The sequence below is a fragment of the Clostridium bornimense genome (assembly GCF_000577895.1).
Lineage (GTDB): Bacteria > Bacillota > Clostridia > Clostridiales > Clostridiaceae > Clostridium_AN > Clostridium_AN bornimense.
Genome location: NZ_HG917868.1, coordinates 230,686 through 288,356, shown reverse-complemented (window position 1 = coordinate 288,356; position 57,671 = coordinate 230,686). Strand labels below are relative to the sequence as shown.

The 57,671-nt window shown below is 28.7% G+C and carries 50 protein-coding genes and 1 other annotated feature (2 of these 51 only partly in view); of the genes, 9 read left to right on the top strand and 41 right to left on the bottom strand.

The window, feature by feature from the left end; genetic code table 11:
* The 9 genes from CM240_RS01320 to CM240_RS01280 form a co-directional block, all read right to left on the bottom strand.
* Positions 1-449, bottom strand: partial view of an NADH peroxidase gene (locus CM240_RS01320; RefSeq protein WP_044035896.1) — the 5' portion only. 100 nt of this gene lie to the left of the window's left edge; 449 of the gene's 549 nt are visible here — the first part of the coding sequence; its start codon is at positions 447-449; its stop codon lies beyond the left edge, outside the window.
* A gap of 75 nt (positions 450-524) precedes the next feature.
* A complete protein-coding gene (locus CM240_RS01315; RefSeq protein WP_044035895.1) occupies positions 525-1,073 on the bottom strand; it encodes an NADH peroxidase in 549 nt (182 codons plus the stop codon).
* A 729-nt stretch (positions 1,074-1,802) separates the two neighbouring features.
* The gene (locus tag CM240_RS01310) at positions 1,803-2,021 is read right to left on the bottom strand and encodes a hypothetical protein (protein ID WP_044035894.1); all 219 of its coding nucleotides are present in this window, start codon (positions 2,019-2,021) and stop codon (positions 1,803-1,805) included.
* A 93-nt stretch (positions 2,022-2,114) separates the two neighbouring features.
* Positions 2,115-3,554, bottom strand: a complete 1,440-nt coding sequence (gene gatB / locus CM240_RS01305) for an Asp-tRNA(Asn)/Glu-tRNA(Gln) amidotransferase subunit GatB (RefSeq protein ID WP_044035893.1) — start codon at positions 3,552-3,554, stop codon at positions 2,115-2,117.
* Between the two features lie 14 nt (positions 3,555-3,568).
* Positions 3,569-5,002 carry an Asp-tRNA(Asn)/Glu-tRNA(Gln) amidotransferase subunit GatA gene (gatA, locus tag CM240_RS01300; protein ID WP_044035892.1) on the bottom strand — a complete coding sequence of 478 codons (1,434 nt, stop codon included), beginning with the start codon at positions 5,000-5,002 and terminating at the stop codon, positions 3,569-3,571.
* A 12-nt stretch (positions 5,003-5,014) separates the two neighbouring features.
* Positions 5,015-5,296, bottom strand: coding sequence for an Asp-tRNA(Asn)/Glu-tRNA(Gln) amidotransferase subunit GatC (gene gatC, locus CM240_RS01295; RefSeq protein WP_044035891.1), 282 nt, complete (start codon positions 5,294-5,296; stop codon positions 5,015-5,017).
* A 23-nt stretch (positions 5,297-5,319) separates the two neighbouring features.
* A complete protein-coding gene (gene aspS / locus CM240_RS01290) occupies positions 5,320-6,606 on the bottom strand; it encodes an aspartate--tRNA(Asn) ligase (protein WP_044035890.1) in 1,287 nt (428 codons plus the stop codon).
* Positions 6,607-6,680: 74 nt separating this feature from the next.
* Positions 6,681-6,935: a binding site (T-box leader), on the bottom strand.
* Positions 6,936-7,158: 223 nt separating this feature from the next.
* Positions 7,159-9,240: a methyl-accepting chemotaxis protein gene (locus tag CM240_RS01285; RefSeq protein WP_044035889.1), complete on the bottom strand. Its 2,082-nt coding sequence runs from the start codon at positions 9,238-9,240 to the stop codon at positions 7,159-7,161.
* 167 nt (positions 9,241-9,407) lie between these two features.
* Complete coding sequence (locus CM240_RS01280; protein ID WP_044035888.1) at positions 9,408-11,252, bottom strand: APC family permease; 1,845 nt, start codon at positions 11,250-11,252, stop codon at positions 9,408-9,410.
* Positions 11,253-11,538: 286 nt separating this feature from the next.
* Between CM240_RS01280 and speD the strand changes: the two genes are divergently transcribed.
* From speD to cplR, 3 genes are all read left to right on the top strand, one after another.
* A complete protein-coding gene (gene speD / locus CM240_RS01275; RefSeq protein ID WP_278246581.1) occupies positions 11,539-11,952 on the top strand; it encodes an adenosylmethionine decarboxylase in 414 nt (137 codons plus the stop codon).
* 16 nt (positions 11,953-11,968) lie between these two features.
* On the top strand, positions 11,969-12,811 hold the full coding sequence (gene speE, locus CM240_RS01270; protein ID WP_044039634.1) for a polyamine aminopropyltransferase: 843 nt from the start codon (positions 11,969-11,971) through the stop codon (positions 12,809-12,811).
* A gap of 327 nt (positions 12,812-13,138) precedes the next feature.
* Positions 13,139-14,782, top strand: a complete 1,644-nt coding sequence (gene cplR, locus CM240_RS01265) for an ABC-F type ribosomal protection protein CplR (protein WP_044035886.1) — start codon at positions 13,139-13,141, stop codon at positions 14,780-14,782.
* A gap of 104 nt (positions 14,783-14,886) precedes the next feature.
* On the opposite strand, the gene mnmM is transcribed toward cplR, so the two are convergent.
* The 3 genes from mnmM to CM240_RS01250 form a co-directional block, all read right to left on the bottom strand.
* Positions 14,887-15,429: a tRNA 5-(aminomethyl)-2-thiouridylate-methyltransferase MnmM gene (mnmM, locus tag CM240_RS01260; RefSeq protein WP_044035885.1), complete on the bottom strand. Its 543-nt coding sequence runs from the start codon at positions 15,427-15,429 to the stop codon at positions 14,887-14,889.
* Between the two features lie 15 nt (positions 15,430-15,444).
* Positions 15,445-16,233: an HAD family hydrolase gene (locus CM240_RS01255; protein ID WP_044035884.1), complete on the bottom strand. Its 789-nt coding sequence runs from the start codon at positions 16,231-16,233 to the stop codon at positions 15,445-15,447.
* A gap of 128 nt (positions 16,234-16,361) precedes the next feature.
* Complete coding sequence (locus tag CM240_RS01250; RefSeq protein WP_044035883.1) at positions 16,362-17,066, bottom strand: hypothetical protein; 705 nt, start codon at positions 17,064-17,066, stop codon at positions 16,362-16,364.
* A 203-nt stretch (positions 17,067-17,269) separates the two neighbouring features.
* Between CM240_RS01250 and CM240_RS01245 the strand changes: the two genes are divergently transcribed.
* Positions 17,270-19,012: an ATP-dependent metallopeptidase FtsH/Yme1/Tma family protein gene (locus CM240_RS01245; protein ID WP_044035882.1), complete on the top strand. Its 1,743-nt coding sequence runs from the start codon at positions 17,270-17,272 to the stop codon at positions 19,010-19,012.
* 43 nt (positions 19,013-19,055) lie between these two features.
* On the opposite strand, the gene CM240_RS01240 is transcribed toward CM240_RS01245, so the two are convergent.
* From CM240_RS01240 to CM240_RS01215, 6 genes are all read right to left on the bottom strand, one after another.
* Entirely contained in the window at positions 19,056-20,051 is a 996-nt protein-coding gene (locus tag CM240_RS01240) for a DUF4003 domain-containing protein (protein ID WP_044035881.1), read from the bottom strand.
* Between the two features lie 753 nt (positions 20,052-20,804).
* Positions 20,805-21,200 (bottom strand): YbaN family protein, encoded by a 396-nt coding sequence (locus CM240_RS01235; RefSeq protein WP_044035880.1) that lies wholly within the window; start codon positions 21,198-21,200, stop codon positions 20,805-20,807.
* Between the two features lie 11 nt (positions 21,201-21,211).
* The gene (locus tag CM240_RS01230) at positions 21,212-21,511 is read right to left on the bottom strand and encodes a nitrous oxide-stimulated promoter family protein (protein WP_044035879.1); all 300 of its coding nucleotides are present in this window, start codon (positions 21,509-21,511) and stop codon (positions 21,212-21,214) included.
* A complete protein-coding gene (locus CM240_RS01225) occupies positions 21,499-23,187 on the bottom strand; it encodes an amino acid ABC transporter ATP-binding/permease protein (protein ID WP_044035878.1) in 1,689 nt (562 codons plus the stop codon). The genes CM240_RS01230 and CM240_RS01225 overlap by 13 nt, the downstream gene beginning before the upstream one ends.
* A gap of 4 nt (positions 23,188-23,191) precedes the next feature.
* A complete protein-coding gene (locus CM240_RS01220) occupies positions 23,192-24,991 on the bottom strand; it encodes an ABC transporter ATP-binding protein/permease (protein WP_044035877.1) in 1,800 nt (599 codons plus the stop codon).
* 50 nt (positions 24,992-25,041) lie between these two features.
* Complete coding sequence (locus tag CM240_RS01215) at positions 25,042-25,482, bottom strand: cytochrome b/b6 domain-containing protein (protein ID WP_044035876.1); 441 nt, start codon at positions 25,480-25,482, stop codon at positions 25,042-25,044.
* Positions 25,483-25,704: 222 nt separating this feature from the next.
* Here CM240_RS01215 and CM240_RS17820 point away from each other — a divergent pair, with 222 nt between their 5' ends.
* Both CM240_RS17820 and CM240_RS01210 read left to right on the top strand, forming a co-directional pair.
* A complete protein-coding gene (locus CM240_RS17820; RefSeq protein ID WP_197537938.1) occupies positions 25,705-26,043 on the top strand; it encodes a hypothetical protein in 339 nt (112 codons plus the stop codon).
* 336 nt (positions 26,044-26,379) lie between these two features.
* On the top strand, positions 26,380-27,672 hold the full coding sequence (locus CM240_RS01210) for a hypothetical protein (protein ID WP_044035875.1): 1,293 nt from the start codon (positions 26,380-26,382) through the stop codon (positions 27,670-27,672).
* A gap of 137 nt (positions 27,673-27,809) precedes the next feature.
* On the opposite strand, the gene CM240_RS01205 is transcribed toward CM240_RS01210, so the two are convergent.
* The 5 genes from CM240_RS01205 to CM240_RS01185 all read right to left on the bottom strand — a co-directional run bounded on the left by CM240_RS01205 (position 27,810) and on the right by CM240_RS01185 (position 33,188).
* Positions 27,810-28,580 (bottom strand): ABC transporter ATP-binding protein, encoded by a 771-nt coding sequence (locus CM240_RS01205; RefSeq protein ID WP_044035874.1) that lies wholly within the window; start codon positions 28,578-28,580, stop codon positions 27,810-27,812.
* On the bottom strand, positions 28,577-29,557 hold the full coding sequence (locus CM240_RS01200) for a FecCD family ABC transporter permease (protein WP_044035873.1): 981 nt from the start codon (positions 29,555-29,557) through the stop codon (positions 28,577-28,579). Before CM240_RS01200 ends, CM240_RS01205 begins: the two co-directional genes overlap by 4 nt.
* Positions 29,558-29,559: 2 nt before the next feature.
* Positions 29,560-30,429 (bottom strand): heme ABC transporter substrate-binding protein IsdE, encoded by an 870-nt coding sequence (gene isdE / locus CM240_RS01195; protein WP_044035872.1) that lies wholly within the window; start codon positions 30,427-30,429, stop codon positions 29,560-29,562.
* A gap of 16 nt (positions 30,430-30,445) precedes the next feature.
* The gene (locus CM240_RS01190; RefSeq protein ID WP_044035871.1) at positions 30,446-31,102 is read right to left on the bottom strand and encodes an NEAT domain-containing protein; all 657 of its coding nucleotides are present in this window, start codon (positions 31,100-31,102) and stop codon (positions 30,446-30,448) included.
* A gap of 160 nt (positions 31,103-31,262) precedes the next feature.
* Positions 31,263-33,188 carry an NEAT domain-containing protein gene (locus tag CM240_RS01185; protein WP_044035870.1) on the bottom strand — a complete coding sequence of 642 codons (1,926 nt, stop codon included), beginning with the start codon at positions 33,186-33,188 and terminating at the stop codon, positions 31,263-31,265.
* A 243-nt stretch (positions 33,189-33,431) separates the two neighbouring features.
* Here CM240_RS01185 and CM240_RS01180 point away from each other — a divergent pair, with 243 nt between their 5' ends.
* Together CM240_RS01180 and CM240_RS01175 are read left to right on the top strand one after the other, a co-directional pair.
* Complete coding sequence (locus CM240_RS01180; RefSeq protein WP_044035869.1) at positions 33,432-34,127, top strand: helix-turn-helix domain-containing protein; 696 nt, start codon at positions 33,432-33,434, stop codon at positions 34,125-34,127.
* Positions 34,128-34,528: 401 nt separating this feature from the next.
* Positions 34,529-35,428, top strand: coding sequence for a metallophosphoesterase (locus CM240_RS01175; RefSeq protein ID WP_044035868.1), 900 nt, complete (start codon positions 34,529-34,531; stop codon positions 35,426-35,428).
* A 197-nt stretch (positions 35,429-35,625) separates the two neighbouring features.
* Here CM240_RS01175 and CM240_RS01170 read toward each other — a convergent pair whose 3' ends face one another.
* Together CM240_RS01170 and CM240_RS01165 are read right to left on the bottom strand one after the other, a co-directional pair.
* On the bottom strand, positions 35,626-36,297 hold the full coding sequence (locus CM240_RS01170) for a FlxA-like family protein (protein ID WP_044035867.1): 672 nt from the start codon (positions 36,295-36,297) through the stop codon (positions 35,626-35,628).
* A gap of 115 nt (positions 36,298-36,412) precedes the next feature.
* Positions 36,413-36,745, bottom strand: a complete 333-nt coding sequence (locus tag CM240_RS01165) for a thioredoxin family protein (protein WP_044039633.1) — start codon at positions 36,743-36,745, stop codon at positions 36,413-36,415.
* A 94-nt stretch (positions 36,746-36,839) separates the two neighbouring features.
* Here CM240_RS01165 and CM240_RS01160 point away from each other — a divergent pair, with 94 nt between their 5' ends.
* Positions 36,840-37,775, top strand: coding sequence for a M28 family peptidase (locus CM240_RS01160; RefSeq protein WP_051483622.1), 936 nt, complete (start codon positions 36,840-36,842; stop codon positions 37,773-37,775).
* 312 nt (positions 37,776-38,087) lie between these two features.
* On the opposite strand, the gene queF is transcribed toward CM240_RS01160, so the two are convergent.
* The 16 genes from queF to CM240_RS01080 all read right to left on the bottom strand — a co-directional run.
* Positions 38,088-38,591, bottom strand: coding sequence for a preQ(1) synthase (gene queF, locus CM240_RS01155; protein ID WP_044035866.1), 504 nt, complete (start codon positions 38,589-38,591; stop codon positions 38,088-38,090).
* A 3-nt stretch (positions 38,592-38,594) separates the two neighbouring features.
* A complete protein-coding gene (gene queC / locus CM240_RS01150) occupies positions 38,595-39,251 on the bottom strand; it encodes a 7-cyano-7-deazaguanine synthase QueC (protein WP_044035865.1) in 657 nt (218 codons plus the stop codon).
* An 11-nt stretch (positions 39,252-39,262) separates the two neighbouring features.
* Entirely contained in the window at positions 39,263-39,856 is a 594-nt protein-coding gene (gene folE, locus CM240_RS01145) for a GTP cyclohydrolase I FolE (protein WP_044035864.1), read from the bottom strand.
* Between the two features lie 6 nt (positions 39,857-39,862).
* Complete coding sequence (gene queE, locus CM240_RS01140; protein WP_044035863.1) at positions 39,863-40,531, bottom strand: putative 7-carboxy-7-deazaguanine synthase QueE; 669 nt, start codon at positions 40,529-40,531, stop codon at positions 39,863-39,865.
* Position 40,532: 1 nt separating this feature from the next.
* The gene (locus CM240_RS01135; protein ID WP_044035862.1) at positions 40,533-40,961 is read right to left on the bottom strand and encodes a 6-pyruvoyl trahydropterin synthase family protein; all 429 of its coding nucleotides are present in this window, start codon (positions 40,959-40,961) and stop codon (positions 40,533-40,535) included.
* Positions 40,962-41,166: 205 nt separating this feature from the next.
* Complete coding sequence (locus tag CM240_RS01130) at positions 41,167-41,814, bottom strand: DUF5105 domain-containing protein (protein WP_044035861.1); 648 nt, start codon at positions 41,812-41,814, stop codon at positions 41,167-41,169.
* A 161-nt stretch (positions 41,815-41,975) separates the two neighbouring features.
* The gene (locus tag CM240_RS01125; RefSeq protein ID WP_044035860.1) at positions 41,976-42,701 is read right to left on the bottom strand and encodes a DUF5105 domain-containing protein; all 726 of its coding nucleotides are present in this window, start codon (positions 42,699-42,701) and stop codon (positions 41,976-41,978) included.
* A gap of 33 nt (positions 42,702-42,734) precedes the next feature.
* Positions 42,735-43,406 (bottom strand): DUF5105 domain-containing protein, encoded by a 672-nt coding sequence (locus tag CM240_RS01120; RefSeq protein ID WP_044035859.1) that lies wholly within the window; start codon positions 43,404-43,406, stop codon positions 42,735-42,737.
* Positions 43,407-43,790: 384 nt separating this feature from the next.
* Positions 43,791-44,471 carry a hypothetical protein gene (locus CM240_RS01115; protein ID WP_044035858.1) on the bottom strand — a complete coding sequence of 227 codons (681 nt, stop codon included), beginning with the start codon at positions 44,469-44,471 and terminating at the stop codon, positions 43,791-43,793.
* Positions 44,472-44,737: 266 nt separating this feature from the next.
* Complete coding sequence (locus CM240_RS01110) at positions 44,738-44,953, bottom strand: hypothetical protein (RefSeq protein WP_162148680.1); 216 nt, start codon at positions 44,951-44,953, stop codon at positions 44,738-44,740.
* 790 nt (positions 44,954-45,743) lie between these two features.
* Positions 45,744-45,890, bottom strand: coding sequence for a hypothetical protein (locus tag CM240_RS17380; RefSeq protein WP_156930492.1), 147 nt, complete (start codon positions 45,888-45,890; stop codon positions 45,744-45,746).
* The gene (locus CM240_RS17375; RefSeq protein WP_156930491.1) at positions 45,883-46,314 is read right to left on the bottom strand and encodes a hypothetical protein; all 432 of its coding nucleotides are present in this window, start codon (positions 46,312-46,314) and stop codon (positions 45,883-45,885) included. The genes CM240_RS17380 and CM240_RS17375 overlap by 8 nt, the downstream gene beginning before the upstream one ends.
* 344 nt (positions 46,315-46,658) lie before the next feature.
* Positions 46,659-47,342 carry a PoNi-like cognate immunity protein gene (locus CM240_RS01095; RefSeq protein WP_044035856.1) on the bottom strand — a complete coding sequence of 228 codons (684 nt, stop codon included), beginning with the start codon at positions 47,340-47,342 and terminating at the stop codon, positions 46,659-46,661.
* Between the two features lie 15 nt (positions 47,343-47,357).
* Positions 47,358-50,990, bottom strand: a complete 3,633-nt coding sequence (locus CM240_RS01090) for a transglutaminase domain-containing protein (protein WP_162148679.1) — start codon at positions 50,988-50,990, stop codon at positions 47,358-47,360.
* A gap of 71 nt (positions 50,991-51,061) precedes the next feature.
* Complete coding sequence (locus CM240_RS01085) at positions 51,062-57,079, bottom strand: lectin-like domain-containing protein (RefSeq protein ID WP_044035854.1); 6,018 nt, start codon at positions 57,077-57,079, stop codon at positions 51,062-51,064.
* Positions 57,080-57,256: 177 nt separating this feature from the next.
* A protein-coding gene (locus CM240_RS01080) for a DEAD/DEAH box helicase (protein ID WP_044035853.1) crosses the window boundary here: on the bottom strand, positions 57,257-57,671 show its 3' end. It continues 2,441 nt past the right edge of the window; only the last 415 of its 2,856 coding nucleotides appear in the window; its start codon lies off the right edge, out of view; it ends in the stop codon at positions 57,257-57,259.

Genomic DNA, 57,671 nt, shown 5'->3' with positions numbered 1-57,671 from the left:
AAGTTTTGTTGTTTTGCAAGTGTTGCTAATTGTTTCTTACCTTCTGTTGCTCCATATTCTGCTGCAACTCTAGCTTCTAAGTTTGCTTTTGTATCTGCTACTACTACTTCTCCTAGTAATTCAGCAAATTTTGCTGCATGTTCTGCTTCTTCAAAGGCAATTCTCTTATACGCTTCTGCTACTTCTGGATATCCTTCTCTATCAGCTTGTCTACTCATTGCTAAGTACATACCAACTTCTGTACATTCTCCAACAAAGTTTGCTCTTAATCCTTCTAATATTTCTGGATCTACTCCTGCTGCTACTCCGATTCTGTGTTCATCAGCCCATTTTAATTCTCCTGCTTGCTCTTGGAACTTATCTGCAGTGGCCTTACAAATTGGGCACATTTCTGGTGCTGCATCTCCTTCATGAATATATCCACATACTGTACAAATAAACTTCTTCATAACTAAATTTCCTCCATAATATTCTTATTTAAATTATATATATATAAACCAAATCTTTCACTTGTATCTTTTTAATTATTTGTTAGTGAAGTATCTTTCTAATAATCCTTTGAATGCCATTCCGTGTCTTGCTTCATCTTTACACATTTCATGAACTGTATCATGTATAGCATCTAAATTTTGTTGTTTTGCAAGTGTTGCTAATTGTTTCTTACCTTCTGTTGCTCCATACTCTGCTGCAACTCTAGCTTCTAAGTTTGCTTTTGTATCTGCTACTACTACTTCTCCTAGTAATTCAGCAAATTTTGCTGCATGTTCTGCTTCTTCAAAGGCAATTCTCTTATATGCTTCTGCTACTTCTGGATATCCTTCTCTATCAGCTTGTCTACTCATTGCTAAGTACATACCAACTTCTGTACATTCTCCAGTAAAGTTCGCTCTTAATCCTTCTAATATTTCTGGATCTACTCCTGCTGCTACTCCGATTCTGTGTTCATCAGCCCATTTTAATTCTCCTGCTTGCTCTTGGAATTTATCTGCAGTCGCCTTACAAATTGGGCACATTTCTGGAGCTGCATCCCCTTCATGAATATATCCACATACTGTACAAATAAACTTTTTCATAACTAAATTCCCTCCATAACATTTTTATTATACTTATATATCTCAATTAAATCTTTATTTTTATCTTTTGTGCTTTTACATTTTGTTTTCATTCGTTACTCACATTTATTATTATATAATAATTATTATTTGTTATCAATAGCTTTTTATAATATTTTTATATTTTTTTAGTTTTATTTAGGTATTATACATATCGTTTTAATCTATTAGCTTTGCAGTAAAATACTGTATCATAATTTATATAACTAAAATATATAAAATTAAAAAATAATATGACTATCGCAATAAATTTTATAAGCAAAAGCCCTCTTTTCAGTGCATCATTATGAAAGAAATTCCTATGTAATTTCTCTAATTATGTTATTATAACTTCTATAAAATTTATTCATCAACCTAGTATAAATTACTTGTCCAATACTATAATTTTTTTCGCGAGAAAACTTCATTAATCACGTATATAAACTTCACCCTATTAAAATTAATCCAATTTTAAGATGTATATTGCATGTACATTTTAACGATTATATCGTCTTCTGTATTAATCAAAATAAAAGATTATATATAGGATAAGATAATATTCCATATACATTTGAATTACTATACTTAATTGACATTGCTACAGCATTTTTCTGAGATTTTAAATTAATACTATCAATATCCTTACTAAATTTTTTAGTAGTGTTGTCCGAAAGTATCACATTATCATTGCCTCTAATTTGTATATTACACTCAGTATTTAACGATATATTCTTCATTAGTTTTACTAGGATTAGATAATACCCTATACTTTACCGATTCAGAAGTACTATTCATTATCTGCATCATAGATTCTTTTAAAGTAGATTCCATTCTATCTATTAAAATACTTCTCAATAAAATATTAAAAATTACTCCACTAATAATAAGTATGGTACCTAATCTTAAAAATAACTTAAATTTAAAAAGCAACTTATTATCACCGTTTAAAAAACGACTTAAATAAGTTGCTCTATAATTATGAATCGTGAATTGCTAATCGTGATTTTTTTACTGTCCCACTTTCTAAATTTCCATAAGTTTTTTATCAATCATTTCCTTAGCCAACTTCGGATTTGCTTTTCCTTTGCTCATTTTCATAACTTGACCCATTAGGAATGATGCAGCTTGAGTTTTTCCCGTCTTAAAATCTTCTACTGACTTAGGATTATTATCTATTACCTCTAACACCATTTTTTCTAACTCATCAGAAGAACTTATTTGCATAAGACCTTTCTTTTCAATTATATCCATTACAGCATCATCAGTAACAAATAATTCATCTAATACTTCCTTACCAGCAGTAGTACTTATCTTACCAGCTTCTATAACCTTAATAAGTTCTGCTAATTTTTCTGGTAAAACAGCTATATCTTTTGATTCTAATTTCTTTTCTTTTAATATTCTTAGGATATCTCCTAAAATCCAGTTTGCTGCTATCTTTGGTGTTGCTCCTTTATCTACAACCACTTCAAAGTAAGTAGCAAGGCCCTTATCCCCTATAAGAATATCTACTTCTTTTTCACTTAATGAATATTCTTTTAAAAATCTTTCTCTCTTTTCATCTGGCATTTCTGGAAGACTATTTTTTATAGCTTCAACTTGTTCACTACTTATTATAATAGGTGCAAGATCTGGCTCTCTGAAATATCTATAATCATGAGCCTCTTCCTTAGTTCTCATTGGAATAGTTTTTCCTTTTCCACTATCCCATCTTCTAGTTTCTTGAACTACTTTATGACCTTCATTAAATTGATATAATTCTCTTTGTCTTTTTTCTTCCTTTTCTAATGCCTTTTGAAGTTCTCTAAAAGAGTTAATATTTTTAAGTTCTACTCTTGTTCCAAACTCTTCTTGTCCTACTGGTCTTAAAGATATATTAGCATCACATCTTAATGACCCTTCTTCCATACGACAGTCAGATACTTCAGCATATTCTAATATTCCTTTTAAAGCCTTCATAAATGCAACAGCTTCACCAACTGATCTTATATCTGGTTCTGTTACTATTTCCGCAAGTGGTACACCAACTCTGTTATAATCTATTAATGAAATTGGTTCGCCTTCAACGTGAACAAGTTTTCCAGCATCTTCTTCAATATGAATCCTATTTAATCTAACCTTTACATCTTTACCTTCATAATTAAATTCTACTAATCCATTTGAACATATTGGAATATCATATTGTGATGTTTGATATGCCTTTGGTAAGTCAGGATAAAAATAGTTTTTTCTGTCCATTTTGTTATATAAATTTATATCACATCCAAGTGCCTTTCCTGCCTTAATTGCTAAATTAACTACTTCTTCATTTAATACTGGTAATGTCCCCGGTAACCCCATACATATTGGACAAGTATTTGCATTAGGCTCTGCTCCAAACTCTGTAGAACAAGAACAAAATATCTTTGTCTTAGTTTTTAATTCTGCGTGGATTTCTAATCCTATAACTGTTTCAAAATTCATAACTCTGTCCCCTCCTATAAATCTAGAACTAATGCTTTTTCCAAGCTATAAGCTGCCTTAAATATTTTTTCCTCTGAGAAATGATCCCCAATCAATTGAAGTCCTATTGGTAATCCTTCTTTACTTACTCCACATGGAAGTGATATAGCAGGATTTCCTCCTAAATTAACATTGATAGTATATATATCTGCTAAATACATAGCTACAGGATCATCATTCTTTTCACCTATCTTAAATGGTAATACTGGAGATGTTGGTGATAATATTAAATCATATTTTTCATATACTTTTTTTAACTCATATCTTAATTTTTTTCTGAACTTTTCTGCCTTATTATAATAAGCATCATAGTATCCTGAAGATAAAGTATAAGTTCCAAGCATAATTCTTCTCTTTACTTCATCTCCAAATCCTTCAGTTCTACTTTTCTCCATAAGTTCATCTACAGAATTAAATTCACTAGTTCTATATCCATATCTTATTCCATCATATCTTGATAAGTTTGAACTTGCTTCTGATGAAGAAATAATATAATATGCAGCAAGTCCATCCTTAGATATAGGAAGAGAAATTTCTTCTAATTCTGCTCCTAATGACTTTAAAACCTCTATACTGTTATACATACAAGCCTTTATTTCTTCATCTAGTCCTTCTGCTAAAAATTCCTTAGGAACTCCTATCTTCATTCCCTTTATGCTCTCTTCTAAAGCTTTAGTATAATCTTTCTTTTCTAACCCCTTAGTTGTAGTAGAATCAAAATCATCTTCTCCAGCTAATATATTTAGCATATAAGCACTGTCTTCTACAGAAGTTGTAAATGGTCCTATTTGATCCAAAGATGATCCAAAAGCAATTAGTCCAAATCTTGATACTAACCCATAAGTTGGCTTAAGCCCTACAACACCACAATAAGCTGCAGGTTGTCTTATAGATCCACCAGTATCTGATCCTAATGAGATAGGCACCATCCCTGATGCAACTGCTGCTGCTGAACCACCAGATGATCCACCTGGAACTCTAGTAATATCTCTAGGATTTAAAGTTTTCTTAAACGCTGATGTTTCTGTAGATGACCCCATTGCAAACTCATCCATATTTGTCTTACCTATAATAATTCCATCCTCTGCAATTATCTTTTTTATTATAGTTGCATCATACGGTGGTACAAAATCTCCAAGCATTTTTGATGCGCAAGTAGTTTTAACACCTTCTGTGCAAATATTATCCTTTATTGCAATAGGTATTCCTGCTAAAGCTCCTGTAGATTCACCTTTCTTTATCTTTTCATCTATCGCCCTAGCTCTTTCTAATGCTTCATCAGTACAAAGAGTTATAAAAGCGCCTATAGTATCTTCTTTCTCTTTAATTGTATCTATATATTCTTTAACTAGTGATTCACTAGTTATTTCACCAGACTTTATTTTTTCAATAGTTTCCGCTATACCCATTATTCTTGCCCCCTATTCAATAATTTTAGGAACTCTAATATAAGTGTCCTGCATATCCTTAACATTTCTAAATAAATCTTTACAATCAAATTCTTTAACTTCATCTTTTCTTACAATTGGTTCTAATTTTTCTTTTTCTATTTCGACATCTATTTCTAAATCCATATCACTTAAATATTGAAATTGATCTAATATACTTTCAAATTCACCAGCAAATTTTTCTGCTTCTTCATCTGAAAAACTTAATTTAGCTAACTTAGCTATATACTTAACTTCATCTATACTTACCTTCATTTTATTCACCTCTAACAATTATTTTAAGGAGTCAATCTCTTTATATCTCTTGGGAATAATGCCGCTTCTCTTATATTTGATAATTCCAATACCTTCATTGTAATTCTCTCAAGACCTATAGCAAATCCACCATGAGGAGGCATTCCATATTTAAATGTATCTAAATAGAATGCAAAGTCTTCTAACTTCATTTTTGCTCCTACAATTCTTTCCTTTAACATTTCATAATCATGAATTCTTTGACCACCAGTAGTTATCTCTAGACCTTTATAAATTAAGTCAAAGCTCTTTGTAAAGCCTGGTTTCTTTTCATCTTCCATAGTATACATTGGTCGTTTACTTACTGGATATTCTGTTAAAAATACAAAATCACTATTATATTTTTCTTTTATATATTTATGAAGTAATGCTTCTCCTTCATGGTCTATATTACCTACTGGAGATTTTTTGCCATACTTTTCAAGTAACATCTTTTGAGCTTCTGCTAGTGGAATTCTTGGAATCTTAAGTTCTTCTGGAACTTCAACACCATAAAGTTTTAATTCCTCACTACATGTTTCCTTTAGATGCTCAAACATATATCTTAAGAAATCTTCTTCTACATCCATTAAGTCACTTTCATCTTTAATAAATCCCATCTCTACATCTAAACTTACATATTCATTTAAATGTCTCCATGTGTTATGAAGCTCTGCTCTATATGCATAACCTATTTCAAATACTTTTTCAAAACCTGCTCCTACCATCATTTGCTTATAGAATTGTGGACTTTGTGCAAGAAAGGCTCTTCTGTTAAAATAGTTAACAGTAAACATTTCTGATCCACCTTCTGTACCTGAGTTTATAATTTTAGGAGTATGAATTTGTTCAAAATCATGACTCTTAAAATAACCCTTAAAAGCTTCTTCTATCTCATTTTGAACTTTAAAAATCGCCTTTACTTTAGGAATTCTAAGACTTATTGTTCTATGATCAAGTTGAGTTTCAAGACCTGTTTTATTTTTATAGCTTTGAACCTCAAAAGGTAATTTATCATAATAAGTTTTCCCTACTATTTCTATAGATGAAACTTCTACTTCAATTCCTTTTGAAGCCTTTTCATTTTCCTTAACTAAACCAACAACTTCAATGGAATTTTCTAATCTTAATCCTTTTATTTGTTCCTTTTCACATACTAATTGTATTATCCCTGATTTATCTCTAAGCATTATAAATGCAATATGACCAAAATCTCTTATTTTGTGTACCCAACCTCTAAGTAACACTTCTTCCTCTGAAACTTCTAAATCTTTAATATACACTCTTTCCATATATAATTAGCCCCCTTTTTTATTTTTGTTACATAATAAAAAAATCTCATCCCTGTATATACCATATAGATATATACAGGGACGAGATTTTAACATACCGCGGTGCCACCCCATTTGACTTATAAAAGTCCAGCTCAAAGGTACAGATTTTACTCGATACCCTTCACTTGTAACGGCGTGATCCCGTCTAAGTCTACTCTTCCCATTATATAAGAATTTCGGTTAGCTACTCCAAAGTGTTCTTCCATTCATGACTCGTACAGATATCTCACCATCATCTGCTCTCTACAACTTATCAATGAACTTACTCTCTTTATCATAGTATTTATAAATTTGCAATTTCTTTACTATATTGATTATTATATGCTTATTTTTTTAATAAATCAACACCTTATCTTGTTTTTTATTAAATTTTTATCATATTGTTAATAACTTAAAAGTATATGTTCATTATATTTATATAGATGAAATATTGAGATGAATAATACTATATCTTATAAAAAACAAAACTGGCAAAACTTTATGTTACTTAAGTTTTGCCAGCACTTAGACTTATTCAATAATAAATTTTTCTACAGTCTCTTCTAAATTTTTAACTACTTTACTTAAATCATCTGCAACTGATTTAATATTTTTTACATGATATAACTGCTCACTTACTGTCGTTGATGTTTCTTCTGTTGCTGCTGCTGATTCTTCACATACCGCAATAACTCCATGAATTGATGCTGTTACATCTTCTTTAATTTTATCAATATAATTAACATTTTCAATTAAATTTTCAACTTCACCAGTTAATTTAACAAATGACATTTCAATATTTTCAAAAACCTCTTTTGATTCATTCATTGAATTGTTCATATTATCAATAGTGTCTGTTGATTTTTCCATATTAATTTTAGTATTGTTAATTTCTTTAACTATCTCATTTATTATATTACCTATCTGCTTTGTAGCATCTGCTGTTTGCTCAGATAATTTTCTTATTTGATCAGCAACAACACCAAAGCCTTTTCCTGCCTCTCCTGCTCTTGATGCTTCTATTGCAGCATTTAATGCTAATAAATTAGTTTCTTCTGATATACTATTAATAGTTAAAACTATTTCACCAATCATGTCTGATTTTTTAGCTAATTCATTTATACTCCTATTAGTGTTATTTCCTATTTCTATGGTAGCTTCGATATCACTAACTAACCTAGTAATTGAACTACTACATTTTTTATTATTTTCTTTAGATTCATTAAATTCTTTCTTTACACCTTCTGTTACTTCAATTATTTCTTCAATCTTTCCTGTTAAACTTTCTAACTTCTCTGCTCCATTTTGCGCATCATTAGATTGCTCCTCTGCTGCTTTAGCTAACTCTATCATAACTTCATTTATACCATTAGCAGTATCTGATAATACTTCTGTTGCACTATATAAATTATCACATTGTTTAGTTGTATTATCAGAACATTCTTTGACCTCAATAAGTGATGTTCTTATAGCTGTAGTTAGTTCTACTAACGCATCATTCATAATAGCAACTTCACCTTCAAAAGTATTTTCAGTATTCTCTTCATCATTTTCTGCAAAATTTAAATTTTCAGCTTTTTTTCTTAATAAATTTGTTAAAAACTCAATAGGTCTACTTATCTTTCTTACTATTACTATCGCTAAAATAGAAACAAGTATACACAATATAGTAGTTATAATGACACAAACTACGATTCCCATATTAATTATTTTAAACACATTTTTTTCTTCTGCTATTACTCCCATTATGTTTCCATTGTATAATTTTGAAAATGCCACAATACATTTTTCATCATTTCGTTTTACTTTTATAGCTTCTTCATTAACTTCTAACAAATCTACATTACTTGAGTACACATTTTTTATATTTTCTTTTTCAGTATGATTTTTATCTACAATAAAATTTCCTTCATTATTCATTAAAAATGCATATCCACTTTTAAATACAGTAACTTCATTTATTATATCTTTATAATCATCAAAAAATAAATCTACAGCTACTACTGCAATAAGTGTATTTTTAATATATACAGGTTTGGTATATGCTATTCTCATACTATCAGAACTATCATCAGTATGTGGATCACTCCATATCGCTTCTTTCCTATTAACAGGATTATAATACCAACTCATATCCTTTTCTTTGTTATTTTCATTAAAATCTGTTTTTGAGAACTTACTTAATTTACTTACTTTATCGCTATCCTTATCTCTTTCATAAATTAATTGTATAGCTTCTGATGTAAGTTCTGGATTTATTATAATAGCTGTTCCTAAGAAATTTTTATTATCCTCTACAGTATTTTTTACATAAGTATCTAATGTACCTACATATTCCTTTATATATTCATCACTAACATCTAATTGATTTAAATCCATTGTACTTCTAACAAGATTTTCAATGTTATTAACTACCACCTCTATATTACTTAAGCCTTCATTTATTTCTTTCGCTTTATTAATAGACATCTGTAATAAATACTTTTCAGCTTCTTGCTCTATTATATCTTTACTAACATAACTCATAAATAAAGTAATTATTGTTGCTGTAAACACACAACAACCTACTATTGATAAAAATATTTTTTTTGATATACTTTCAACCTTTTTCATTTTTCATTCTCCTCTCAATATTATTTCTCGTTTTTTCCGCTTTTTTCTTTAGTTTTTTTACATTATTCGCGCAAAGGCCTATAATATATCATCTTTGATTATTTGTATGAGATTTAATGAAAAATAAAAAACTAGGCTATAGTATAAGCCTAGTTTCTTATTTCTTTTTAAATTTCTAACTTAAATGGTACCGTAGTAATTGCTATATGATTTCTACGAAGTAACCCTCTTTCTATAAATATCTTAGTTTGATTATGCAAAAATATATGCCACCATGTTCTTACTGAAAAATGTGACATTACTAATGTAACCATGTCACCTTTTTTATAATCTTTTTGATTTTCATCTATAAATTCTATAAGTGGCTCTATTATTTTTCTATAAGGTGAATATCTTATTTCTAATTTAATATCTTCATTTAGAAGTTTCCATTTCTTTTTTATCTTCTCTATTCCATCTTCATCTATTCCCACATAAAATGCTGTTACATTGTCAGATATAGTTTTTGCATATCTTAAAGCTCTTATAGTAGCTACATTAATGCTTGATATAGGAACTATAACTTTATTTTTATATTTATCTCTTTCAAAATTAATAGCCTCAATCTCTTCATCTGATATTCTTAATTCATCTGCTATACCATCATAATGTCTCTTTATTTTTAACATAGCCATAATTAATAATGGAATAACAATAATAACTATCCATGCACCATGAGTAAATTTATTAATTCCGATTATCACTGCAGTTAATGCTGTAACTAAAGCACCGACTCCATTAATAATACATTTATGTTTATAACCCTTTTCTTTATCTTTAAACCACTTTCTAAACATTCCAAATTGAGATAATGTAAATGATATAAATACCCCTACAGAGTATAATGGAATTAATTTATGAGTACTACCTCTAAATATAACTATTAATATTCCTGATATCACAGATAATGCTATTATTCCATTTGAATAACTTAATCTATCTCCTCTAAAAGAAAACTGTCTAGGCACAAACCCGTCTCTACTAATTACATTTAACAGTAATGGAAATCCTGAAAATGCTGTATTAGCAGCTAGTACTAAAATCAACATAGTTGTTACTTGTATATAATAAAACATAAATCCTTTTCCAAATACAGCATTAGCTATTAATGATAATACTGTCATTCCATCTTTAGGTGCTACTTTATAAATTAGATCTAAAGCTGATATACCTAGAAATAATGTTAAGACTATCAATGCTAATAGCATTAATGTAATTTTAGCATGTTTAACTGCTGGTTCTCTAAAGTTAGGAACAGCATTACTAACAGCTTCTACTCCTGTTAATGCAGAACACCCTGATGAAAATGCTTTACATATTAATAGCATATATAAACCATCATAAGTTCCTTTGATGCTCTCAATATTTTCATTTACAACTATGTCCCCAGTAAAATACCTATATATTCCTACTAATATCATGATTAGTATACCTAATATAAATGCATAAGGAGGAATAGCAAAAACCTTTGCCGATTCTGTAACTCCTCTTAAGTTTATAATAGTCATAATTATTAATAATATAATTGCAATAGTTACATTATGCTTGGCCAAAGCTGGAAATGCAGAACTAATAGCTGCCGTTCCCGCAGATATACTAACAGCAACAGTAAGAATATAATCTAATAATAATGATGCTCCCGCTGTTACTCCTTCAATTACTCCCAGGTTTTCTTTAGCTACAATATATGCGCCTCCACCATTAGGATAATGTTCTATAGTTTGCTTGTAAGAAAAAACTAGTAAAAATAATAATGCAATTATGAATAGAGATACCCACAACATTGATTTAAATGCCATTACACCAATGGCTGGCACTAATACTAATAATATTTCTTCTGTTGCATAAGACACTGAAGAAATTGCGTCACTAGATAGTATTGGAAGTCCTGTTCTTATAAAATATTTTTCATCATTAATCGACTTGCTTTGTAATGGTCTTCCTATTAACCATCTTTTTAAAACTCCAAACATGTTATTTGATACCACCTTTGTAATTTTTTTCTTACATTATCATCTTATTATATATACTTTTATGAAGAAAAACAATATATTATAAATATTTAAAATTATTGACTAGTAATAATTTTCCTGTTAAAATATTATACGATAATAATTTAATATTTATTAACAATAAGTTTATTAATGCTAAACTTTTATTAATTTTTAGGAGGTTTTATGAGTAGTGGCTTTTTACTTTTAAAATATCTATCTGTTGCATAGAAATAATTTTAATTTATGGGGGGATTTATTAATGAAAATTGAACAATTAGGTAGACACATTTTAGTGGAATATTATAATTGCGATAAGGAGATTCTAAAAGATCATGAACTTATCGAAAAATATATGAAGCAAGCGGCAATTGAAGCTAAAGCAACAATTGTACAAAGTTGTTTTCATAAATTTAATCCCTGGGGTGTCAGCGGTGCTGTAATAATCCAGGAATCACATCTTACTATTCACACTTGGCCTGAATTCGGCTTTGCGTCTGTAGACTTATTTACTTGCGGAAATAAGGTTAATCCATGGGATGGATTTAAATATCTAGAAAAAGTTCTTAAATCAGAACGAAGTGAATCTACAGAAGTTGCTAGAGGATTAGTAGATAAAATTAGAACATTCAGCAATGGTTGTTACGACAATATTGAAATGAACTATAAAATAGGAGGATAAGGTGAATATTATGAATATGGAATTATGGTATACAGAAAACCAAACTGACAACGTAAAATTTTCTATGAAAGTTAAAGAGCATATCTACTCTGGACAAAGTGACTTTCAAAAAATAGATGTATTAGACACTTATGAATTTGGAAAAGTTCTTGTTATTGACAACTGGACAATGATAACAGAAAAAGATGAATTTATTTATCACGAAATGATTACTCATGTCCCTATGTCTGTAAATCCTACTATTAAAAATGTTCTTGTTATTGGTGCCGGCGACGGTGGTACTGTAAGAGAACTTACAAGATATAATACAATTGAAAAAATAGATATGGTAGAAATAGATAAAATGGTAGTTGATGTTGCTAAAGAATATCTACCATTTACATCAAATAAATTAGATGACACAAGAGTAAATTTATACTTTGAAGACGGAATAAAATTTGTAAAAGGAAAAGAAAATCTATATGATTTAATCATTGTAGATTCTACAGATCCTATAGGTCCTGGAGAAGGTCTATTTACAAAAGAATTCTATACCGACTGCTATAATGCATTAACTGAAAAAGGTATATTAATTAATCAATGTGAAAGCCCTTACTATCCAAACAATGCTAGAGAAATGACTAGATCATTCTCTAAACTAAATGAAATCTTCAATATTTGTGAAGCATATCAATATCATATGCCAACTTACGCATCTGGACATTGGATTTTCTGCTTTGCATCAAAAGAATTACACCCTACTAAAGATTTTAATGCTACAAAATGGAACGAACTTGGACTAGCTACTAAATATTATAATACCGACTTACACTTAGGTGCTTTTGCTCTACCTAACTATGTAAAAGATTTATTGAAATAATTAATAAAATAGAGCTACTATAAAATTCTAATTGTAATAGCTCTATTTTTTCCATTTGTTAAATAGTATCTTATTCAAGAAGAATCATATTGCTTTTTATTGAGCATAATAATATGGTATAATAAAGAAAAATATTATGAAAGTTACGAGGTATTTGGAACAATGAGAATGTAATTTCTTTTTAGATTTAAACACAATAAAATTTTTTAATCCTTTATTAAAAGGTATTATTGTTGTGTTTGTTTTTAGAGAGTAAATTGCACATTGTACTATAATGCCATTTTTTGCGCAATTTTACTCTCTCCTAAATATTAAGGAGGGATTTTTTTGTTATTAATTAAAGTAGATAAACTAAAAAAATATTATGAAGATAAATTAATTTTAGATATAAATGACTTTGAGATTTCATCTGGGGATAGAATAGGCTTAATTGGAGAAAATGGCTGCGGAAAAACAACTCTTATAAAATCAATTTTAGGATTAATTACTATTGATGATGGTAGTATTTTCTTAACTGATAGTTATTCATATATAAGCCAAAATGAAGATTTCATTGATAGGTTATCCAAAAATGAATTTAATAAAAATATAACTACACCTAAAGAATATAAAGATCATCTTTCTGGTGGTGAAAAAGTCAAATTTAGAATAAGCAACGCTTTAAAAGAAAATAAAGAGCTACTTATCGCTGATGAACCAACATCAAACTTAGATAGAGAAACTATATGTAATCTTGAAAGTACACTAAAAAAATATAAGGGAGCTTTACTTTTAGTGTCTCATGATAGAGATTTTTTAGATAGCCTTTGTAGTAAAATTGCAGAGATTGAAAATGGAAAAATCACTGTCTATCCAGGAAATTACACAAATTATTTAAATCTTAAAAAATCCGATTTTGCAAGAAAAGAAAAAGAATATAACTCTTATATTAAAGAAAAAAATAGACTAGAAAATGCTATTGCCGTTAAGGAGAATCTGGAAAATAGAATTCAAAAAACTCCTAAACGTATGGGAAACTCTGAAGCAAGACTTCATCGCAAAATGGGTGGGCAAAAAGGAAAAAAGAAAATTGATAATGCAATAAAAAATATTGAACGAAGAATAGACCATTTGGAAGTTATCGAAAAACCTACTACTCCAAAAGAAATTAAAATAACTGTTCAAGAAAATTTAAACTTAGTTACTAAAACACCTATTTCAATAAAAAATTATGATTTATATGCTTCGTCTAAGCTGCTTATAAAAGATATAAATTTCTCCATAAAAAAAGGTGATAAGCTCGGTATTCTTGGTAATAATGGTTGTGGGAAAACACTTCTATTAAAAGAAATTATGAAAAATACTAATGAAAATATCAAAATAAATAGTAAAGTTAAAATAGGATACTTTGATCAAAATCAAAAGATCTTAAATAATGATACAAGTATTTTAAGCAATATAAAATTAGATTCTTCTTATGATGAAAGCTTTATAAGAATTAATTTAGATAGATTCGGCTTTAAAGGTGATGTGGTCTATAAAAATATAGAATCATTAAGCGGTGGAGAAAAAGTAAAAGTAGCACTTTGTAAGATTCTTCTTAGTGATAATAATTTATTAATCCTTGATGAACCAACAAATTATCTAGATATAAAATCTATTGAAAGCCTAGAAACTGCACTTTCTAATATGAATAAAACACTGATATTAGTTTCTCATGATATAAAATTTGTTGAAAACATCTGTAACCGCCTTATATTTATAGAAGATAAAAGAATCAAAGATTTCCACGGTTCTTATAAAGAATATATTGAATCATCTAGTAAAAATATTGATGTATCAATGCGAAAATCTCTAGAGGAAAAAATGCTCTTAAAAAATAAAATATCAGAAATTTTATCACTTCTTTCTATAGAAAAAGATTTATCTAAAAAAGATGCATTAAATAATCAATATCTTCAATTAATAGATAAAATAAAAAAACTTAACTAATAAAAATAAGGGACTAAAGTTTTATCACCAATAACTTCAGTCCCTTCTCTATTACTATATATAAATTTATCAATCTCTAAAATTTTCTTCTGGCAAAATATATGTTATTTTTTCTCAACCACTAAAAGAATAGGTGCTACTTCACTTCTGTTTAAAAAACAATGCTCCATAACTCCATATTTGTTTTTAGGCAATGATTTTAGATATGGTATAATACAGCCTTCCTCTTCTCTACCTTCTTCATGACCTCTATATAAACAAATAGTCATGATTCCACCAGAATTTAAAATTTCTAGTCCAGCCTTTATACTCTCTAAAGAAGTTTCATGTAGTGTAGTAACTTTCTTATCACCACCAGGCAAAAATCCTAAATTATACATTATACAATCAACTGGTTCTTTAACATACTGTTTTAATAAATGGTGGGAATCATTTATTACCTTAACATTTTTTATATTTTTATTAATATAAGATTTACAAGGTTCTTCTTGTATTTCAAAACTATACACTTTTTTAAAATTATCTTTAAGAAAATCTGTATCATGTCCATTACCTAAAGTTCCATCAATAGCTACATTTTTATTCTCTAAAAACTTTGTAATTATATAATGAGATATAGTACTTATATCTCCAACATAATTGAACAAACTTATCACCTCAACTTATCTTATAAGTTCTTTTATAGCTTCTACTACTCCGTTTTCATCATTACTCTTCGCTATAAATCTTGCAACCTTCTTCAAATCATCATGGGCATTTTCCATAGCGTAACTATAATATCCACTCTCCATCATTTCTAAATCATTTAAATAATCACCAAATACTACTGTCTCTTCATGTTTAATTCCTAATAATTCTTGTATTTCTTTTATGGCTACCCCCTTATTAATATTTTTAGCAGTTATATCAAGCCATATATCTCCTGATACCGTAACTTGTGCCTTATCTCTGTATTCTACAAAATAATTATTACTATTTTCTTCTGATCCTTTGAAATCACATATAGTAACCTTCAATATCTCATCATTTATTTTAGTTATATCATCTACTATTTTATATCTCTTATAGTATTTTGATACTTCATTTACTAATCTAACATCATCACTTTCGATATATGCAGAATTCTTACCACATAAAACTACGTAACTTTCATCTATCTTTCTACCAATATTAATAAGTTCCAGAGCCAAATCTCTGTCTAAAGAATTTGTAACTATTTCTTTTCCTTTGTATACAACAAATGTTCCATTTTCAGCAATAAACATCATCTCATCTTTTATATTATCAAAGGTTTCTAATAAACTATAATATTGTCTTCCACTAGCTGCTGCAAAAATTATATCCTTCTCTCTCATTTCTTTAAAAACTTCATAAAATTCTTCATGTATTTCCTTATTACTATTTAATAATGTACCGTCCATATCTGTAGCAACAAATTTTATCTTATTCATTTTATCTCCTCTTTAGATAATTTTATTGTTTGTTATTGTTTATTATTATTTTATATTATTTCTTATAATTTTTCAATATTAAATAAGGCTTTGCAATGTAATTATAAACTAATGCAAAAGCCTTATCGTTAAATTGCCCTAATTGTATCTACTATAGATGATACATCATTATATAACTGTAAATATAATTGAAATTTAGGATCTGTATCACTTATAGACATTCCCGTATATGACCCTATTCTATAAGTAATTCCATTAGAAATTATCTCTCTCTTTCCCCCTACTCTGTCCAAATGATCTCCATTGGAGTAATCTGTTAAGTCATTAGTTATTAAGAAAAATAATCCATCTCCCTCTGTTACACCCTTTAAACATACTTTTAATTCAGTTCCATCCTCAACAACAGTATATAGATTTTCCCAATTTGAGGGGAAGTCTATAGCAAGTTTAAAATTATTACTTACATAGGTAGTTTGTTTAGGCACTTGCTGAGACTGTTGCACAATCTCAGTCTGTTGTTGAGATTTAACTTCAACTGATTTAGTAGTTTGTACCACTTCTTCCTGTTTATCTGTTGATACATCTTCATTATTAATTTCTTCTTCAACGGCTTTTATTTCACTTCTATTTACTACTACCTCATCTTTTTTTATTTCTTTTACTATATATTCACTATTATTTTTTTCAGCCTTAACTAAAATAGTATCCTTTATCTCTTTATTATTAACATTAAACATAATCACAAATAATACCATAATCATAATACAAAAAATTATACCTATAACTACTTTTTTATTAAATTTAGTAATATGATTCATAATTTTCTCTTTCATACTTTTCTCCTTCCTTACATAATTAAATATACTCCTATATTTTTCTATTTTCAACATTTTTATACATAACCTTTTACTACATTTACTCTAACTATTTATCCATCACTTCCCTTGGAAAAACTTATGAAAAATATTAGACATTCTATTTTAAAAGTGTATAATACATCTCAAGTGCTCTATAAAACTTTTTTAGGAGGTACTTAATGAATAAAATAAAAAAGAATTATATTCTTATTCCTATATTTACAGCAATATTGTCTTTAATATTTATGATAATAATTGCTTCTAATACTACTACTTCTATTAATAAAAGTTATTCAAACTTTACTGAAGATTTAAATTCACACAATATATCTACAGTAATAATGGATACATCACCTAATATGACAGTAATTCTAAACAACGGTGAAAAATATTCTACCGATAACCCCAAAACTGATAACTTAAAAGAAACATTATTATTAAATAACATAAAAGTTAAAGATGAAACTGTTGCTCCTCTTATAAAGACACTACCTTCTGGTATATTTGTCGTTTCACTATTAACTATAATGTTTATGCTTATAGCTAAAGCTCGTGGCGGTTCTGGTTCGATGACATCCATGGACATGGAGGACTTCAGTAAAAATAAAAAAGTTGCTTTAGATTTTAATTCTGTAGCTGGTAATGATGAAGCTAAAGAAAGTTTGATGGACATTGTAGATTTTCTTAAAAGCCCAGAAAAATATCAAAAATATGGTGCAAGAATGCCTAAAGGTGTTATTCTTTATGGCTCTCCAGGTACCGGAAAAACTTTACTTGCAAAAGCAGTTGCTGGTGAAGCTGGTGTTCCATTCTATGCATTAAGTGGCTCCGACTTTGTACAAGTTTATGTTGGTGTTGGTGCTGCTAGAATAAGAAACTTATTTAAAAAAGCAAAATCTCATGGAAAAGCTGTAATTTTCATAGATGAAATAGATGCTATTGGTAAAAAGAGAGGTAATAGCAAAGGTGGCGGAAATAATGATGAACGTGATCAAACTCTTAATGCCTTACTAACAGAAATGTCCGGCTTTGGACAAGAAGAAGGTATCGTAGTAATTGCTGCTACAAACAGACTTGATATGCTAGATGATGCATTACTTAGACCTGGTAGATTTGATAGACACATTGAAGTCTCTTTACCTGATGTAAATGCTAGAGAAAAAATACTTTCTCTTCATTTAAAAAACAAGCCTCATGATAACTTAGATATAAAAGATATTGCTAAGAAGACAGTCTATTTTTCAGGCGCAAAACTAGAAAGTTTGGTAAATGAAAGTGCTATCCTTGCAGCAAAAGATGATAGTGATACTATAACTAATAAACATATAGAAGCTGCCTACTCTATTACATTAGCTGGATACGATAAAAAAGAAACAAGCTATCTAAGTAAAGAAGACAAACTTCTTACCTCTTATCATGAAGCTGGTCACGGATTAGTATCAATGCTTTTACTCCCAAAAGATAAAGTGTCTAAAATAACGATAATTCCAACTACTAAGGGTGCTGGCGGTTATACATTAACCATCCCTGAGGATAAGAATTACCACAAAATGAATTATCTGAAAAATAAAATTAAAGTACTACTTGGAGGACGAGCTGCTGAGGAAATTATTTTTGGAAAAGAAAATATATCTACAGGAGCTGAAAATGATATTTCTCAGACTACTGATATAGCTTTAAAGATGATTTCTGAATATGGAATGGGAGATACCCTTGGCCTTATTAAGCTTTCTAGCGTCGGTTCTCTTTATGGAAGCTATGGAAATCCTGTTATCGAGGAATGTAAAAAACTTTTAGATAATCTATATGAAGAGACCTTAGAATTATTACGTGAAAACAAAAATAAGTTAGATTCTCTTGCATTAGAATTATTAGAAAAAGAAACTTTATATGATACTGAACTTGAAAAATTTGTTTCTTAAACAAAAAGTAGTGTGAATAACAATCACACTACTTTTTTATTTATTAATTTGATGATGCTGAAGCAGCAGCTGCTGCACTTGCACAAGCTGCCGCTGTTGCTGCTTGCATAGCAATGACTATAGTTAATGCAGTATTATTTGTAGTTTCAATTATTTTATCATTATTAATATCCATTACTTTTAATTCATCAAGATATTTTGAACAAACTAAAGAAGCTCCAATCATATTCCTTACTTCACAATTTAATGAAAAAGTTCCAAATCCACTATGAGATTTTAACTCCTTTATAGTCATCATATATTTATTTAAAAAATCTTCAAAGTCATTTGTAACAAAAGTAATAACTCCAAGCAAAGGTAAAGCATAATTTTTAATATATATCTTCTTTTCTCTTAGCGTCTTATTTAATAGTATTACTTTTTCACACTTTTCTTTAGCAGATCCATTACCTAAAGATAAAATATGAGAAAGAGCTTGAAGATTATTGTTACCCCAGAAACCATTAGCTTTTAATATATTGTAACATTCCTCAATTTCTTCTAAAGTTTCCTCTATATTATTTGATGTTGTTGCAATCATAGCCGCTGCAACATAATCATCACTACCTGTCAAAAAGAAATGATTTTTTTTCATTATGTCATAAGCTTTTCTCATTTTTCTAATGGCATCATCATAAGTAACTCTTTCTTTTGCATTATAAATTACCCATGCTGTTAAAATTAAATACTGACTTCCTGAAAATTCACTTTTTAACTTATCATAAATTTTCATTACCTCTCTCAATGCTTCTTCTGGAAAAGCTTCTAAAGATAAATTGGTAGCAGTAGTAAGCAAATTATTTCCTCTAAAATTAGAAAATATAGAAGTGTTATTTTTAATTAAATCTCTGCAATAATTAATTTTTGAAACATCTGCAACCTCGTCTCTTAATGTAACAGATAATGCATTGCATTTTCTAAATATATTACTTTCAAATAGACCTTTTATATTGTCAAAGTTATTAGCATTTTTCACCATTAAATTTATTTTATATATCATAGATAATGAGCCCCCTTTATTTAAAAGGTAAATTTAAAGTGTTTATACAGTATTATTTACCTTATATTATTCATTATATAGTATATAATACCATATTGCAATAGTTTTCTATTTTTTCATTAATATCTTTAAATAAAATTTCTGATATTCACTATAATCATAACACTTATTTTTCTTAGAGACTTAATCTTAAAATCCATTTTCCCTAGCTTTAATTAATACATCTTTTGAATCATCATAAAGACTCCACCTCTATATCCTAATGTATTATCAAAATTCCAAAATAAATTTACCTCTCTCATATATACCTCTCCCCGTTATTACTAAATTACTCCAATATGCATTAATTGCAATTAACCTCTTCACTAATATAATTACGTGATACTTAATTCTAATTAATGCACTACTTAATATTAATACTACACTTCGTACCTTCTATAACCCTTTAATCTTCTATATTAGATACAAATTTGCATTAACATACTACTACCTGTATTATTGTATTTATGCAATTATCACTATATCCCTGTGATATAAATACTTAGCAATGTACTATATTACATTAACTCATTAATGATCTGCATAAACAACATTTAAATTCTACATAATCATATTGCTACATCTCTTAATTAATACTAATGAATTTTCCCATAATTTTCACATTTATAACATAGACATTAATCTACAAAAACACCAATAACATCGTCCCTAGAATAAAAAAATGACTGTTGCATAATGCAACAGTCATACTACTTATCCTTCTGCCCCGACTTCATTAGGATCTATTGTTTTTATTCTAAATATAAAGTAATACAACTTAAATAAAACTACTAAAATTAAAGTAATTCTCATCATTAAATTATCAACAATAATAAATGGTATTGCTATCATAGTATCAGCAAACGCTAGTATTGTTATCTTTTGTTTCAATGTCATTGCTCTCTCTTTAACAAACGTTTCTAGATGCTTTTTATATATCTTAGTATTCACAAACCAATTGTTAAATCTGTCTGATCCTTTAACAAAGCACACTGATGCCAATAGTAGAAATGGTGTCGTTGGTAATACTGGTAGTACTACACCTATAGAACCTAATACAAATGCTATTAATCCAATTGTTACATAAAAAAACTTTTTTATTCTTTTCATACCTAACCTCATTACTTATTTAATGCATGTTTTATTAATTCCACTGGATTATAAATTATAAGTCTTGGACCTGAAAATCTCATTACATCCTTAACTTTAATCTTCATATCTTTCTTATAGCAATGGATTGGACACCTTGAACAAGTGGATTTATTCTCCCCGAACTTGCAGTAGCTAAGTCTCTTATGGGCATACTCTAAAAGTTCACTACATTCCTCACATAACTCTCCCTTTTTATGCCCATGTTTTTTTCTACAATAAATCTCTATCATCAGTTTTATTGTCTTCTTTTCCCTATCTATTCTACCCATATATCCTCCGATAACCTTAACCTTTTATTTTCTAACTTATACACCTTATTACATACTGCTGTAGTAGACTTTCTATGTGATATCAATATTATTGTCTTATCCTCACAATTTTCTTTAATAGATTTCAAGATTTCCCCTTCATTTAATGTATCTAAATTACTTGTAGGTTCATCTAAAATTAATACCTCACCATCTCTTAAAAAGGCTCTAGCTAAACCTATTCTTTGCTTTTCTCCAGAAGAAACATTACCACCTAGTTCCCCTACCTTAGTTTCATATCCCTTTGGAAGTGTTGTAATAAACTCATGTATAGATGCCTTCTTAGCTGCCTCTATAACTTCCTCTCTAGTTGCATCTAACTTTCCAACCTTGATATTATCTTCAATAGATTCATTAAAAAGATATGTTTCTTGACTAACTAAAGTTTGTACTTTTCTAAGAGATTTTGTTTTTACATCTTTAATATTAATATTATCTAAATTAACATTCCCCTTATTTACATCCCAAAATCTCATAATAAGTTTGATAAAAGTACTTTTACCTATACCACTTTCACCAATTAAGGCAATTTTATCACCTTTTCTTATATCTATAGATGTTTCATCAAATACTTTTTCACTTCTACCTGGATAAGCAAAAGTTACATTATCATATGCTATTACTTCTCCAGAAATCTCCTCACCATTTACAACCTCTTCTACTTGTGGCTTTTCATCTAAAAGTGCAAATAATCTCTCTGCACAAGCAAAAGTTTGTAGTAGTGTATTAGAAAGATTACTTAAAGCTACAACAGGACCAAAAGATGATGCTATAACTACTATCCCTACCAATGTCATAGTAAGTGAAAGATCACCTTTAGAATATTGTACAAATCCAACTACTACAAAAGTTAAAATAGCAATCATTATAACTAAATCTGTTATTGCTCTAATAATACCTTCATGTTCTTTGATTTTATCAAGACTCTTATTTAACTTATAAGAATTTTCATTTATTTTTTCTAATCTCTTATCGCCATTTTTAAATAATAATACTTCCTTTAACCCTCTTAAAGAATCAAGAATATAGTTATTGCTTATACCAAACATATTTCTATACTCTACTCCAGCCTCTTTCGCTAATGCTGAAGAAGCATAAGGTATAACAAAACCTACTATTAAATAAAATATTACTGACAATACTCCAAACCATGGATTTATTAAAAATAATATTACTGCTATTATTGTATTTGTTCCGATAGCTATAGCAATCGGTGCTATAGTGTGAGCATAAAATACTTCTAAAAGCTCAATATCAGATGTAATTAATGAAATAAGATTTCCTTTTTCCTTACCTTCTAACTTAGCTGGCGCTAATTTTCTTAAATGAGCAAATATCTTATCTCTTAATATATAAAGAATTTTAAATGCTATATAATGACCTGATAATTGTTCACCATATCTTAAGAACCCTCTAAGTAATGCACAAATTGCCATAACTACCATAGCACCAGTAAAAGATATAAATGTTATATCACCTATATATGCACCTATTGCTATAGCCCCAAAGCTAGCAATAGCTATAGCGGCTAAAAATCCTAATATCCCCATTGTTATAGTTATTAACATAATAGGAGCAAGAGGTTTTAACTCTACTATTAATCTCTTCATTATTTGGAAGCCTGATCTTCTTTTCATAATCTTATATAGCCTCCCTTATTTCTTCTAATTGATTTTGTTTATTTATCATATCGTAATAATATCCTTCTTTTGCATATAACTCTTCATGTGTTCCATTTTCAACTAATGAACCCTTATTCATAACATAAATATTTTTTGCGTCTCTCACATTTGCTAATCTATGTGATATTACTAAAATAGTCTTATCCTTAGAAAGCTCATATATCGCTTCCCAAATAGCTTCTTCACTTTCAACATCTATGTTTGAAGTAGCCTCATCAAAAATTATCATCTTTCTATTAGCTAAAATAACTCTAGCTAATGCTAGCCTTTGTTTTTGTCCACCAGATAAATTATTACCACCTTCACCAACGTTAGTATTTAATCCATCCTTTAAACTTTCCACAAAATCGTATAATCTAGCCTTCTTTAATGCTTCCTTTATTTCCTTATCGCTAGCATCCTTCTTAGCCATAAGTAAGTTGTCCAATATAGTTCCATTAAATATATAACTATTAGTAGAAACTAATGCTATATTTTCATATATATCATCTAAAGATACTTTTTCTATATCTTCATTATTTAATAATATTCTTCCTTTTGTAACTTTATAATTATTTAAAATTAAAGATGCTATAGTACTCTTACCAGAACCACTTTCTCCTACAATAGCCACAACTCCACCTTCAGTGATATTCATATTAATATCCTTTAGAACTGTTCTTTCACCATCATAGCTAAACTGAACATTTTCCAACGCTACAGCTACTTTATCAAAGTTAATTTCATTATTACTACAAGTAACTTTTTCTCTTTCCTCAGCATCTAAAATTCCAAACATTCTATCTGATGCCGCCATTCCATTCATAGCTATATGGAAGTATGAACCTAAAAGTCTAAGTGGTATAAAGAATTCTGATGAAAGTAATATTACTACAATTAAGCTACCAATAGCTAATTCTCCGCTTCTGAATTGGAATAATGCCATTATTGTTCCAGCAGCTGCTCCACCAAAAGCTACTAAATCCATTATAGTTATAGAGTTAAGCTGCATGCTAAGAACCTTCATAGTGATTTTTCTAAACCCTTCAGCTTCTTCATTCATTTTTTTATGTCTTTCCTCATCAATATCAAAAACCTTAAGAGTTGTTAATCCTTGAAGATTTTCTAAAAATGTCCCACCAAGATCAGAATAGCTTTTCCAATAATCCTTTAAAATTCTCTTGGCTATCTTCATAATTGCAATAATAGAAATTGGTATTAGTGGTACTGAAAGTATAAATACTAATGCTGCTTTTAATGAAATAAAGCTAATAAATACAAATAATGTTACCGGTACTAAAAGTGAATAGAAAAACTGTGGTAAATATTTACCAAAATATATTTCTAATTGCTCTACTCCCTCAACAGTAACTTGTACTACTGAAGATGTACTTTCAACATTACTATATCCTCCGCCAAGTCTTAATAACTTCTTATATATAAGCTCTCTTAACTTAACTCTAACTCCAGCTGACGCCTCATTAGAAAATTTAGCGTACAAAATATTACATGTGTATCTTATTGCTAATAAAACCAATATAGCTATAACAGCTATTAAAAGTGATATATTCCCTACTAAATTAAATTGAGACATAGCATTTATTAGACCATTATCAGTAAGATCTAATTTTTGTCCCGCTGCCATTTTATTTATAAATTGTCCAACTAATAGTATTATTAATATATTGCATATAACTGCTAACCAGTTAACAAAAATAGTTAAAGCAATATATTTTTTTGACTCACTACATAGGTTTATCAACCTTTTATTTATCATCATATGTTTTATTTCTCTCCTTATTATTCAACAGTTTTCTCTACTTACTAATTTTATCTTCCAATTGCTTTTTTAACCTTACCTTTAATATGCTTTCTATGTAAAACAATATGAACTATAACTCCAATAAATAGCAAACCTGCTGATAATCTATGAACTATAGCAACAATATCTCTATTTGCGATAGTTATATTAGTTAGAATTGTGTATGAAATTAAAATTCCTGTTATAACAGCAATTAAAGCTAGTAAAAATAATGTTCCATTTAAGCAATGACTAAATTTAGCTTTACCAGTAAGCTTTTTATTTGTCATACCTTTATGCATAGCCTTAAAAGTTTTTAAGTTACTGCATACATGAATAATAAATATACCTAAAATAACGATTCCTAAAACTTCATGCCAAAACATTCCTGTTATCTTTATTCTAGTTAAACTTAATAAAATCACTACCATAATTATATCTAAAACTATTTTCATATATATTTTCTTCATATTTACACCCCTGATTTTCTTTTGTTCCTTATAATATTAAATATTTTTATGCAATTTATCTTTAACGATATTGAGAACTATTATCATTATATTTAGTTTTTTATAAAAATATTTTTATATGTTAACACTTTGGAAATATTTTTGTCATTTTTGGAAATATTTTATATGTATAATTTATTTGTTTGTAAAATTATCAAAAAAATACAATTGGAGGAGTATAAAGTGAAGAAATTATTTAAATTATTAAGTATGTTAGTAACATATTTTGTAACTCTATCAGCTTTTACAGGTTTAAATGTAGCAAATGCAAAAGATTGGAATCCATTAAAAAATCTAAACTATAATTACAGCTACAATTATAACTATAACTATGGCAACAATTATAACTATAATTACTGCAACAATAATAACTATAATTACAACTATTGTTCTGATAACACTTATAACTATAATTACAACTATTGTTCCGGTAACAATAATAACTATAATGACGTCTATGATTATAGATACAATTATAATTATTATAAAAATAGTACATTCACTACCATATATAATAAATAAAATTATAATAACCTATATAATACAAATAAGTTGTAAATTAGTTTCTTAATAAAGATAAAAGTACTCTCAATACTTTAATCAGTCTTAACAATAGATGTAGTTACTCACATAAAAATTTTAATATAGCCCTGTGTATAAGGGCATTACATAGAATTCCAAATTCTTTGTAATGCCCATTTTTTATTCTTACATTTAAAATTTAGTTTTGTAAAAATATTTTTTATCTGTTAATATCTTGGAAACAATTTCTGTAATTTTGGTAATAACATGTTTTTATAATAATTCTTGTAATCATTAATAAATAATATTTTTCGTTAAAAATGAGGAGGACTTAAAATGAAAAAATTAATCAAACTATTAAGTATGATAATGGCGTATTTAATAATCATCTCAATCCCTATAGGCTTCAATATAGTAAACGCACAAGAAATCAGTATAAAAAAATACCTATATTATTCAACTCTAGATAATATAGTACAAGTGGTTCAATATAAAGATAAAGCTCTTACTTTTACTTTCACTGATAATACTGACTATAATTATAACTATAACTATAATTATAACTATAGTTTAGAACCACAATCATACTTTGATCTATATAGCTTAAAAAACAACAATAAAGAAAAAGTTTATAGTAATATACCTGGATATTCTATTTACTATATCAATAGAGAAAATAATCTACTTCACTTTAAAGCCAGTAACCCATCTCTAGAATATGACACAGAATTCTTCTATAACTTTGATGACTCTACTACTGGTTACTATTGTATCGAAGATGCAAAAGTAAGAACTAATGAAATAAAAGAAAATTGTATAAAGAAAATAAATGCAAAATATAATTACAACTATGACAACAATACTGTAGATTCCTTTTCTTTTGAAGAAAAATATGATTTAAATGGCAATAAGTACACTAATTTCGTCTTCATGCCGGAAAAAAATAATTCTGACTATTACTTCACTGGAATTTACAATAATGCTTTTCAATATATAAGTAATCATCCACTATCTATAAGTTTTGATAATAAAAATAGATTGATCATTACTGAATACTGTGATAATGTAATAAATTTACTAATAGTAAATGATAATAAAATAAATAAAATTTCAATTGATGGACGTATGTTTGGTAGAATTTTTGTGGTAGATGATCATATATATATTGCAAATTATGATAATGAATTTAATAGTTATACCTATAAAAACGGACAGATTACTTTAGATAAAAAGTATACTGAAGACATTATAAACTTCTCTACCGATAAAGATGGTAACCTATGGATTCTAAAAGATGTAAATGGTAGAAGAATAGTTTGTAAGCTAGAAAATAATGAGTTTAAGGAAAAATATGAAGTAGATGGAGATATGTATAGATTATCTGTATATGATGACAATAATATGACTGCATACAGCTATAATAAATTTACTACTATAAATGCTACAGAGAACAACGGTTCTGAGACTACTAATACTACTAACACAGGCAATACTACTACTAACAATGATAAAAATAATTCAAAACGCCTAACTCAAACAGGTTCCCCTATAAATACTAAAACACTCTTAATCTTTGCATCAATTTTAACAACTATAGGTAGTGGAGTATTTATAAAAAGAAGGTTCTAACTAAATCTTTTATATCAAAAGGCTTTGCAATAGATAAATTCATATCTTTGCAAAGCCTTTTCTTTTCTCGTAGCATATACATTTTATTTCATATATCAAGCTATTATACTTAAGTGTTGTTATCCCAATATTTCAGTCTATAACTTTAAAGGAATAAAATATTTTTCACCCTCATGTTCCCCTATAAAACCACCAATATTATAAACATCATTAAGTAATTTCATATTAATTACCTCGGTTGCTTTACCATAATCAACAATCTTTCCTTTTTTCATAATAATTATGTTATCGCTATATTTCATAGCCTGATTAATATCATGAAGTACCATAACAACCGTTAAATTATATTCCTCATTTAACTCTTTCACTAACTCTAATATTTCCATTTGATGATAAATATCTAAATATGTAGTTGGCTCATCTAAAAATAGCACCTTACTTTTTTGTGCTAACGCCATTGCTATAAATACCCTCTGGCGTTCCCCACCAGACATACTCATAACAGCCTTATTCCTTAAACTTTCAAGACCTGTCTTTTCTATAGCCCACTGCACTATTTTTGTATCTTCATCATCATTGCCCCTATAATATGTTTTATGAGGAGTTCTTCCATATGATACTAACTCTTCAACAGTTATATCCTCAGGAACTGAATTTTGTTGATGCACTGTAGCAATTTCTTTAGCTAGTGCTTTATAATTTAACTTTTTAATATTTTTATCGTTTATCCACACTTCTCCATGAATTATTTTATTTAATCCACAAAGTATACTTAATAATGTGGACTTTCCACTACCATTTGGACCAAGTATTGTAGTAACTTTTCCTTCTTCTATATTTACATCTAAGTTTTCTATAAATGATTTATTTTTCTCATAAGTAAACTTTATACCATTTCCCTTTATCATTTTAAGTCACTCCTTTTTAGTAAATATAAAAAGAATGGTGCTCCTATTATAGCAGTAACTACTCCCACTGGTATTTCATATGGTGCCATAATAACTCTTCCAATAGTATCTGAAAACAATACTAGTATTGCTCCCATAACTCCACTAAAAGGAATTAAATATTTATGGTCTGAGCCAACTATTATTCTACAAATATGCGGTACAACTAGTCCAACAAATGACACAACTCCTGCTATAGCTGTTGATATACTAGCCAAAAATACCGCTGCCAATGTTACTAATATCATATATAAATCAGCATTTACCCCTAAACTTTTAGCATTTTTGCTTCCTAGCATTAATATATTACATTTTCCACTTAATAATAATGCTGATACAATACCTATAATTGAGTAAACAACTAATATAAATACATTATTCCATGTTACTGTAGCCAAACTCCCCATTATCCACTTTTGAATATTTGCAGAGCCAAGTCCGGCACTAATAGTAAACATTGAAGAAAATCCACCTAATAATGCATTACAAGCAGCACCTGCTAAAACTATTCTTATAGGTGATAGCCCTTTATTAAAGGCCATAAAATATACAATAGTACAACTTATTAATCCACCTAAAAATCCAAATAGCGGTCTTAATGTTATAACCCCTGGTACAAATACCATAAAAAATACCGTTACAGCACAAGCACCTGAAGATATTCCTGTTATATATGGATCCGCCAACGGATTTCTTATTACCGCTTGCAATAATACCCCTGCTATAGATAGATTTGCACCTATTAATACTGCAATAATTACCCTTGGCATTCTTAAATCTTTAATTATACCTACATTTCCTTCATTACTACCTAATAGTATACCTTTAATAAGCTCACTATAAGTAACCTCTAAGCTACCCAATTTTAAAGATACCACTATCATTGCTATTAAAAATATTAACGATGCTATAATAAATATTAATCTTTTTTTCTTCATCACTATTCTCCAGCAACTATCTCTCTTAATATATCTAAACCTTCTACGACTCTAAGATTTGCGCTCATTCCAAAATAAGTATTATCTAAGTATACAATATTGTTATTTTTTATAGCCTCTATACTTTGCCATGCTGCATCACTCTTAATCTCTTTTTCTAATGCTGACTTTGTTTCATCTGGCATAGCATGAATCATAACTAAAACTTTATCCGGATTTAACTTTGATATTTCTTCCTTACTATAAGTTACAAAAGAACTAGTATCATCTTGTACTATATTATTACCACCCACTATCTCCACTAAGCTACCTATATAAGACTTTGGTGTAGCTATCATTGTAGATCCTGGTGCTGCAAAAAGTACAAGAACATCATTCCCCTCACCATTTTCTAAATTCTTAAAACTATTTTCCTTCTCTTCTATAGTACTTATCAGCTCATCTGCTTTATCCTTTTTATCAAAACGTGTACCTAAAGTATCTATAGCATTTTTTAACCCATCTAAACTTTCAAGAGATACAAACTCACTTGGAATATTATTTTCCTTAAAAAGATTTATATAATCAGAACCTAACGTATCTACAGACACTACAACACTAGGATTTAAAGATTTAATAATCTCTAAATCTGGACTCATAGGGTTCCCTACTTCTGTAGCTCCCTTTGTACTTTCAGGCAATTCATAAGATGTAGTAGGTACCCCTATTATATCTACCCCTAAAGCATCTAAAATTTCAGTAACTGCTACCGATGTAGCTACGACCCCACCTGTTGAATTTTCAGCTTCTTTACCACTATTATTGCCACATCCAACTAACGAAATTGATGTTAAAACTGCTATAAGTAGACTACTTATTTTTTTATATTTCATCTTTTATTTCACTCCACTACTTTTTCAATTTAACTTTTAATGCCACAACACCAATAGCTATTACTACTATTGCAGCTATAATAACAACAGTTAATGTGCTATTTGATTTCTCTGCAACCTCACTATTCTCCTCTTCTGCAACTACTGCTTCATCTTCTTCATTATTGTTACTTTCTTCATTATTAACAGTCTCTTCAACAGTAGGTTCTTCCTCAATCGCTTCTATCAAAGTCATATTTTCATAATCAGGAATTACAGAAAATTCTACATCTCTTCCCATTGGATCAACATATATCTTTGCTTTCATGTCCACATCTTTAGAAGATGCTTTTACCTGTAACTTTATAGTACCAGCTTCACTATTCTCTTCTACTATCTCCACAGGAACCTCTGCACCGTCAATAGCTATTCTATAATTATTCATGTACGCTGTTCCTGAAAAACCAATAGTAAATACTACTTCTGATTTTGTAATCTTTACCTGCATAGTTTCATCTAAGTAACTTCTAGCCATAGACATTCCTACATCAGATTCATGATAAACACTATTTTTTAATTCATATATTCCACTTTCAACTTCTTCACTTCCATAAACTACATTAGAAAAACTAAACGTTAATATTACTGCAAAAATTCCTAAAATTAAACCTCTTATTTTATCAAAAATCTTCATAATTAATATCCTTTCTATAATTCACAATTCTCAATCACTGTGCACTGCTCTAACTATGCACTGACTAAAAAAAAGCTGCCACACATTCTCTGTGCAACAGCTCCCTCTTGTGCTTTGCCACTACTTTAACTGTACACTGCTTTCACTGTACACTTAAAAACTATCTTCTTTTAATTAAAGCAAATCCTACCCCTAAAAGTATTGTACCTAAAGTAGCTGCTGTTCCAGCACTTATTGGGCTACCTGTTTGAGGTAATGTTTCATTTTCAACATCGTATTCTTTAATGAAAGTTAATGTATCTTCTAATAATTCAACACCAAATTCAACTTCTCTAGACATTGGCACAACATAAGTCTTAACTTTGATAGAATCGCTTAATTTTGATACTTCAAATCTTACTTTTACTGCATCACCACTGTTAGTTATAGTAGCATTAACTTTTTTACCATTTACATATATAACATGATTTTGCATGAATTCTTTTCCTGTGAAAGTTAATGTAACATAGTATTTACCATTTACTTCTTCAACATAAGATGTAGATTCTAAATATTTTCTAGCCATTGATACTCCAGTTTCACTTTCATGAGTAACATTATTCTTGATTGAATAAAGCTTTCCTTTAACTACAACTGGAGCTTCATTAGTAGTCATACTAGTGCTTGTACCAGTTCCTGTAGTCGTAGTATTTGATCCACTACTTGTAGCACCACTTGTAGTATCCCCTGTAGTATTTCCTCCATTTGTTCCAGCTGATACAATAGTATCAATTAAAGTAAGTGTATCATTTTTTAGTGCTACACCAAACTCAACATTTCTTCCCATAGGTACTACATATGTACTTACCTTTATATCTTCATTTAAGCTAGCAACCTCAAATTTAACTATAACTTCATCATTATTATTTGTAATTGTTGCATTAACTTTATTACCATTTACATATACTTCATGATTGTTCATATATTCAGCACCAGTGAAAGTTAATATAACAACATATTTACCATTAGTCTCTTCTACTTTAGATACATTATTTAAATACTTTCTTGCCATTTGATATCCAATAGGATTATCATAAATAACATCATTTTCTATTGTGTAAACTTTAGTAACTACTGATTCACCTTCTGTAGTTGCACCAGTATTTGTATCTTCTGGCTTACTTTCTTCAGGCTTACTTGTTTCTGGAGTTGTATCTTCTGGTTTAGTTTCTCCAGTACTATTGTCAACATCTCCACCTTCAGCTTCTATTTTCTTTAAAGTTGTTGTATCATTTTCAACTCCAAATTCTTGAGTATGATCCATACCCTTAACGCCTACACTCACTACAACTTTTGAATCTATTGATGGAACTGTAAAAGTAAGTGTTCTTTCTTCCGTATTTTCTTCTACATCTAGTTTTTCACCATCTAATAAAACTTCTATATCTTGAAGCATTGGATAAAGTTGTTGATTTAATGTCAATGTAACATTGATTTTCCCATTTTCAACTTTTATTTTACTTTCTTCTCCGATAATCTTTCTTGCCATTTCTTCACCATGAGAACTATCTGATCCATATGAAGTTTTATTTTTCACAGTATAGTTTCCATCTTCTAAATCTGTACCTTCTTCTACCTTCTTTAAAGTTGTTGTATCATTTTCAACTCCAAATTCTTGAGTATGATCCATACCCTTAACGCCTACACTCACTACAACTTTTGAATCTATTGATGGAACTGTAAAAGTAAGTGTTCTTTCTTCCGCATTTTCTTCTACATCTAGTTTTTCACCATCTAATAAAACTTCTATATCTTGAAGCATTGGATAAAGTTGTTGATTTAATGTCAATGTAACATTGATTTTCCCATTTTCAACTTTTATTTTACTTTCTTCTCCGATAATCTTTCTTGCCATTTCTTCACCATGAGAACTATCTGATCCATATGAAGTTTTATTTTTTATTGTATAATTTCCATCTTCTAAATTTGTAACTGTATTTGAAACCTTAACCACTTCTTGTGCATTAACAACTTGTACATTTGTCGTTAATACCGCCATAGAAATCATAATCGCAGATAAAATACTCGTCAGCTTCTTTTTTATCATAAATATTTTCCCCCTAAATAATAAGTTTATATTTGACTTTTATATATTTTTCTTAGATAATTGTAATTGATATTCATTATCAATTTAATACGAAAAAAAATAAATACTTTTTTCTAATGATATTGATTTTCACTTACGATAAATATAATATCATATTTTTTACCACAGTTTTTTAAATATATTTATATGTTTTTTTATTATATTTAATAAATTTATCAAAATAAAACCATGAAAGGAGATTCTATGAATACCTCATTATCATCAATAACAGATTTCTTTAATTTTTTTAACCTTCCTATCGCCATATTAGATAATAATTTTTCAATGATATATAATAGATGCTATGGAAAAAAAGAAAAAAACTTGTTTAATGAATTAAATGTAGTAGAAGACCTAAAGAAACTAAATTTTAAACCTTCTAGTGTGCAACTAGACTATAAAGATGATATCGCTATTACTACAATCTTATTTTACGATAATAAAAAGCCTATGTTTTTACTCATAGGACCATATAATTTAACAGACTCTAATGCAAACTTCGTAACTAATCCCGAATGTCTTTATCATTTAACATCTTTAATAACAAATATATTAAATGTAAATTCACCTAATATTACTTCTCCTATAGTTTCAAGAGCTATTGATTATATAGAAGAAAATTATGCTGAATCTATAACTATGGATGATATCTGTTCAGAATTTAATATTAATAAATGTTATTTTTGTTGCGTGTTCAAAAATAAGACTGGTACAACTTTTGTAAATTACTTAAATAATTATAGAGTAGAAAAAAGTAAAGAACTTCTTCAAAATTCATCATTATCATTACTTGAAATATCTATAGCTGTCGGATTTAATAATCAAAGCTACTATAGCACAATATTTAAAAAGTTTGTGGATATGACACCTTTGGAATATAGGTATAATTTTTCAAAATAAACATAAATAAGCTGCTGAACAATATTGATTTATTGTTCAACAGCTCATTTTTTAATTCTCTATACCCTTTATACCTATTTGCTAAAACTCAAATCTGTAATTTTTTCTTACCTCGTTTGTAATTATATATAAAAAATATATGAAAAATCTACAATTTTTCACATAATAGGATTTTCATTTCCTATTCGCTATTTTTTTCTTATTTTTTCATTTATGAAAAAAGATATTAATTTTATGAATAAATATAGATTTATATAAGTTCATTATCTATAATAATAAATTTAACTTAAAATAATTATTACATATAATGGATATTATTTCAAAAAGTAATTGTCTCACATTGGGAAAAAAGGTATATTCTAATTAATAGGCAAATATTTTTAGTTATGTATGGAGGCGTTATGAGTATAGTGAATCGTATTTCTAGAGTCTTTTATTCTTCAGAAGAAATTACATTTAACAACTCTTCTAAATTAGTTTTCATAAGTGATTGTCACCGTGGAGACGGTGGTCTTTCAGATAATTTTTCTAAAAATCAAAACATCTACTTTTCTGCATTAGAATATTACTACGAGCATGGTTTTACTTATATTGAACTAGGAGATGGCGATGAACTTTGGGAAAATAATAAACTTTGTAACATAGTAAAGGAACATTACGATATATATTGGATATTATCTAAATTTTTTAATACTAATAGACTTTATCTAATATATGGAAACCATGATAAAGCAAAAAAAACTACTAAATTCTTAGAGAAAAACCTATTTACCTGTTTCGATGAAATCAAAAATACAGAGGTACCATTATTTCCTGGAATAAAAGTTCATGAAGGACTTGTTTTAAGGCATCAAGAAACTGATGAAAAAATTCTTCTAATACATGGACATCAAGGTGACATATTTAATGATAAGTTTGGTTGGCTCAGTAAGATTTTAGTTCGCTATCTTTGGAAGCCATTGGAAATATTTGGTGTTAACGATCCTACTAGTGCCGCAAAGAATTATGTAAAAAAAGAACGGGTAGCTAGGAAACTTACAAATTGGGTAGAAAAAGAAAAACATATGCTTATATGTGGTCATACACATAGACCAATGTTCCCTTCATTAGGACATGCACCTTATTTCAATGATGGAAGTTGTGTTCATCCTCACAGCATAACTTCTTTAGAAATAGTCAACGGTTTAATAACTCTAGTAAAGTGGCAAATAAAAACCAAAAGTGACCGTACATTATTTATAGGACGAGAAATTATAGCAGGACCAGAGCTACTTGAGAAGTACTTTAAGTATTTTCATTAAAAAGTATTCCAACAACACTTAAGTATAATAGCTATATATATTACAAAACATCTTATATCATTTCCTACTTTTCTCTATAAAATAAAAGACTGAAGCTATATAAATTACTTCAGTCTTTTCATAATTATTTTAATATTGTCCCATTAATATTTATCGATTCTACATATGATATACTTAACCTCTTCATATTTCACTTATTATGCTTTAACATCTATTGAATGATATCCTATTTTCTCTTCTAAATCTATGAAATTCACTCCAGTTGCATCATCTTTTTTCTCATCATTATTTTCTTCTTTTTCTTTATTCTCAACCTTATCTAAAGTACCATTAATGTCTTCAATTTGTTTATTAATATCTTCTGTTATATCACTTACCTTTTCATTTACCTTAGCGAGCCTTGATTCTTTATTATCTGTATTAACTCCCCTACTTTTATCCATCTTTATTTCACTCTTTAACACTCTTGCTTCTCCTTCTATTGAAGTTTTAACAGTGTTAGTAGTCTTTATCTGTTTTATAGCATTACTTGCACTAATAAGCCCTTCTACAGAAAATTCCGTCGTATCCTTCGAATTCGTGTTATTATTACTTCCGTTAGTTTTTGCATTCTTCTCTCTCTTTTCTTTCTGAATCTCAATCTTTCTTTCCATAAGCTGCTTATTTAGATCTTGTAGTTGTTGCTGTAACTCTTTTCTTCTTTCCGCCTTTTGTTCATCAGACATATTTTTATTTTCCGATATTTTTTGAATTTGATTTTGAACATCAGTAATCTGTTTTTCAATTGCTTGTAATTGATTATCCTGATCAGTTCCTATCCTCATTTGCATTTGATTATTATTTGTTCCATCAATACTTCCAACCTTCATAAAAAGTCTCCCTTATATTCACACACAGTTTTATCTTATAAGTTCTTTTTCGTATTAAATCCATTTTTCTAAAGCAAGTACCTCCAAATATTTAAATCAATATTGCAAATATAATTTATTCCTTTCCAAATAATAAACTATTATATCTTTCTACACTTCTCTCAAACTCTAAAAAATCAATATTTCTACCTATCCTTATAGTTTCCTTACCCTCAATAAAAAGTAATAAAATCGGCAATGAAAATACCCCATACTTTGCCGCTATATCCACGTTTTTCTCTCCATCTACCTCATAATAATTAACATTCGAATACTCTTTCAAAATTTCTTTAATCTTCTTCTTTATAACCTCACAAGCACCACAACTAGTACCAGTAAAATATATAACTGTAATTATATTTTCATTTATTAAATTATCAATTTCATCACTCTTTTTAATTTCTATCAACACTTATATCTCCTTATAAATTATTATCTTCATATTATACTGTAGTGTTCTCATATATTTATATATAATTCACTATTAGAAAGGAAAGATTTATTTGAAAAAAAGATTCGTATTACTTTTAATTACGATAATTCTACTGCTGCCACTAATATCTTGCGTAAGTAAAACAAATACTAACGCATCGATAAAAAATATACAGTTAACTAACGTTAAAAAAGTACTAAATGAAAATTATCAAGCTAAAATAATTGATAAAAAAAGCATAATTGAAACTTTAACATCAGATGAGTTTGAAGGACGAGCTATAGGCAGTAATGGCAATAAATTAACAGAGGAGTATATAGATAAATTGTTTAGAGATATAGGATTAAATTCACTTTTTAATAATGGATATAAACATAAGTATAATACAACCTCTAATAATATAGTTGGTAAAATAGATGGTAAATCTAATAATGCTATAATTATTTCTGCCCATTTTGATCATATAGGATATCAAGACGGAAAAATAATAAAAGGTGCTATTGATAATGCTTCAGGAGTATCAGTTTTATTAGAAGTGGCAGAAATTTTAAAGAATACATATTCATTAGAAAATCCTGAGTTTGATATAGTTTTTGCCGCATTTAATGGCGAAGAGTCAGGGAGGATGGGAAGTAGTAAATTTGTACACGATATAATAGGCAAGTATGATAATTTAATAGATATAAATATAGATTCAGTAGGTTATATAAACGGCGGAAAAATAACCTTTTTAAATAATAAAGGTTATAACAATTTAAATAAATTCATGAAAGAATCGTTAGAAAACAATGGTTTAGAAGTAACATTAGATAATAAAATATTAGGAAGATCTGATAGTGATTCATTTAAGAGACCAGAAATGAAATCAATATGTATAATAGAAGAAAATATAAAAGAAGTGATTCATAGTGAAAAAGATACATCTGATGTAGTAGATTATTCAAAATTAGATAAGATTTCTAACTCAATCATAGAATTAGTTGAGAATATTACATATGCTGACTAAAAATATAAAAGGAATTGAGGCACAATATTTATTGTGCCTCAATTCCTTTTTAGTGAAGGTTAATTTTCCCTATAATCTGTCACCTGCAATCCACCACTACTTAACTATAACAGATGCTAATATAAACTTTAACTATCTCCTTCACTCCGTACAAATATACATCAAGCTATATGAAAGTGAAACTTTCATTAGCCCATGTAAGACCGTGTTATACCACCTATTTTTAATATAAAACAAATATTTATACTAAACTAATAATCTCAGAAATTCCGTAGGAATTTCATCCATTACTGTGAACTGTTCACTGATTTCCTATCTGTTATCAACTTTCTCAGGATACATATCATGATTCATCATTCTATAGTTTGCCATTTCTTCAAACTTAGTTCCTGGCTTTCCATAGTTGCAATATGGATCTATGCTTATTCCGCCTCTTGGAGTAAACTTACCCCATACTTCAATATATTTAGGATCCATAAGTTTTATTAAATCCTTCATTATTATATTCATACAATCTTCATGGAAATCACCATGATTTCTAAAGCTAAATAAATATAATTTTAATGATTTACTTTCTACCATTTTAATTGATGGTATATAACTTATATAAATTGTAGCAAAGTCTGGTTGACCAGTTATTGGACAAAGACTTGTAAACTCTGGGCAGTTAAACTTTACAAAATAATCATTGTCTGGATGCTTATTATCAAAAGTTTCTAATACATCTGGATTATATCCATAATCATATTTTGTTCCTTGATTTCCTAAAAGAGTTATTCCATCTAATTCTGATCCTTGTCTTCCGCTGTGACTCATGTTCTATTTCTCCTTTTTACTCTCTAAGTATTTTTCAAGACCATGTTTTCTTAACTTACAAGCTGGACATTCTCCACATCCATCACCAATAATACCATTGTAGCAAGTAAGTGTTTTTTCTCTAACATAATCTAATTTTCCAAAGCTATCTGCCATTTCCCAAGTTTGTGCTTTATCTATCCACATTAATGGCGTATGTACAACAAACTCATAATCCATGGCTAAGTTTAGTGTTACATTAAGTGACTTAATAAATACATCTCTACAATCAGGATATCCACTAAAATCTGTTTCACATACTCCTGTTACAATATGCTTTGCACCCTTAACTTTAGCAAGAACTGCAGCAAAAGTTAAGAAAAGCATATTACGTCCTTCAACAAAAGTTGATGGTAAGCTGCCATTTTCTCCTGCCTTTACTTCTATATCATTACGAGTAAGAGCATTTGGCGCTAATTGATTTAATAGTGCCATATCTAAGATATGATGTTCTACACCTAACTCTTTTGCAATGTTCTTAGCACATTCTATTTCTAAGCTATGTCTTTGATTATAATTAAAAGTAACTGCAATTACTTCATCAAACTCTTTAAGTGCCCAAAATAAACATGTAGTAGAATCTTGACCACCACTAAATACAACTACCGCTTTTTTATTCATACGTCTCACTCCTATTTCATAATTAATAAAGCTTCTTGTCTTAACATATCATCCTCTTGGAATTTTCCAAGAAAAGTTGTTGTTGTTGTAAGAGTTCCAGGTTTCTTTATCCCTCTTGCAGTCATACAACTATGCTCTCCAGTTATAAGAACTCCCACATCCTCTGTTTCTGTAACCATAGAAATTATCTCAGCTATATCGCTACCAATACGTTCTTGAAGTTGTAGTCTTCTTCCTACCATATCTGCAATTCTTGCAATTTTGCTAAGACCAATTATTTTGTCTTTAGGAATATAAACTACAGTAACCTTCATATTATACATAAGTGCTAAATGATGCTCACAGTAGCTATGAATAGGAATATTACCTACTACTACCATATTCTTATATGTCTCACCAACATAATCTTCTTCTTCAAAAGTTGTCCCAAACATATCGGCAATTTCTTTATTAGTATAATTCATACCTTCAAAAACTTCTTCATACATCTTTGCTACTCTTTTAGGTGTCTCTAATAATCCTTCTCTATTGGGATCATCACCTAATGCTATAATAATTTCTCTTATACATTCCTGGATCTTATTTGTATCTATCTTTTTAGCCATAGTTATCTATACCCCCCTGGCATCCTTATGCCATATTATCTTATGAAGCTGAACTTGTAATCTAACATTGTTTAACTTCTTGTCTTTCATGAATTCTACTATTTCATCCATTTCAATCTCACCTAATACAGGACTAAAATATATTAAGCATTTTGATGTTAAATCATAATCCTTAATTATATTATAAGCCATTTCTAAGTCTTCATTACTTCCTACTACAAACTTATAAACATCTGTACTTTCTATATTTTTCAGATTTTCTAAATTCATCTTCTTTGTCATTCCACTCTTAGGTAGTTTAAAATCTACGATATAACTTATATTTCCACCCCTATGTCTTGCCTTAAAAGAAGCTATGTCTACAGACCCATTAGTCTCTATATGAACAGATAAATCCTTGTCATTATCTAAAAGTTCTAAAAGTTCATCTATACCTTCTTGAATAAGTGGTTCTCCACCTGTAAGTGTAACATTTTTTGCTCCATTAGCTTTTATATAATCATAAATTTCCTTTGCTGATAGAACCTCTGTTGTATTTTCTTTATCCCATGAATAAGTTGTATCACACCAAGTACATCTTAGATTACAATGTTGAAATCTTATAAAAGTTGCAAGCTGTCCAGATGTTGGTCCTTCCCCATCTATAGATAAAAACTTTTCTATTATATTAAACATATTATTCCTCCGAATATATACAACTGTTAGTAGGTGTTTCGAATAGCTCTACTTCATATATAGGAAAACCTTGCGCTTTTAATTTGTTAAATATATCTCTAGACATTTCTTCTGCCGTAGATCTATATGGTACAAATACTATATTAAAATTGTTAGGTAATACTTCTAGCTGTTTTGCTAAAGCTCTACCGTCTTCATTGTCCTCAATTATAAGCTTATGATCAAAACTTTCTGCGATATCTCTAAGTGCATTTTTAAAATTAGTAAAGTCATCTACCATACCACGACATTGACCTTCTTTTTGAAGTTCTTCTGCCTTTAAAGTTGCTATTAATCTATATCTATGTCCATGAATATTAGCACACTTTCCTTTATATCCACTAAGGTAATGTGCCATATCAAATTGTGCTTCACTTCTTAATTTAAACATATTTTTAACTACTCCTTATAAATAAAAAAGGTTTATTTCATTACACAAAACTAGCATAACAAAATAAACCTTAACTCTTAATTCTTAAGTTAAAATTATTTGCCTAGTTTTGTTTAAGGACAGGATGGTCTTAACGAACTGTCCGTATTTAATTATTACTATTATGTTATAACATACTATGAAAAGATATGCAAACTTAAAATATCTATTCACTAATACAAAGATTCATTATATCATTATAAAATTTATCCTCATCATTAATTGCCCATCTTCTTCCCTCTCTATGCATCTCAAATATTTCTTCATAAGTCTTATCTGAAAGCTGACTGTCATCATAACCTCTTATCAATGCATTAATAGCTAAATCTATTACATCATCTTCATCTTGCAATATTGCCCCTTTTCTTTCTTCTTCTACATATTGATTCACATTATTTTGTATATTGCTAAGATCTAAGTAATTACAGGTAATTTTTACTTGTGCTACATCATTCTCTTCCGATACCTTCTCAATTTTAAAATCAATTTTGTTAACAGCTCTTAAAACTGCTTCATATATTTTTTCTACTTGCTTATCTGAAGCACTAACTCCTTCTTTGCTTAATTCATCTATTATCTTATTTTTTACTTTAATTTTGCCACTAACATATAATGCATTTTTTTCTTCTTCTGATCCTATAAAATCAACTGTATCAGAATTTTCTTTCAGGCAACTTGCATCAATATAAACCTTCATACTCTCTTCTGGAGTATAATTTTTTTTAATTTTAGGTAATGTTATTTTACATGAAGTTAATAAAACCGATACCATAATAATACTAAGTAATGCACTAATTTTCTTAATATTTTTCACAAATCATCTTCCTTCCTTTTTATTTATTGTTAATATCGTACATTTATTTATTATTTTTACTGTTCTTTATGTAAATTCTATTTTTGTTTAGTTTTTCTTAATTCTTTATAAAAAAATACTGCAAAATAATTAAATTATTTTGCAGTATTTTAAAAGTAGCTCTACTTAATCATTAACGAATCAATGCCTTCAGTAAATAATTCCATTTCCTCTGGCATCCAAGACATTGCACCTTTTTCAAATGTAAAAATAGCTTCATTTTTTTCTGTAGATGGCTTTGCTTCTTCTAAGCCTTTTACTATATTATCAACATACTTCTCAAGACATTCTTTCTTTAGCTCATCACTATTACTTTGTCCTTCTTCTATATCTTTAAAAGCTTCTTCCGCTGCCGCTTCATCTATCGCTTCTACATCTATATAATTCATTGATACTTTAACTTCAGCAGTATCTCCATCTTCTGAAACTGTATCTGTCGTAATAGTAACTTTCTTAATAGCTTTTATTTGAGCTTTATATATTTTTTCTAATTGTTCATCACTAGCTTCAACACCAGCTCGCGCAAATGAACTTTGTATCTCTTTCTTTCTTTCTTCTTTTTCTGTCTCAATTCCTTCTTTTGCAGTTTCACTACTAGCACCAAGCTTTCTAAGAGCCGCTTGATCATGCTTTACATAGTATTCAGCTAAGAGCTTTGCACTTTTTTCTAGAGACACCGTACCCATACATGATGATAATGAAAGAATCAATGTAAAAATTAAAAATATAGCTATAACAGCTGATATTACTCTTTCCTTTGTAAATACTTTTTCTTTCTTAACTTCTATATTTGAATTATTTCTACTTAAATTTTTATTACTTTTTTTCTTTACTTTTTTCTTTGACAAATTATCTTCCCCCATCATTTTTTATACTCTAGCTTATTTAGTTATTAAGTTATCTATAGTAGCTGCAAACATATCATTATTTGCTGGAAACCAACCATTTCCTGCCCTAGTAAAAGCAACTTCCTCTTGGTTAAAATCTTCAGACGGTTCTATATTTTTAAGTTCTTCTATAAAACTTTCTATATATACCTTAGATTCTAACTCTATATAATCCTCTTCATTACCTTCTGAATTTCCCAATGATTCTTCAACCTTATATGATGCTTTATAACTTATTTCCGTAAAAGGAATACTATTAACCTTTATACTTACTATAGCTATATTTTCATCTTGAGAAATAAGTTTCGTCTTCACCGTCAACTTTTTTGATGCCTCTATAATTGCATTATAGTACTTATCTAATTGATCATAGGTTACAGAATATCCTAGTCCATTTAGATTGTTCTTCATTACTTTTATACTTTCTTCCTTGCCGTTTTGCAATGCGGTCTGTATATCCTCATCACTCATCCCTAGTTCTTTTACTCCAGATTTATCACCATATATATAGAATTGTGCTACTATTTTTGCACTTTCTGCTGGTGATATAATTTCATTAGTTTTATTACCTAATAAATCCTCTGCAATATAATAAACAAATAAAAGTACAATTCCTACAAGAAATATAGTAATAACATTATAACAAAACTTTAATATTTGTTTCATATATTTCTATCCCTTCAACTAAATTAATACAGCATATTTGTATCGTAGCAAACTCTTGATATTATTTATTTTATTAGATTATATATTATATAAATGAAATTTATAATCCCTTTTTAAATATTAATTTTAAAATTAACAACAAAAGCAAGTTTTTCTTTCATATATTCCTCCCCCATATAGGTACCATATATACTAACTTTATAATCTATCTACTATGTTGTAAACTATATTTTTACAACTTTATGTATCCTACAAAAATAAAGCCAGAAGCTCTCACTCCTGACCTTATTACTTTAATTAACTTATTCAATTTTCATATTATCTCATTACTTATATATGTCACTTTTTAATATCATAAAGAGAAAACTATATCTTAAATTAATACTATTCAAACCCAATAACTATCCACTCATCAACAACATCCCAAAAATTCATCTTGTATGTAGGTTGACTAGAAGTAAACCAAACTGTAGCATTATCATTATCACAATTATTTAAATCAGTTGCTACATACCCTCCCATACCTGAATTAAATGTAGCAAATGTTGTTTCTAAATTTATTCCTAAATCTTCTTCTAATTCATCTAATATACCCCATTCATCTTCTCCAAAATATTTTACACCTTCTATGGGTACAAGTCCCATACTTTCACTAGCATAATAGAAAAAACCATTATGTATATTTTCATAAAATCTTTTTATTGCTTCTGGTACCTTAGTCCAATCTATCTTCAATTTATTTATATCAATATTTGAAAGAATACCTTCATAATATAATATCCTATTATTTTTTGATTTAATACTATATAACAAAGAATATCTTTCTCCATATTTTATTAATTCTATATTTACTAAATTATTCTTTAAATAATTAATTGTATTGCTAAGCTGTGGAAATATATTTTCCTCCCATATAGAGATAGTATCTTTAATTTTTTCATCTAAGGTAGTTTTATTAAGTATAGATTTCCACTTTTTAGGTATCTCATCTAACAAATCTACATTTTCATTTATAAGACAAACATTTTTATGATATTTATTCAAATATTCTAATTTTTCTTTCATATATTCCTCCCCCATATAAGTACCATATATACTAACTTTATAATCTATCTACTATGTTGTAAACTATATTTTTACAACTTTACGTATCCTACAAAAATAAAGCCAGAAGCTGTCACTCCTGACTTTACACCCTAACCATCACTTTATTAAACTTTTTATTAACTATATAAAATAAAAACCTTATATTTATTATCTATTGACTCTTTCAACATACTTAAAATAATATTTAATATTTCTTTTTCTTTAATTCCTAAACTACTTGTTTTTTATTGCTCTGATGTTAATACATCTGTCACTTTTATTAATTCAGTTTCTGTGGCTCCAGATTCTTTTGCTGATTTTGTTTTTCCTAATAAACTATCTACCTTATCTTTTCCATATCTATTCCATACTTTAGTTACTGTTTCCTTACTTACATTATACGTCTTAACAAATGTACTTGTAAATTTCTGTTGAATAGATTTATATAGTCTAGATTTCATTACTGTCTCCATAGCTAGTCCACTACAAAGCATTCCCTCTATTTCTACCACAAAATTCAAATAGTCTAGTATTATAAATAGTATTTATGCCTTTATTCCTTCTTTGAACCCATCTATAAAATGATCTAAAAAGTGTAATTATTGACCCTAGGATTTCCTAGCTTATCAACTTACAATGGTTTTTAACCCTAGTTATCTTAGCTTTTAAAATATTTCAGTACATCAAAAAAGATTAATGTTCCAACTACTGAAACATTAATCTTTTTAAATTTTCTTATTGCCCTTAAAGTTCATATTTTAAAATATATTAGATTATTTATTCAACTATTTTATACTTTTGTTTTTAGTGCTTTATGGTCTTTTTACTTAATTAAGTGAATTAATTTACTTATAAACAACTCATCTATAGCTTCATTACTACTCTTGACATATACTTTTTATAATTCACATACATATCCATTATATTTTGATATTTTCCACCACGTTAGATTTGTTCCTTTTTCAAAAGGCGATTACAACAGTCATACTCCATGTGTATTCTATTTCCAGTTGGAGTGATAACTTCTGTCAATTTTCTATTCCGCTAGGAGTAATAAACATATTATTTATATTTCTCCAAACTTCTATATGGATTCAAAACATCCTCACCATCCTCTTTTATTGTATCACATATCTCTTGGAAAATATCTTCATCCATATTTTTACACAAAACAATAGATTTCTTAATTTTATTGTAGCAGTTTTGCAAGCCCAAGTTCACTACAATTGAAAGAATAATATCCACTTCATTTTAGTTCTCCGTATTCCACATATCTGAAATGGTATTATCTAATTTAACCTTAATATTGTTTTCTAACAATTCATAACTCATAACTTGTCTATCAGTTAATATATTGACTATGTCCAAGAATTGTTCCTTCGAAATTTTCTCATTCACATATTCTTCTAAAACATTTTCTGCTTCCTGATGCACACCCTGGATATTTTTCTGCTGCAACAGGATCCGGCTCATGCCAACGAATAATAGCCTTTTGTCCATCCGCTAAAGTGAATTCATATTTACCTCCATCTTTTATTGTATCTGTTGGTACAAATGTATTCGGTACATCATCCGGAATAATTGCTTGTAAACTTTCCAAATTGATTTCACCATTATCATTCAGTAATCCTTTTACAAAACCTCTTGCTTCATCTCTTGTCAAATCTCGTATAGAATTACTACCACTCTCACTTGCCTTCTTAGCCTTCTCATAAATCTCATCAACACTTAATTTCTCATTCTTAACATCTCTTAATGCACTATCTTTTGCTTTATCAATATTCTTTGCTTCTATTTCTCCCTTAGAATATACCTTTTCCATTACTTCTAAGTATTTAGAATATTGATCTGCTGTTAACTTTTATGTTACCTTTATTAATTCTGTTTCTGTAGCACCAACTTCTTTTGATGATTTTATTTTTCCTAATAAACTATCTACCTTATCTATTCCATACTTTAGTTAGGGTTTCCTTTGTTACATTATATTTCTTACATTTTAATTCTCTTGTAGCTGCGTTCATATGTTCTTTTGTATCACTTAATAATCTAACTTATATTTTACCATACCTTAAGCCATATTTTCTTAAATTCATGTATCGTACAAAAAACAAAGCCAGAAGCTATCACCTCTGACCTTATTATGTAATCATTCAATTTGTTAAACTTTTATATTAATTCATAATGAGCTAAATCATATGGATAAAATTTATTACTTTTTAAACAAGTGTCATCAACATTAAAAATTTTAGCCAAAGCTGCAACTTCAAAACACCAATACCCACAATAAGTATCATTTACTGACTTATGAGAATTATACCAATACGCATCATAATGCTCATGATACCATTTATTTAATTCATTTATTAATACCATTTCTTTTTCATTAGTTACACATAAATCATTAAAATAATCAAATTGTGACCTTTCCTTTTGTATTTTCCCATTCTCTAAATATTGAAAAAGACATATTATCAACCCATCTTCTATAAAAGAGTCTTTCATAATCCTTCTTAAATATTCAATAAAAATATTTTTCTTTTTAATAAATAGAACTCCAATTGAAAGAATATCTATTATGTCATATATGCTATCGTTTGATAAACATACATCAGTATAATATTTTAAATATTCCACATAATATTCAAAGACCTTATCACATGAATATCCCATTGAATATGTTAACTTAACACAATTCATATATAAATTTGATAGATGTATTTTGCCGATTTTAATTCCATTAACATTCGTTTTATCTAGTTCTAAAATAGCATTTTTAAACTTTTCAATCCTATTATTCTCTGATTGATATTTTTTTTTAAAATAATTTATGTCCTTAATATTATCTCTCATAATGCTCCTCCAAAATTACTTTACTATATTTGCCTCATCATCTAAAATGCTTATAGTTATTTCTCCCTTATCTGAAATATGTACCAATTGACTTTTTATATTATCTGCATTAAGCATCTTTTCCATAATAATTTTATCTGCATTAGTTTCTCCAACTGCATCTACTAATCTTTTATCAATCCAATTACTACTCATTTGCTTACCGTCTTTTGTATTTCCTAACGTAGAACTACCATACTTAGCCTCTCCAATTATATATTTAGGTTCTCCATCTGCTTTATAATAAACTCCATCAATTCCATGATGTGTCGGTTCATTTAAATCAGTAACCTTATCTATGCTAATTCTATCATAACCTTGACTTTCAAAATATACGTCCATCTTCATTTCACCATAATTACCCTTTTGAAGATTATTTGATAAAACGATATCTCCATTTTCAACTGCCTTAATAATATCAGTTACAGAGCTAATACTACTTTTTACAGCATTCTCATAAATCTCATCAACACTTAATTTCTCATTCTTAACATCTCTTAATGCACTATCTTTTGCTTTATCAATATTCTTTGCTTCTATTTCTCCCTTAGAATATACCTTTTCCATTACTTCTAAGTATTTAGAATATTGATCTGCTGTTAATACTTCTGTCACTTTTATTAATTCAGTTTCTGTGGCTCCAGCTTCTTTTGCTGATTTTATTTTTCCTAATAAACTATCTGCCTTGTTCTTACCATACCTATCCCATACTTTACTTACTGTTTCCTTACTTACATTATACGTCTTTATAAATGTATTTGTAAATTTTTCTTGAATAGATTTATATAGACTAGATTTCATTACCTTCTCCATAGCTAGTCCACTACAAAGCATTCCCTCTATTTCTGCTACAAAATTTAAATATTCCTGAGTAGTATATTCTCCCTTTGCATATAATATTGTTAATTCTGTAAATGAAACTATGGATGATATTATAAATGCATAGCATAATATAGTTGCTACAACTGCAACAATTTCTGGTGCTATTATTGCTACAATAGTACCTATTATTATAAATGGTATTGCTCCCTTTATTCCTTCCGTAAAACCATCTATAAAATGCTCAAATACTTCCCATACATTTACACTACTTAAATCATTAGCACCTTCTCCACCAGCATATCCACCAGCAATCATATATCCAGCTGCTCCAGTGTCATTGTCCATTACTATATATACAGAACCTGTCCAATCATAATAGTTAATTTCATTCTTAGGTATTGTTACTTCTTTTCCTGAATTCACCACATTTACTATTTCATTTTTTACATAGTCGCCTACATTTAAAAGTGGTAATACTTCATTTACATTTTCTTTAGTTACTGAGTATAATGTTTCTCCTTGTTCTGTTGCCTTATTTAATATTGATACTGTTGATACTGCTGGAAGTCCACACATTTGCTCTATTATTGAACTTTCCATTGCAGATGCTATCATTCCTGTTTTTATCATGTAACTTTTTTCTTTTTCTTTATCTCCATCTCTACTTACTACAGAATGTGCATCTCCTCCAATATCTACATAAACAGAACCTAATTTTAAATCTACCGGTGTACCGTATAAGTATTTTACTGTAGGTTTAAATCCTGATATACCAAAGCTTAAACATCTTGTATCTTTTACCCCACTCATTTCTGCTGATATTTTATTCATACTGTCTAGTTCACCAAAATAACTCTTAATTATTCCATTAAGAATTTCTCCGGCAACTTCGTCACTATAATAGTCTTTTTCAGCTGCATTCTCCTCTGCTTCTTTCATCCTTGATTGTATATTAGTTATTTCATTTTCAGATATTGCACCATAATCTAATCCTAATGCATAATATCCTCCTGCTGTTAATACAGCGGTAACACTTTGACTAGATAATCCTACTCTATCTAAAACTATACTAAAGTTTTCCACTTGTCCTAAACCTATAGCTGACCCTTCTGCTATAACTTCTCCATCAGCCTTTATTACAGGTTTAACTTCAACTAGGTAAGCAGGTGTATCAAAAACACTTCCATAATTACTTATTATCTCTTCATCACTATCTGTGGCTGGAATCCAACTTAATGTTAATTTCTTACCATATAACTCTACAGCAGTCTTATTTAAAGAAAGTTCTCCTCCAATACCATAGGTATCACTAACTTCTATACTTACTTTTTCTCTCTTATTATTATCTATTTCACTACTTCTGCTATCTATTGATACTAAAGTATTAGGAATACTAAATGGCAATAAATCTATTTCTTCAGGAATTATTTCTAATCCACCAACAACATCAATTAGTCTTTTTCCTTCAAGAGTTTCTTCATTTATATACTTTTCAAGTTGAGATTTTATATCATCTGCAGCATATTTTAAATCATCATTATATATATTCTTCACTCCAAAGTTATCTTCTGTTTTTACACCACCATAATAAAAGTCATCTGCAATATCACTTGTTTCAATATCTTTCTCTACTGAGTTTATAGTTCCTTCTACTTTTTTATACGTCTTAAATGATGGATCAAATGGTATCCACTCTTTTTCATCAGTGACTTCACCTTGTCCTCTATATTCACATAATGAACAATAAGCTTCTACCCAAACATGTTCTATTCTTATAGTTACAATTTCTCCACCACTAGTAATAGCTGTAGTTTTATTTCCCATGGATGCTAACATATCTGCTGCAACTTTTGGTGTTTCTGCTCCTGTCCATACCATTGCATTTTCTACAGATACATCTACAGTTCCTGTTACATATCTAGCAGGTATATTCTTACTTCTAAGTAATGCTATTAAAAGTGAACTTTGATCATAATCATTACCAGCTAATTGTTCCAACGCTCCTGCCGCACCTTTTCTAGAGCCTGCATAAGCTTCAAAATCTACATTGTTTCTTACAAACTTATATATATCTAATGGATTATCACTTAATTCATCAGATTTTTTCTTTATAACCTCTGTTATCTTTGTATCTAGAGTTTCTTTTAAATACTCCTCATTATCATCAGTATCTTTGTCTAAAGAATATTCAATTGCATCATTACTAATTGCAGTAGCTTCTTCTGTAACATATACTGCTTCTTCATTATTATGAGGTAATGCATCATCACCTAAAGATTTATATGTATTTTCATCTTTTCCAAAAATACTTTCATCATCTAATACTGCTAATATCTTATCCTTATCATCACTATTTATAGCTTCTTCTATTTTGTCTTTACTATTTACTAAGTCTTTAAACTGATTCTTTACCTCTGTTAATCTAGACTTAGCTACATCTAAATTATTTTTGTCTAAGTATTTTTCAATATTTTTAAATTCTTTATTTATCTTATCTTCATTACTTTCAATAGCTTCTAAAGTTTCCTCTAAAAGCTTTTTACTCTCATCTAAATTATCATTTTCTATAGCTTCTTTACTTTTTTCCTTATTAGCAGATACTGTTTCTTGAAGACTGCCTAGTTTTGTCCTATCTACAGTAGTTAATGTTTCTTTATCGCCCCATAATTTATTAGCATTACTTTTTATTTCTCTCCATACTTCACCAGGTGAACTACAATTTATAGTCATAATTACTATTAATGTTAATGCAATAGATTTAAAAGTAACCTTCCACTTATCTTTCATATTTCCCTTCCCTTCTTTTATCATGGAGAATAGACTATTCTATTCTCCATACAATATGGTTCATTTTTAAGTTATCTTGTTATGTCTATCTCAAAATCATCAATAAAAGTATTTTGATTGTATCCCCCAGTTGCTCCACTGAATCCAGTTCCCGTATAAGTAGTATCTAGTGTTCCTTTATAGTCAATTACAAGTAAAGAATCTACATATACTTGTACACTTTCACTAGTTACACTCACTTCTACATCATGCCATTGACCATCAGCTATCTTTGAAGTTATTGAATCATCATTATTAAATTGAAGTACCTCTCCACTTGTACTATTTTTCATTAATGCAATATGTGCTGAATTTTTACCTATCTTTTCAGAATTGCTACCGTTATAAAAACTATCAAATTCTATAAAATATCCACTATCAGCTTGTACTCCTAAAGTTTCTCCCGTATTACCTAATTGATTTGGATTTTTATAGAACATATAAGTAAATCCATCACTATTAGTTCCACAACTACTTTCACCAGCTTTGTACTTAAATTTTGTAGTAAATTTATTTGTTGTTTCCTTTTTAAGCCACATAGCACCATTCTTCCAATTTTCATTTGGTGTTATTCTTGCAAATCCATCTTCAAGTCTTGCTGCAGTTCCCATGTAGTTCCATAACCCTGTATCTGCACTGAAATCATCTTTTATATTTTCTGTTATCTCCTCAACATCTTCTTTTATCTCAACATCATCAATAAAGTGACTATTAGTATAATCTCCTGTAGCTGCTGCAAAACCAAATCCATTATAAGTCTTATCAATTTTTCCGTACCAAGTCATAACACTTTCGCCATCAATAAATACTTCAATACCATCTGTCTTAACTTTTACCTCTACATCATGCCACTTATTATCACTTACTTTAGCGGCTATAGCATCTGTAGCATTAACTTTTAATGTAGATGTTAGCTTATCTTTAAATAAAGCTATATGTCTGTTATTATTGTTGATATTTTCACTGCTTCCATTGTAGAAACTATCAAATTCTAAACCATAACCATTACCTTCTGAAAATCCTAATGTTCCACCACTAGCACCTATCTTATTAGATTCTTTACCAAACATAAATACAAAGCCATCTGCTCCATTACCCTCGCCTGCTTTATACTTAAATTTACTAGTAAATGGTGCTGAAACCACATCATTAAGCCACATTGCACCTGTTTGCCATGTTTTATTTTCTGTTAGTACCGCATAACCTTCATCACTTCTATAGGCACTACCAAGATAATCCCACTTACTATTTGTTTCTGTAAAATCATCTTTTATGTCTTCTAGTGCTATTTCTGTATTTTCTCTTATAATCACATTATCAATATAATGATGGTTATTTTCTGTACCTGTAGCTGATGAAAATCCAAATCCATCATAAGTAGTATCTAATTTTCCTTTATAAACTAATACTCTCTCACCATCTAAATAAAGTTGTACTCCGTCTTCTGTAACTCTAACTTCTACATCATGCCAGTTATCATCACTTAACTTACTTGCTACCTCTTCGGTTACATTCATAGCTAATGAATCTATTATCTCTCCCTTATTTCCTGTTGATAATAAATCTTTTCCTAATGCTATATGTGCTCTATTTACAGAAGTTTGTTCACCATGGAACTTATTATAGAAGCTATCAAACTCAATAGCATATCCGTTCCCTGTATTAAAGCCCATTTCTCTACCTTCATTACCTAATTCATTTGCTTTTTTAGCAAACATAAATGTAAATCCATCTGCTCCTGTTCCGCCACCAGCTTTGTATTTAAAGGTCGTAACAAAAGGCAATGATATTCCTTGCTTTAACCACATTGCTCCATTTTCATGATTTTTATTTTCTGTTAGTACAGCATAACCACCATCACTTCTATGTGCAGTGCCCATATAGTTCCATAAATCATTTTCTTTTTCAAAATCATCTTCAATATATTTAACAGTGAAGTTATTAGATGCTATTAACTTAGTTTCGCCATTAGGTTTAATAGCTTCATATTGAATAATATAGTCACCAGCTTCTATAGATTTATCACCCCATGTAAATGTCTTATTATCGCTATTACCTACTTCAACATTTGATTCCCATTGATATTTTTTCATTTCTTTTTCAGTACCAACTTGAATAATTCTAATAATCTGAGGCATATTGTGAATATTTTCATTTCCAGTATTCTCTATTAAACTTTCAAAAGATACCTCTTCTGCTGGTGTAATTATAGAATTTAATACCTTTAAGTTTCCTTTTACTCCAAATAAATTTTCTTGTGTAGATATTACCTCAAATAATGTTGTTTCTTCACTTATTTTCTTATCATCTAAATAAATTGTTGCAGTTACTTTATATTGTCCAGCTTTATTATCATTAAGTTTAAATGTACCATTCTTAGTTACTTGTGTTGAAGACAGTATATCTTCTAATGAAACTAATTCATTTTTTACGACTTCATTTTGTTCATTTGTAATTACTGTTTCTAATGTTAGTCCTTTTTCTATACAATTAATGCTTGTATTACTTATTTTATTTGTATATGTAACTACATCATTAGCATTATATTGTTGCTTATCTACAAAAACATTGTGTTTTATGCTTCCATCTTTATTAATATTGAAATAAGCATCTGTAGTTTGTATAATTTTACTTCCTTCAAACCATTGAACCTCTATCTTGTATGTTCCCATCAGCAATTCTTTTGTATTAAAAGTATAATTATCTTCTTTTTCTTCATTCCCTTGCCAGATAGATTCAATGTTATTGTCTAAAACTTCCACTACCTCATTATTTGAATCATAAATTGTAACCTTTCCAGTCAAATTCATAGAATAATCATGAAGATTCTTAGTTTTATTTGTAATTATAACGTTCTCGTTTGCTGTATATTCTTTCTTATCTGTAGTAATTTCTGATTCCAATTCATATTTATTAACTTCTACTGACATATTTTTAAGCTTACGAGTCTCTCTCTCATTTTCTCTATTTGTATAACTTAATGTAGTATCTTTAGTTACTACATACTTAGCTTCTGATATAAGACTTTCTCCATTTAATTCAACTTGTAAATCTATAACTTCATCAATATCAATCTTGTCAAAATTCCAACGTAATAATTGATTTCCATCTTCTTTTTCAATAATTTCAGAAGGTGCCGGTGTTACTTTTTCTGGATTAATCTTGAATTCTGATGATGGTATAACAGTTTCTAATACTACATCTCGTCCAGCTATATTATTAATTTGTTTAGGAACAAAAACGTTTCTATTTATAGTCTTAATATCTACTCCATTTACACTATATACCACAGAATAAGTTAAAGTTTTATCCACTAAAGAATCTTCTGCTACTACATTCCAAGAAGTTTGCTTTTCCTCTCCTACACCCATATTTCCAAATAAATGAGTTTCTTTTTCTTCTTCAGCCAATTTAAGTCCTGTTGGTAAAACAACACGTGCTTTAACATTCCCTATCTCTTCAAGTCCCATATTATATGCATAAGCAGTTACTAAAAATGGATTAGGATCATATCCCTCTTCTGTAGCTTCTAATTTCGAAGCACCAGTAATACTTGCTACTAAACTTCCACTAATATCTGAATTTAACTCTCCAATTCCATAATAAGTTACATACTCTCTTTCTTCTCCCGGTAACAATTCTGTAGGATTCCAAAAGACAGTCACTGCACTATCCCCTGTACTACTTCCTGTAGGAGTAAGATACCATGAATAGCTATTAACTCTACTCCAATTCATAAACTGTACTAAATCAGGCTTTATCATTCCTTCTTTATAAAAAGTTCCTTGAGCTACTACAGATGGATTGCTTAAGTTATCAAATGCTTGCCAATACTGTGGAATTTTATCTCCCACTAGCTCCTTTTCATAGCTTAATGCCCCTATTCCTGGAACTCTAAAAGGTGCTGCATCATTATATCCTAACATAGTATCTAGCATTATTCTTAATCCTGCACTATGACTTACTGTATCTTCATTTTTAACAATATAACGTATTTCAACCATATCATTTCTACCTGTATTAGAATTATTAACAATGGCAAACTTTTGTTTTATCTTAACATTTCCAATCTTTTCAACCGATGTTACACTACCTTCAGATAAATCTGGAGTTACCCCTTGAACATTTGGTGAATATATATATTTATTATCATCAATATTTACAGTAGTATAACTTGTACCACTTCCTGGATGTCCATAAAGTAAATTTTTATTATTATCTGAAATATACTCAGGATTTCCTTCCTTAGTTCCTAATGTATATCCTCTACCATTCAAATAAAATTCTATATATTCATTAGACATAATATTTCCGCTATAAGCAAATGATGATGTTGATTCATCCGCAAGAGCGGCTAGTACTGAAAATGATCTATAACTCATAACTTTTTCATCATTTTCTTTTAATCCTTTTAAATGAAAATTCAACTTCAAATTATCTTTTCCTGGATAAAGTTTTTCTTTATCCTTATCTTGTGTAATATAAACACCAGTATTAGAAAGTCTTTCATAAACAATAAATTCTTTTTCATTACTACCTACTAGATTATCATTTTGTATTGCTTCTACCTTAAAAGTATATGTAGCAGGTTCTGTAACTTCTGGTTCAAATGTCATAAGCTCAACATCATAACTTTCTTTACTCTTGCTAAGTTCTTGTATTTTTGAATCTTCCTTAACTACTACATCACCTTTCAAAATTTGAGTCCTTAATATAAGATTTACATCTACATTAGATAAATTATCAAATGCAACCTTTGTATTAATAGTTATAGGTTCACCCACCATTGTAGAATCACAATCAATTAATGTTTCAAAATTATCCACTTGTACACTTTCTTCAATTGTAAAATTCTCTTCGGCAGAAGATATTATATATCTACTTTTAGAATCAATTATTTGTACAACAACTCTATATTGTCCTGGGCTTTGATTTTTTACCTCCCAATCTGTTTTTAACTTATTATCTTGAAAAACTACTCCCCCATGCTCATCTAAGATAAAAACGTTAACTTCTGCTTTTTCTTCATCATAATTAGCAGCTACTTCTATTGTCATATCTTCATATGCTTTATAACTCTTACATAAAGTTTTATCTGCATTGTCCTTTTTATAGATATTGATAGAATCTATCTCAGCCTTAGGTATTTCTGATATTTTTTTCATTAACTCAATATAAAGTGCTGTAGCATATGCATCATTCATTACACTTCCATTTTCTAATTGAAGTCCACTAACTACTTTTTCTATATATGAACTTTCTTGTATCCCTTCAGTATTAAGTACTGCTGAAAAAGCTTTAAGAGAGGCTCGTATATCTTCTAATGAATCTCCCCAAAGCTTGTTGTCATTTTGTTTGCTCAATAAATAATCTCCTGCTTTTCTTATTGATTGCTGCACATTATAAGAATTATTTTCACATATATTACTAAATTTATTTAATGCAATAATAACTTCTGCAGTAAGTTTTACACTTTCTGTTGTATCTTCAAAATAAGAAAAACTACCATCTTCGTTTTGATGATTAAGTATATAATTTACTAATCTATTCTCAACATCTACTTCTTGTTCATTCTGATCTAGTAATACTGTTAATACAAGATTAGCATCTACTACATCACTTCCATAAAGATCTGTTAATCCAAAACCCCCATCTTCGTTTTGGTTTTTTATTAGGTCTTCAATATTATCTTTTGTTACTAATTCTTTTATCATTAATCGCCTTGCTTGATAATCTACTGTAGATTCTTCTTGTTCTTTTGCCCATTTTAAACCTTCCTTGTAACTCTTTTCACTATCCAGTTCACTTTGCAATACATCCAGAACTTGATACGTCGTTATCTGTTGAATACTGTCCCCCCAAGTACCATCTTCATTCTGATTAGTTTCTAACCATTCTATTGCTGATTCAATCTCAGTGTTTGTATTTTCATCTTGAGCTAAAACTATATAATTTGTATTAATATTAGTTATTAAACAAATTATAATTAAAACTTTTGCTATCATTTGTTTAGTTTTAATAGCAATTTTTTTAGACTTGTTTTTTTTCAATATTTTCCCTCCCTATTTTTAAAATTACATTTTATAACATTACATATTATATTTTATAATGGATATCATTAAAAAAATGTAATATTTTGTATTTAGCTTACCAAAAATATCGTTAAAATAAAAAAGTAACATAACTTCACCAAGTTACATTACTTTTTTTATTATTTTCTATAATATTCACTTATTCTCCCTAAATATCTCCTTTATATCTTCAACGGAAAGTTTCTTTAATAAATCACCCTCACCAAGCTCACCACTAATAACATTTTCTATAAGAAGCCTCTTATTTTCTTGCAACTGAATAATTTTTTCCTCTATAGTATCTTTTGCTATAAGCTTAATAACTTCTACAACATTTCTCTGTCCTATTCTATGAGCTCTATCAGTAGCTTGGTCCTCTACTGCTGGATTCCACCATGGGTCAAAATGTATAACTGTAGATGCCGAAGTTAGGTTTAACCCTGTTCCCCCTGCCTTAAGTGATATTAAAAATACTTTTATAGATTCCTCATTGTTAAACTCTTCTACTCTTTTTATTCTCTGCTTTGCAGCGACACTACCGTCTAAATGAAGATATTTTATATTTGCACCT

Coding starts and splice junctions, on each gene's coding strand:
- CM240_RS01240 (WP_044035881.1), bottom strand. CDS start 20,051: ATGATATATAAAATAAATTTAATGGTGAAAAATGCTAATAACTTTGAC.
- CM240_RS01110 (WP_162148680.1), bottom strand. CDS start 44,953: ATGAAATCTAGACTATATAAATCTATTCAACAGAAATTTACAAGTACA.
- CM240_RS01090 (WP_162148679.1), bottom strand. CDS start 50,990: ATGAAAGATAAGTGGAAGGTTACTTTTAAATCTATTGCATTAACATTA.
- CM240_RS01250 (WP_044035883.1), bottom strand. CDS start 17,066: ATGAAAGAGAAAATTATGAATCATATTACTAAATTTAATAAAAAAGTA.
- queE (WP_044035863.1), bottom strand. CDS start 40,531: ATGTTTAATATAATAGAAAAGTTTTTATCTATAGATGGGGAAGGACCA.
- aspS (WP_044035890.1), bottom strand. CDS start 6,606: ATGGAAAGAGTGTATATTAAAGATTTAGAAGTTTCAGAGGAAGAAGTG.
- gatB (WP_044035893.1), bottom strand. CDS start 3,554: ATGAATTTTGAAACAGTTATAGGATTAGAAATCCACGCAGAATTAAAA.
- CM240_RS01120 (WP_044035859.1), bottom strand. CDS start 43,406: ATGAAACAAATATTAAAGTTTTGTTATAATGTTATTACTATATTTCTT.
- CM240_RS01175 (WP_044035868.1), top strand. CDS start 34,529: ATGAGTATAGTGAATCGTATTTCTAGAGTCTTTTATTCTTCAGAAGAA.
- CM240_RS01200 (WP_044035873.1), bottom strand. CDS start 29,557: ATGAAGAAAAAAAGATTAATATTTATTATAGCATCGTTAATATTTTTA.
- queF (WP_044035866.1), bottom strand. CDS start 38,591: ATGAGTCACAGCGGAAGACAAGGATCAGAATTAGATGGAATAACTCTT.
- CM240_RS17375 (WP_156930491.1), bottom strand. CDS start 46,314: ATGGAAAAGGTATATTCTAAGGGAGAAATAGAAGCAAAGAATATTGAT.
- CM240_RS01230 (WP_044035879.1), bottom strand. CDS start 21,511: ATGGGTAGAATAGATAGGGAAAAGAAGACAATAAAACTGATGATAGAG.
- CM240_RS01225 (WP_044035878.1), bottom strand. CDS start 23,187: ATGAAAAGAAGATCAGGCTTCCAAATAATGAAGAGATTAATAGTAGAG.
- isdE (WP_044035872.1), bottom strand. CDS start 30,429: ATGAAATATAAAAAAATAAGTAGTCTACTTATAGCAGTTTTAACATCA.
- CM240_RS01205 (WP_044035874.1), bottom strand. CDS start 28,580: ATGATAAAGGGAAATGGTATAAAGTTTACTTATGAGAAAAATAAATCA.
- CM240_RS01210 (WP_044035875.1), top strand. CDS start 26,380: ATGAAAAAATTAATCAAACTATTAAGTATGATAATGGCGTATTTAATA.
- CM240_RS01185 (WP_044035870.1), bottom strand. CDS start 33,188: ATGATAAAAAAGAAGCTGACGAGTATTTTATCTGCGATTATGATTTCT.
- CM240_RS01285 (WP_044035889.1), bottom strand. CDS start 9,240: ATGAAAAAGGTTGAAAGTATATCAAAAAAAATATTTTTATCAATAGTA.
- CM240_RS01095 (WP_044035856.1), bottom strand. CDS start 47,342: ATGAGAGATAATATTAAGGACATAAATTATTTTAAAAAAAAATATCAA.
- CM240_RS01315 (WP_044035895.1), bottom strand. CDS start 1,073: ATGAAAAAGTTTATTTGTACAGTATGTGGATATATTCATGAAGGGGAT.
- CM240_RS01235 (WP_044035880.1), bottom strand. CDS start 21,200: ATGAAAAGAATAAAAAAGTTTTTTTATGTAACAATTGGATTAATAGCA.
- CM240_RS01190 (WP_044035871.1), bottom strand. CDS start 31,102: ATGAAGATTTTTGATAAAATAAGAGGTTTAATTTTAGGAATTTTTGCA.
- folE (WP_044035864.1), bottom strand. CDS start 39,856: ATGGCTAAAAAGATAGATACAAATAAGATCCAGGAATGTATAAGAGAA.
- CM240_RS01215 (WP_044035876.1), bottom strand. CDS start 25,482: ATGAAGAAAATATATATGAAAATAGTTTTAGATATAATTATGGTAGTG.
- queC (WP_044035865.1), bottom strand. CDS start 39,251: ATGAATAAAAAAGCGGTAGTTGTATTTAGTGGTGGTCAAGATTCTACT.
- CM240_RS01135 (WP_044035862.1), bottom strand. CDS start 40,961: ATGTTTAAATTAAGAAGTGAAGCACAATTTGATATGGCACATTACCTT.
- CM240_RS01280 (WP_044035888.1), bottom strand. CDS start 11,252: ATGTTTGGAGTTTTAAAAAGATGGTTAATAGGAAGACCATTACAAAGC.
- gatA (WP_044035892.1), bottom strand. CDS start 5,002: ATGGGTATAGCGGAAACTATTGAAAAAATAAAGTCTGGTGAAATAACT.
- CM240_RS01115 (WP_044035858.1), bottom strand. CDS start 44,471: ATGAAAGAAAAATTAGAATATTTGAATAAATATCATAAAAATGTTTGT.
- CM240_RS01170 (WP_044035867.1), bottom strand. CDS start 36,297: ATGAAGGTTGGAAGTATTGATGGAACAAATAATAATCAAATGCAAATG.
- CM240_RS01180 (WP_044035869.1), top strand. CDS start 33,432: ATGAATACCTCATTATCATCAATAACAGATTTCTTTAATTTTTTTAAC.
- gatC (WP_044035891.1), bottom strand. CDS start 5,296: ATGAAGGTAAGTATAGATGAAGTTAAGTATATAGCTAAGTTAGCTAAA.
- CM240_RS01220 (WP_044035877.1), bottom strand. CDS start 24,991: ATGATGATAAATAAAAGGTTGATAAACCTATGTAGTGAGTCAAAAAAA.
- CM240_RS01255 (WP_044035884.1), bottom strand. CDS start 16,233: ATGAATAAGATAAAATTTGTTGCTACAGATATGGACGGTACATTATTA.
- CM240_RS01245 (WP_044035882.1), top strand. CDS start 17,270: ATGAATAAAATAAAAAAGAATTATATTCTTATTCCTATATTTACAGCA.
- speE (WP_044039634.1), top strand. CDS start 11,969: ATGGAATTATGGTATACAGAAAACCAAACTGACAACGTAAAATTTTCT.